Genomic DNA, 53,051 nt, shown 5'->3' with positions numbered 1-53,051 from the left:
ACTATTACTGAAATTCGCAATCCCGCGGATATCGGTGCTACTCATAGGTGATATTCAATGAGCATGACTGATCCCATCGCCGACATGCTGGTCCGCATGAAGAATGCGGCCGCTGTGCGCAAGCAGACGGTGAAAATGCCTTCCTCCAAGGTCAAGGTGGCTATCGCCGCCGTGCTGAAGGAAGAGGGTTACATCCTGGATTCCCGCGTGACCGAAGTCGCTCCGGGCAAGTCCGAACTCGAAATTTCGCTGAAGTACTACGAAGGCAAGCCGGTGATCGAGCGCCTGCAGCGCTACTCCCGCTCGGGCCTGCGTCAGTACCGCGGCAAGGACGCGATCCCGAAGGTCCTCGGTGGCCTGGGCGTCGCGATCATCTCCACCTCGAAAGGCATCATGACCGATGCGCAGGCGCGCCAGCAGGGCGTCGGCGGTGAAGTCCTGTGCTTCGTGGCCTAAGGGAGTAATCAGACATGTCCCGAGTTGCCAAGAAGCCGATCGCCCTGCCGAAGGGCGTTGAAGTCTCCGTCCAAGCCGATGCCGTCGTCGCCAAGGGCCCGAAGGGCTCGCTGTCGATCGCCAAGCCGGCCGCCATCAACCTGAAGGTCGAGAACGGCGAAGCCCTGTTCACGACCGAAGACGCGGCGCTGATCCCGCTGACCGGCACCCTGCGCGCCATCCTCGCCAACATGGTGAAGGGCGTGTCGGAAGGCTTCGAGCGCAAGCTCGAGCTGGTCGGCGTCGGTTACCGCGCCTCGATGCAGGGCAAGGACCTGAATCTGGCGCTGGGTTTCTCCCACCCGGTTCTGTTCAAGGCTCCGGAAGGCATCACCATCGCCACCCCGACCCAGACCGAAATCCTGGTCCAGGGCGCGGACAAGCAGCGCGTCGGTGAAGTCGCCGCCAAGATTCGCGGTTTCCGTCCGCCGGAGCCCTATAAGGGCAAGGGCGTGAAGTACGCCGGCGAAGTCATCATCCGTAAGGAAGCCAAGAAGGCCTAACGGGTAGGGCGCCGATCCCCGGATCGGCCCCAAAACACCAAGCTTTCAGCTTTCGGAGATCAGAAAATGAACAAGAACATCGCTCGCCTGCGTCGCGCCAAGTCGACCCGCTCGCACATCCGCAACCTCGGCGTCGCCCGTCTGACCGTGCTGCGCACCGGTCAGCACCTGTACGCCCAGGTCTTCACCGCCGACGGCTCCAAGGTGCTGGCTACCGCCTCGACCGTGCAGGCCGAAGTGAAGGAAGGCCTGAAGAACGGCAAGAACGCCGATGCCGCCGTCAAGGTCGGCAAGATGATCGCCGAGCGCGCCAAGGCCGCGGGCATCGAGAAGGTCGCCTTCGACCGCTCGGGCTACCGCTACCACGGCCGCATCAAGGCGCTGGCCGATGCCGCGCGTGAAGGCGGTCTGCAGTTCTGATACGCCGCCCGGTATTCCGGGCCGTATTCGGACTTGAAAGCGTGGGGATCCGTCTCCACGCCTTTCGCACGAAACAGCTTCACCCGCCGACGCGGGCTGCGTCGGGCGCCACGGCGGTTTCCTGTTGTGAGCGCTGCACCCGATCCACTTCACAATCATAAGCGGCCACGCCGCAAATCCCTTTAATCAACGAGATATCGAAATGGCAGACGATAGAGCCCCGCGGGGCCGCGACCGCGATCGCAACCGCGAAGAGATCGACGACGGCATGATCGAGAAGCTGATCGCGGTCAACCGCGTCAGCAAGACCGTCAAGGGCGGTCGCCAGTTCACCTTCACCGCGCTGACGGTGGTGGGCGACGGCAACGGCAAGGTCGGCTTCGGCTACGGCAAGGCGCGCGAAGTGCCGGTCGCGATCCAGAAGTCGATGGAATACGCCCGCAAGGCGATGAACAACGTCGATCTGAACAACGGCACCTTGTGGCACGCCGTGAAGTCGGGCCACGGCGCGGCGCATGTGTACATGCAGCCGGCGTCGGAAGGTACCGGCGTGATCGCCGGCGGCGCGATGCGCGCCGTGCTCGAAGCGGTCGGCGTCAAGAACGTGTTGGCCAAGGCCACCGGTTCGCGCAACCCGATCAACCTGGTTCGCGCCACCCTGAAGGGTCTGACCGGCATGCACTCGCCGGCCAAGATCGCTGCCAAGCGAGGCAAGAAGGTGGAGGACCTCAACCATGGCTAAGAAGCAAGCCGTCGAAGGCGGCACCGTCAAGGTGCGCCTGGTCAAGGGTCTGCGTGGCACCCAGTCGATCCACCGCCTGTCGGTGCGTGCGCTGGGCCTGAATAAGCTCAACGATGTGCGTGAACTCAAGGACAGCCCGCAGGTTCGCGGTCTGATCAATAAGGTTCACTACCTCGTCCAGGTCGAGGAGTAATCGACATGCGTCTCAACACTCTCAAGCCGGCTGACGGCGCCCGCGAAGACCGCAAGCGCGTCGGTCGCGGTATCGGTTCGGGCCTGGGCAAGACCGCGGGCCGCGGCCACAAGGGTTCGTTCGCCCGTTCGGGCAAGGGCAAGATCAAGGCCGGCTTCGAAGGCGGTCAGATGCCCATGCAGCGTCGTCTGCCCAAGATCGGCTTCCGCTCCAAGCTGAAGAACGACACGGCCGAAGTCCTGCTGTATCAGCTGGACAAGCTGGAAGCCGGCGAGATCGATTTCGCCGCGCTCAAGGCCGCCAAGCTGGTTCCGAGCAACGCCAAGCAGGCGAAGATCGTGAAGAAGGGCGAGCTGACCAAGAAGTTCGTGCTCAAGGGCGTGCTGGCCACGGCCGGCGCTAAGGCCGCTGTCGAAGCGGCCGGCGGCAAGATCGAGGAGTAAGGGCTCAATGGCGCGCAGCGGCAACGCAATGGCTGGAATCGGCGGCGGACTCGGTAAGTTCACCGAGTTGCGTCAGCGTTTGCTGTTCGTCATCGGCGCGTTGATCGTCTATCGCATCGGCAGCTACATCCCGGTGCCGGGTATCAACCCGGAGGCGATGGTCAAGTTCATGGAGACCAAGCAGGGCACCATCGTGGACATGTTCAACATGTTCTCCGGTGGCGCTCTGCACCGCTTCAGCCTGTTCGCGCTCAATGTCATGCCGTACATCTCGGCATCGATCATCGTGCAGCTGCTGGTGCAGATCGTGCCCAGCCTGAAAGCCATCCAGAAGGAAGGCGAATCGGGCCGGCGCAAGATCAACCAGTGGTCGCGCATGGGCGCGATTCCGCTGGCGGTGTTCCAGGCCTGGGGCATCGCCGCGGGCCTGCAGTCGAGCGTTGCGCCCGACGGTCTGCCGGTGGTGTACGCGCCGGGCATGGGCTTCATCCTGACCGCGGTGATTTCGCTGACCGCAGGCACCATGTTCCTGATGTGGCTGGGCGAGCAGATCACCGAGCGCGGTATCGGCAACGGCGTGTCGCTGATCATCTTCGCGGGTATCGTCGCCGGTCTGCCGGCTGCGGTGCTGCAGATGTTCGAGCAGATCCGCAACGGCGACATGAACGCGATCGCGGCGATCACCGTCATCGCGCTGGTGTTCGGCTTCACCTTCCTGGTGGTCTTCGTCGAGCGCGGCCAGCGTCGGATTACGGTCAACTACGCCCGTCGACAGGGCGGTCGCAACGCCTATATGAACCAGGCGTCGTTCCTGCCCCTGAAGCTCAACATGTCGGGCGTGATCCCGGCGATCTTCGCCTCGAGCATCGTGATGTTCCCCGCCACCGCGGCGACCTGGTTCGCCCAGAGCAACAGCGGCAGCGGCGTGTCCGGCTTCCTCCAGCGCCTGAGCCAGTGGCTCAGCCCGGGTGAACCGGTTCACATGATCCTGTATGCTGGCTTGATCATCGGCTTCGCGTTCTTCTACACGGCGCTGGTGTTCAATTCGCAGGAAACCGCCGACAACCTCAAGAAGTCGGGCGCGCTGATCCCGGGCATCCGTCCCGGCAAGGCCACGGCGGATTATGTGGACGGCGTGTTGACGCGTTTGACCGCGGCCGGTGCGATTTACCTGGTGGTCGTGTGTCTGCTGCCGGAGATCATGCGCACCAAGCTCGGCACCTCGTTCTACTTCGGCGGCACCTCGCTGCTGATCGTGGTGGTCGTGATTATGGATTTCATCGCCCAAATCCAGGCTCATCTGATGTCGCATCAGTACGAGAGCCTGCTGAAGAAGGCGAACTTGAAGGGCGGCTCGCGCGGCGGTCTCGCGCGCGGGTGAGTCGGAGCCGTACGCGCGCCAGAGTAGCGCGCGGGGTTGGCGGGGCAGGTCATCGCCCCGTTCAGCCAGTTCTGATTCGTCGCCGGAGCATGGGCACACTCCCCATGCCGTGGTTCCGTGGCGCCTCTGGTGCCGCGGGGCTTCCTATTAACCCGAGACCTTGATATCATTTCCAGTTCACTCCGCCGGGATTAATCCGTCTCGGCCGCCAAATCAGTTGGAGATCGCCTTATGGCGCGTATTGCGGGCGTTAATTTGCCTGCCCAGAAGCATGTCTGGGTTGGCCTGCAAAGCATTTACGGCATCGGCCGTACCCGTTCGAAGCAGATCTGCGAAACCGCAGGTGTGACTTCGAGCACCAAGATCCGCGACCTGTCCGAGCCGGAAGTCGAGCGCCTGCGCGCCGAAGTCGGCAAGTTCGTGGTCGAAGGCGACCTGCGCCGCGAAATCGGCATCGCCATCAAGCGTCTGATGGACCTGGGCTGCTACCGCGGCCTGCGTCACCGCCGCGGCCTGCCGCTGCGTGGTCAGCGTACCCGGACCAATGCACGTACCCGTAAGGGTCCGCGCAAGGCCATCAAGAAGTAAGGGGACCTAGACCATGGCCAAGCCGGCAGCAGTCAAGACCAAGAAGAAGATCAAGCGCATCGTCACCGACGGTATCGCCCACGTCCACGCTTCTTTCAACAACACCATCATCACGATCACCGACCGCCAGGGCAACGCGCTGTCGTGGGCGACTTCGGGCGGCGCGGGTTTCCGCGGCTCGCGTAAGTCGACCCCGTTCGCCGCCCAGGTGGCAGCCGAAAAGGCTGGCCGTGCTGCGCTCGACTACGGCGTCAAGTCGTTGGAAGTGCGCATCAAGGGCCCGGGTCCGGGTCGTGAGTCCGCCGTTCGTTCGCTGAACAACGTCGGTTACAAGATCATCAACATCATCGACGTGACGCCTATCCCGCACAACGGGTGCCGTCCGCCGAAGAAGCGTCGCGTCTGAGGAGCTGAAGAAAAATGGCTCGTTATATTGGCCCCACCTGTAAGCTCGCTCGTCGCGAAGGCGCCGACCTCGGCCTGAAGTCGTCCGCCCGTGCGCTCGACTCGAAGTGCAAGCTCGAGCAAAAACCCGGCCAGCATGGCCCCACCGCCCGCAAGGGCAAGCTGTCCGACTACGCCACCCAGCTGCGCGAAAAGCAGAAGGTCAAGCGTATCTACGGTCTGCTGGAACGTCAGTTCCGCAACTACTACAAGAAGGCCTCGACCAAGAAGGGCAACACCGGCGAGAACCTGCTGCAGTTGCTGGAAACCCGTCTGGACAACGTCGTCTACCGCATGGGCTTCGCCGTGACCCGTCCGGCCGCCCGCCAGCTGGTCTCGCACCGCGGCGTTACGGTCAACGGCAAGTCGGTCAACCTGCCGTCGTACCAGGTCAAGGCCGGCGACGCGATCGCGTTGTCCGAGCGCGCCCAGAAGCAGCTTCGCGTGCAGGAATCCCTGACCGTGTCGTCGCAGATGGACCTGTCGCCGTCGTGGGTCGAAGTGGACAGCAAGAAGTTCAGCGGCGTGTTCAAGGCGGTTCCGGATCGTGCGGACCTGCCGGCCGACATCAACGAAGCGCTGATCGTCGAGTTGTACAGCAAGTAATAGTGCTGGGCCTCGCCGGATCCCCCGCGGATCCGGCGTTTCCCGCAACCCAGGCCGGTGCGCGACGCGCATCGGCCGCTCCCTCGATAAGAGGGGGCTCCAAGAGCTAAAGCCTTCCGCCGCCCCCCGGCGAAGGTCATTGGAGACACCGAAACATGACGGTTACCGCCAACCAGGTACTGCGCCCGCGTGGTCCGCAGATCGAACGCCTCACCGGCAATCGCGCGAAAGTCGTGATCGAACCGTTGGAGCGCGGTTACGGCCACACGCTGGGCAACGCGCTGCGTCGCGTTCTGCTGTCGTCGATCCCGGGTTTCGCCATCACCGAGGTCGAAATCGATGGCGTGCTGCATGAATACACCACGGTCGAAGGTCTGGAAGAGGACGTGCTGGAAGTCCTGCTGAACCTCAAGGATGTCGCCATCCGCATGCACACCGGCGATTCCTCGACCCTGTCGCTGGCCAAGCAAGGCCCCGGCATCGTCACCGCCGGCGACATCAAGACCGACCACAACGTCGAAATCCTCAACACCGAGCACGTGATCTGCCACCTGACCAAGGACACGGCGATCAACATGCGTCTGAAGATCGAACGCGGTTTCGGCTACCAGCCGGCGGCTTCGCGCCGTCGTCCGGACGAAGAAACCCGCGCGATCGGCCGCCTGATGCTGGACGCCAGCTTCTCGCCGGTCCGCCGCGTCGCTTACGCGGTGGAAGCCGCGCGCGTCGAGCAGCGCACCGACCTGGACAAGCTGGTTCTGGATATCGAAACCAACGGCACGATCGACGCCGAGGAAGCCGTGCGCACCGCCGCCGACATCCTCACCGATCAGCTGTCGGTGTTCGGCGACTTCACCCACCGCGACCGCGGTGCGCAGAAGCCGGCCACCAGCGGTATCGACCCGATCCTGCTGCGTCCGATCGACGATCTGGAACTCACCGTTCGTTCGGCCAACTGCCTCAAGGCCGAGAGCATCTACTACGTCGGCGATCTGATCCAGAAGACCGAAGTCGAGCTGCTCAAGACCCCGAACCTGGGCAAGAAGTCGCTCACCGAGATCAAGGAAGTGCTGGCTCAGCGCGGCCTGTCCCTCGGCATGAAGCTGGAAAACTGGCCGCCGGCCGGGATCGCTTCGCACGGCATGATGGGCTGAGCCTAGCGCTCGGTGCATACGCGACCGCGCCTTCGGGCGCGGTCTGCGTCTAGGAAGTTCGCAAGCGACACCGCTTCAAAGCAACACCGCTGCACGCAACACCTATCCCGACGGACATTCAAGTCCGCGGTACGCCGGTCAAGGAACGATCGGTCCGGACCACCCGCAGTCCAATGCACCAACGCCTGGATGGCGACAGCGAAGTCCAACGGTTTCATCATTCATCAGGAATCACAGTCATGCGCCATCAGAAATCCGGCCGTAAGTTCAGCCGCACCAGTGCTCACCGCGACGCCATGTTCACCAACATGGCCGCTTCGCTGATCAAGCACGGTCTCATCCGCACCACCCTGCCGAAGGCCAAGGAGCTGCGTCGCGTCGCCGAGCCGCTCATCACCCTGGCCAAGAAGGACGGTGTCGCCAACCGTCGTCTGGCTTTCTCGCGCCTGCGCGACAAAGAAGCCGTCGGCACCTTGTTCGTCGAACTCGGCCCGCGTTACGCCTCGCGTCCGGGCGGCTACCTGCGCATCCTCAAGTGCGGTTTCCGCGCTGGCGACAACGCGCCGATGGCCTACGTCGAACTGGTCGACCGTCCGCAGGCCGCTGCCGAGTGATTCTTGGCGCCGGGCGGTCGGCTCGATGCCGTCGCCCGCGCCGGACCCGCTCATGCAAGACATGCCGTGAAGGCCGTTGACGGTCTTGGCGGCAGCCAGCAAAACCCCGGCCTCGGCCGGGGTTTTTGCTTTCCGGCGACGGTTACTTCGGCAACGGTTGCGGCCGAAATCGACGCCAGCTTGTAGTGTCCACACAGGAGGATTCGGGACTAGGTGAACGGGACGGCAACTTTCGTCCCCTGGTGCAGTCGATGTTGCTGCGACGAAATGCCGCGTTGCGCGATTTCATGCCAATCCGACATTGGCACGACCCGACCCAGACCCGTATGGTGTGAACATGAACCCCTTCAAAGCCTCCTTCCGGATTCAGTATCTGCTCGGCTTCCTGGCCTGCGCGGGCCTGCTGGCGTATGCCTTCTACCTGCAGCTGTACCAGCACATGGAGCCGTGCCCGTTGTGCATTTTCCAGCGCGTGGCGTTCGCGGCGCTGGGCGTGGTGTTCCTGATCGGCGCGCTGCACGGCCCCAAGAGCCGCGGCGGCCGGCGCACCTATGGCGTGCTGGCGTTGCTGGCGTCGCTGGGCGGCATCGCCGTCGCCGGCAACCACGTGCGCTTGCAGCACCTGCCGCCGGATCAGGTCCCGGCCTGCGGCCCGGGCCTGAACTACATGCTCGACGCGATGCCGATCGCCGGCGTGATCAAGAAGGTCATGACCGGTTCGGGCGAATGCGCCGCGGTCGACTGGACCTTCCTCGGCCTGGCGATGCCGGCCTGGAGCCTGATCTGCTTCATCGTGTTGGCGCTGTGGGCGGCCTATGCCGCGCTGCGCGCGCGTTGATCTAAATACCGCTTTAGCCAATTCCACCCTCCCATCCACCGCAACCATCCACACACCGCGTCACCAACTGGAATCAAGGAAATGAGCGCTTCCGATCGCAACAGCAACCTCCGTGCCGTCAACCTGCCCGCCGACTGGAGCCCGACCTCCTGGCGCGAGCGCACCGCACTGCAGTTGCCGAGCTATCCGGACGCGGCCGAGTTGGAGTCCGCGTTGCAGGAACTGCGTCAGCTGCCGCCGCTGGTGACCTCGTGGGAGATTCTTTCGCTCAAGCAGCAACTGGCCGAGGCGCAGGAAGGCAAGCGATTTTTGCTGCAAGGCGGCGACTGCGCGGAAAGCTTCGACCAGTGCACCTCGGACGTCATCTCCAACCGCCTGAAGGTGTTGTTGCAGATGAGCCTGGTGCTGGTCCACGGCATGCGCAAGCCGGTGGTGCGGGTCGGCCGGTTCGCCGGCCAGTACGCCAAGCCGCGTTCGGCCGACACCGAGACCATCGACGGGGTGAGCTTGCCGAGCTACCGCGGCGACATGGTCAACGCGCCGGCGTTCAACGAAGCCGCGCGCAAGCCCGATCCGCGCCGCATGATCAAGGGGCACGCGCGTTCGTCGATGACGATGAACTTCGTGCGCGCCCTGATCGACGGCGGTTTCGCCGACCTGCACCATCCCGAGTACTGGAACCTCAGCTGGGTCGGCCACTCGCCGCTGGCCGATGAGTACCGGCGCATGGTCAACGCGATCGGCGACGCGGTGCGCTTCATGGAGACGCTGTCGGGCTCGGAAGTGCACAACCTCAACCGGGTCGATTTCTACACCTCGCACGAAGCGCTGCTGCTGCCGTACGAGGAGTCGCTGACCCGGCAGGTGCCGCGCCATTGGGGCCACTTCAACCTCAGCACCCACTACCCGTGGATCGGCATGCGCACCGCGGCGGTCGACGGCGCCCACGCCGAGTACTTCCGCGGCATCCGCAATCCGATCGCGCTGAAGGTGGGTCCGTCGGTGACGCCGGATCAGCTGCTGCGCACGATCGATCTGCTGAACCCCGAAGACGAACCGGGCCGTCTGACCTTCATCCACCGCATGGGCGCGACCGCGATCGCCGACAAGTTGCCGCCGCTGCTCGACGCGATGCGCCGCGACGGCCGCCGCGTGTTGTGGGTGTGCGATCCGATGCACGGCAACACCGAGAGCACCAGCAACGGCTACAAGACCCGGCGCTTCCGCAACATCCGCGCCGAGATCGAGGCCTCGTTCGAGCTGCACGCGGCCGCGGGCACGCGTTTGGGCGGCGTGCACCTGGAGCTGACCGGCGAGGACGTGACCGAGTGCCTGGGCGGCGCGCGCGAGCTCACCGAGAGCGATCTGGAACGCGCATACCGCTCTACGGTCGATCCGCGCCTGAACTACGAGCAGGCGCTGGAAGTGGCGATGCTGATCGTGCGCAAGCAGGCGCAGATCGCCGCGCCGGCTTGATCGGTCGGTGATCGGCTGAAGCGAAGCCCGCCATTCGGCGGGCTTCGTGTTTGCGGGGTTTGAAAACGCTGGTTCTCGCGATCGCGATCGCGATGTCGGCGAACTCAAGTCGCTCGCGCCCAATCGCGCAACACGCGCGCGCCGGCGTCGGTGACGTCGAGGCTGCGCGAATTGCGCCGCCGCCGCAACAATCCCTGGGCCAGGCAAGCATCGAGCAGATTCGCGCCGAGTTGCCCGCCGATGTGCGGACGGCGCTCGCTCCAATCCAGGCATGCGCGCACGCCGGGGCGGCGTTGGCCGGGATCGGGCAGGGCGATGCCGAGGCGGGCGATGCGTTCGCCGCCGGCGGCGGTCAAGGTCCAGCCATGCGCCTGTGCCGCGATCCAGCCGTTGTGCTGCCAGGCATCGGCCACCGCCACCGCGAGCTCGCCGGCCAGATGGTCGTAGCAACTGCGCGCGTGGCGCAGCGCCGCGTCCTTCGGGCCGAGCGCGACCGCATGCGAATGCCGGGATATCAAGCCGCCGCTCAGCCCGAGCAAGGCTTCGACCGCGTCGGCGACCTCGCTGGACGCCAGTCGGTGATAGCGGTGCCGCCCCTGTTTTTCGGTATCGATCAGCGCCGCCGCGCTGAGCCGGGCGAGGTGGGTGCTGGCGGTCTGCGGCGCCACGCCCGCGGCGGCGGCCAGTTCGCCCGCGCTGCGGCTGCGGCCGTCGAGCAGGGTCAGCAACATCGATGCGCGCGCCGGGTCGCCGATCGCCGCGGCGATCTCGGCCAGGGCGTGCTCGCTGGCGGCGTGCGCTGCGGTGGCGGGGCGTGGCGGCATGATTCGATGTTGGTCGAAGCGTTGTGGTGGCGCAAGTGAGGACAATTCCACCACTTCCCCACACGGCGGCTGCGATGAAACGACGCGATCTGATGAGCTTGCCGATGGTGGCGATGGCGCTGTCGGCGCTGCCGAATGCGGCTGTCGCATCCGCGCCCGCCCGCCACACACGCAGTTCGGTCGATTGGGCGAGCGACGGGCGGACGCTGCGCCTGTCGCTGCTGCGCCAGCCCGGGCCCGGCCCGGTCGCGCTGTATGTGCACGGCGCTACGTTTCCGAGCGAGCTGTCGGTCGGCTGGCGGATGCAGGGGGTGTCGTGGCTGGACCATCTGCAGGCGCAGGGGTTCGACGCCTGGAGTCTGGACTTCGCCGGTTATGGCCAGTCCGAGCGGCCGCCGCTGTTCGACGCCGATCCGCGGTCGGCGCCGCCGTGGGGCGATTACCGCATGGGCGCGTCGCAGCTCGCGGCGGCGATCGCCGCGATCCGGCGACAACGCCCGCGCACGCCGATCCACCTGATCGCCCATTCCTGGGGCACGCTGCCGGCGCGGCAGGCGGCGATCGAGCATCCCGACGCGGTGAGCAAGCTGGTGTTGTTCGGCCCGGTCGCGACCCGCGAAGGCCCGCGCGAGGATGCGCCCGCGCCGGCCTGGGCCTTGATCGGTTCGGCCGAACAAAGGCCGCGCCAGCGCTCGGGGCTGCCTGCGGACGCGCCGACGCCGGTGAGCGCGGAGGAGATCGAACGCTGGTGCGCGGCGTATCTGGCCACCGACCCCGGCTCGGCCACGCGCAGCCCTCCGTCGGTGCGGATTCCGAACGGGCCGATCGCCGACATCGACCGGCTGTGGGCCGGAGAGAACCTGGTCGACAACGCCCGCGTGCGCCAGCCGACTTTGATCGTGCGCGGCGAATGGGACCACGTGACCACCGATGCCGACGCCGCGCGCCTGTACGCCGAGCTCAGCGGCGCGGCCGAACGCCGCGACGCGAAGATTTCCGGCGGCAACCACTGGCTGCATCTGCAGCCGCGGCGGACCGCGCTGTGGTCCACGGTCAGCGCATTCCTGCGCGACTGATCGCCGCGCGGCTCAGGGGCTCAGCGTCAACCGATAACGCGGCGGCGTGCGCGCCTGGGTGGCTTGTTCGAAGGCGTAGCCCAGCGACAGCAGGCGCGCATCGCTCCAGCGCGCGCCCATGAACGCCAGCCCGACCGGCAGCCCCGAGGCTTCGCCCATCGGCACGGTCAGGCTGGGGTAACCGGCGACCGCGGCCGCGCCCCAACTGGCGCCGCCGAAGCCGTCGCCGTTGACCGGATCGACCATGAAGGCGGGGCTGGTGGCCGGCGCGATCAGCGCATCGAGCTTGTGGCGCTTGAGCAGCGCGTCGATGCCCTGCGGCCCGGCCGAGCGGCGCGCCTGCGCGGCGGCCTTGCGATAGGCCGGATCCTTGAGGCTGCCCTTGGCCGCGGCTTCTTCGAAGATTTCCTGGCCGAAGTAGGGCATCTCGCGCGCGGCGTGGGTGCGGTTGAATTCGATCAGCGCGGCGAGCGTCTTGACCGGCGCATCGCTGTTTTGCAGATAGCGCTCCAGGCCGTCCTTGAACTCGTACAGCAGCACCTGGTATTCGGCCGCGCCCCAGCGTTCGCCGCCGGGCATGCGCACTTCGACGATGGTCGCGCCGGCATCGCGCATGGCCTTGAGCGCGCGCCGCAACGCGGCGTCGGCTTCCGGCGGCAGTTTGACCCCGGTGTCGCGCAACAGGCCCAGGCGCGCGCCATGCAGCGCGTCGGCGTCGAGCGCGCCGACGTAATCGGCGACGCGTTTGCCGGCCGCGGCCTGCGCGGCTTCGTCGCCGCCGGCGTCGGCCGCGGCGAGCACGCTGAGCAGTTGCGCCGCATCATTGACGCTGCGCGCCATCGGCCCGGCGGTGTCTTGGCTGCTGGAGATCGGGATGATCCCGGCGCGGCTGACCAGGCCGACGCTGGGCTTGAAGCCGACCAGCCCGTTGAACGCCGACGGGCACAGGATGCTGCCGTCGGTTTCGGTGCCGACGCCGACTGCGGCCAGGCTGGCGGCGATCGCCACGCCGGTGCCGCTGCTGGAGCCGCAGGCGCTGCGGTCGAGCACGTAGGGGTTGCGGGTCAGCCCGCCGCGTGCGCTCCAGCCGGAGATCGAGCGGCTGGAACGGAAGTTGGCCCATTCGCTGAGGTTGGTCTTGCCCAGGATCACCGCGCCGGCAGTGCGCAAGGCCGCGACCAGCGGTGCGTCGTGTTGCGGGCGGTGTTCGGCCAGCACCAGCGAGCCGGCCGAATTGACCATCGGGGTGGCGTCGATGTTGTCCTTCACCAGCACCGGAATGCCGTGCAGTGGACCGCGCAGCTTGCCGGCCTTGCGTTCCTCGTCGAACGCGCGCGCTTCGGCGACGGCGTTGGGGTTGAGTTCGATCACTGCGTTGAGTTGCGGGCCGTTGTCGTCGAGCGCGGCGATGCGGTCCAGGTAGGCCTGGGTCAGCCGCGCGCTGCTCAATTCGCCGCTGGCCATGCGCGCGGCCAGGGTGGCGGTGTCGGCCTCGGCGATCCGCAGCGGATCGCCGGGCAGAAAGCCCTTGGGCGCGGCGTCGGTCGCCGCTGGCGGACGTGCCGGGCGCGGCGCGGGTTGGCCGGCGCAGCCGGCCAGGGCCAAGGCCAACGCCAACAGAGTGAGGCGGGTCGGGAGAGACGTGGCGGGCATGGCCGGATCCTGGGCGGGTGTTGCGAACGAGACGAACGATTATCGGCGCGAGTATGCGCGCAGTTCGATAACACAAAAGCCTCGCGCCGGCGGCAGCGGCGTGGGCGGCGCGTCGTGGCGCATCGGCGGTAGCCGGCGGATGCGGCGGTGGTGGCGATGCGCTCGATAGCGGAACTGGATCGCGTAATGGCTTTGCGATCGGGCGGCTTTGGTTTCGTCGCGCGCGAGCGCAAGCCGTTTCAAGCCGTCAATCTTGCGCGGCTTTGGCCCCGGCCGGCTTGGACTTGCGATACACGAACTCCGGCGCCGGCGCTTGCGATTCGCGTTCGGCCAGCGCGCGCACAGCGAGATGATCGGGCGACTTCTCGCACACCGGATCGAGCGTATCGGCGCGTCCGCTCAGCGCCAGCGCCTGGCAGCGGCAACCGCCCCAGTCGCGTTCGCGATGCTCGCAGCCGCGGCAGGGTTCGGGCATCCAGTCGGTGCCGCGATAACGGCGGAAGGCTTCGGAGTCGCGCCAGATTTCGCCCAGGCCGCGCTCGCGCACCGATTCGAAATGCAGGTCGGCGATGGTTTCGGCGGCGTGGCAGGGCAGCACCTTGCCTTCCGGAGTGATGTTGACGAAACGCTGGGCCCAGCCGCCCATGCAGGCCTTGGGGCGGCGCGCGTAATAGTCGGGGGTGACGTAGTCGATCACCAGGCGGCCGCGCAGACGCTGGCGCGCGTGTTCGACCACTTCGCTGACCGCGTCGAGTTGCGCGCGGGTCGGAATCAGCGCGGCGCGATTGCGCAGGCCCCAGCCGTAGTACTGGGTATGCGCTACTTCCAGGCGCCCGGCGCCCAGCTCGACGGCGAGATCGATCATCTCGCCGACGCGTTCGGCATTGTGCCGATGCACCACCGCGTTGAGCGTCAGCGGCAGTTCCAGTTCGCCGCACCAGCGCGCCAGCGCGAGTTTGCGCTCATGGCTGCCGGCGTAACCGGCGATGCGGTCGGCGCCGTCCACGCGGCTGTCCTGGATGCTCAGTTGCAGATGATCCAGGCCGGCGTGTTGCAGCTCGATCAGACGCTCGCGGGCGACGCCGACGCCGGAGGTGATGAGGTTGCAGTACAGGCCGTGCGCGCGCGCATGCCGCAGCAGCTCTGGCAGATCCTTGCGCAGGGTCGGTTCGCCGCCGGAGAAATGCGCTTGCAGCACGCCGAGTTCGGCGGCTTGTTCGAGCACGCTCAGCCATTGTTCGGTGCTGAGTTCCTCGCGCATGCCGACCAACTGCAACGGGTTGGAGCAATACGGGCACGACAGCGGGCAGCGATGGGTGAGTTCCAGCAGCACCGCCAGCGGCGGCGCGGGCGCTGGTTGCGCGCGCGGCGAAACCGGCGCCAGCGTCATCGCGAGCCCGCTGGCGCTGTCGGCGCTCATGACAATTGCGGGGCGAAGGCCAGCATGCGTTTTTCCAGCAGGCTGGCGAACAGTTCGAGCACGTCGCCGTAGATCTCGCCGGCATCGGCGCCGTACTCGGCGGCCAGCGCGGCGACGATGGCTTCCACATCGGTGCGCCCGTCGATGTGGGTGAGCACGGCGTGGGCGATCTCATCGAGTTCGACCACCCGTTCGGGCGCTTGCAGCACCCATTGCTCGCGGGTGCGGTCGTGCTGCAGGCGCACGCCGACCGGAAAGCGCAGCACGCTGCCGGCGTCGATGACGGCGTTCATGCGCGCGCCTCCGCCGGCCGGAATGCGCCCGGCGGAACCAGTCGCGGTTCGACATAGGCCAGATGCAGCGCGTCGAGCATCGACCACAGCACCTCGCACTTGAAGCGCAGCGCGTCGCAGACCGCGTCCTGCTGCTCGCGGGTGTGGGCGTGGCGCTTGACGTAGTCCAGGGCGAAGTTGGCGTCCTGCGGCGCCTGGTGCAGGCGCGAGTCGAAATACGCTAGCGCCTTGGGCGAGACGAAATCGTAATTGGCCAGCATGCCGGCCACGCGCTGGCCGATGATGGTCGGCGCGAACAACTCGGTCAGCGACGAGGCGATGGCTTCCAGCAGGCTGCGTTCGCGCACGAAATGGATATAGGCCTGGACCGCGAAGCGGGTGGCCGGCAGCAGCGCGCGGCCGGATTCGACCAGTTCGCGATCCAGCCCGAGCGCATCGGTCAGATGCAGCCAGCGGGCGATGCCGCCGTCGCCTTCGCTTTCGCCGTCGTGGTCGACGATGCGCTGGCGCCAGACCCGGCGCAGTTGCGGATCTTCGATCCGGGCCAGCAGCGCGGCGTCCTTGAGCGGAATGCAGCGCTGGTATTCGAACCGGTTGAGCGCCCAGGCCTGGACTTGGCCGAGGTCGAGCCGGCCCCCGTGCAGCAGGCCGTGGAAGGGGTGTTTGTCGTGATAGCGCTCGGCGCCGATCGCGCGCAGGCGCGCTTCCAGCTCATCGGGCGAGAGCAGTTCGCGCGTTTGCGGCGCGGCGCGCGGCAGTTCGGCGGCGCTGGCGTTCATAGCTGCACTTCCATGCCGTCTTCGGCCACTTCCCAGCCGTGCGCGCGGGCATGCGCGCGCTCGGGCGAGGATTCGTCGAGAACCGGGTTGGTGGTGTTGAGGTGGATGAAGAATTTGCGCTGCACCTGCAGATCGGCGAACGCGCCCAGGGTGCCGGCGTCGTCTTCGCCGGCGCCTCCGGCGATGCTCATGTGGCCCATGCGCGCGCCGGTCTTGCTGCCCACGCCGGCGCGCTGCATTTCATCGTCGCGCCACAAGGTGCCGTCGAAGAACAGCAACGACGCGCCGTGCAGGCGCTGACGCAAGGCCGGCGGCAAGGCCGCGCAGCCGGGGATGTAGTAGAAGCGTTCGCGGCCGTCGGAAATTTCCAGGCCGACGGTTTCTTCCTCGCCGCCGCGCAGATCGCCGGAGGCGCGTGATTCCATGAACAACGGCACTTTGCCGGGCACGCTGAAGGCGGTCACGCGCAAGCCGAGCGGTGCGTTATGGCCGGCGATGTCCAGCGGCGTGTCCAGCGGCAAGGCCTTGCGGCTTACGTAATCGGGATGCAGGCAGTCGAAGATCGGGTTCTGGCCGAGCACGTCGAGCACCCGCGCGCTGGCCCACAGATCGAAGCGCTGGCGTTCGCGCATCGACAGCAGGCCGGCGATGTGGTCGATCTCGCCGCTGGTCAGCAGCACCGCTTCGATCGGCGAGTGGCGCAGCTCGCGCTGCGGCCACAGCGGCGGCAGGGCGAGAATCTGTTGGCGGAAGTCGGGCGAGGCGTTGATCAGCAACCAGCGCTCGCCGTCGGCGCTGACCGCGATGCTGGCCTGGCTGCGCCGCTTGTGTCCGGATTCCTGACGCCAGGCGCGCTGGCTGCCGGGGGTGTTGCAGTTCCACTGCGGATAGCCGCCCCCGGCCGCCGCACCGAGCACGAGGATGCGCATCATCGAGGACTCATCGATGGCGGGCGCGCCCGCGCGAGCGTTGCGACGGCGGAAGCGGACATGCTCAGAACAGATCGCCGGAGGAGTACGAGTTGATTTCGCAGCCGACCGAGATCTCGCGGATCTGAGGCTTGGACCAAGTCTTCATATGCGTTCCTCATGTTGGGGAGTGAGCGTGCGACGGTGACCGCGCGCGTGGGTTGCGCGCGTCCGCATCCGGCTGCTGCCGCGGAGCCCGCGATGCGGCGCGGCGGTCCGGTTCGCGACGGGCGCCGCGACGTCGAAACCATACACCGGAGCGCGGGACGATGCCTGTGATTCCGGCACGAACGGTTTGGTATGCAGGTACGGTGCGGGTTAATCAGGCGCTAACAAATCGCGCGTGGGGATTCGTCGGAGCGGGGCGATCAGCGCCGACGCTTGACGATGTCGCGGGCGAGAACCCAAACCACGATCACGTTGATTATGAGAACCGCCGTGGCGAGCCAGCCGGGGTGGCGGATCAGCGCGTAGATGTCGAACGGCAAGTACAAGGCCGCGCCCAGGCAGCCCAGCCACGAGGCCCAGGCCTTGGCCTTCCACAGGCCCCAGGCTTCCAGCAGGTGCAGCAGGCCGTAGCCGAGCACGATGGCCGCGGCCAGATGCAGCGAATGCGGGCTGATGCTGTGCGCGAGCCAGGCCAGCGAGCCGTGCTCGGGGTCCAGGTGGAAGCGCTTGATCAGTTCTTCGATCCAGCGTTGCAGCGGCGCCGGGCCGAGCAACTCCAGGCCGCTGGCGGCCGACAGCGCCAACGCGCCCTTGACCGCCTCGACCGCGGCGATCGCGTGCAGGCCGGGATGGGCCTTGGGATTGGTGTCGTAGTGAGCGTCCGGCGCGGTCATCGCGCGTTCGCACCGATAGCGCCGACACGGCGACGCGCGCGGCGGCGGCCGGCGAGGGGAGCGGGGAGGTCGATCAGATCGCGCACGAGCATGCAGCTTCGATCCTAAGGTCGCGCCAAGGTGGCCGTCGCGATGCGCGCGGACCCGGGCGGAGCGGCAGGCGCGTATGCGCGCTGCCGCCATGCCCCGAGTCCGGCACGGCGCGCGACGGCGCCGAAGCGTAGTGACTTGGGGCGAGGGCGCCGCGGTTCAAGCCGGCGCCCCTGTCGCTGAACGGCGTGGGGCCGATCAGGCCGCGCGCGAGGCGCGCTTGCGGTCGCTCTCGGTGAGGAACTTCTTGCGCAGACGGATTTCCTTGGGCGTGACTTCGACCAGCTCGTCGTCTTCGATGAAGTCCAGCGCCTGCTCCAGGGTGTACTTGATCGCCGGGCTCAGCTGGATCGCATCGTCCTTGCCCGAAGCGCGCATGTTGGTCAGCGGCTTGGTCTTGATCGCGTTGACGGTGAGGTCGTTGTCCTTGGAGTGGATGCCGACCAGCTGGCCCTCATACACGTTGTCGCCTTCGGCGGCGAACAGCCTGCCGCGGTCCTGCAGCGGCCCAAGCGAATAGGCCGGCGTGGTGCCCGGCGCATTGGCGATCATCACGCCGTTGATGCGCTTGGCGATCGCGCCCTGTTCCTTCGGACCGTAGTGGTCGAACACGTGGAACAGCAGGCCCGAACCCTGGGTGAGGGTGCGGAACTCGTTCTGGAAGCCGATCAGGCCGCGCGCCGGGATCATGTAGTCCAGGCGCACGCGACCCTTGCCGTCGGGCTCCATGTTCTTCAGCTGGCCCTTGCGGATGCCCAGCTTCTCCATCACGCCGCCCTGGTGCTGCTCTTCGATGTCGACCACCAACTGCTCGACCGGCTCCATCTGCTGGCCGTCGATTTCCTTGATGATGACTTCCGGACGCGACACGGCCAGTTCGAAACCTTCGCGGCGCATGTTCTCGATCAGCACCGACAGGTGCAGCTCGCCGCGGCCGGAGACCAGGAACTTGTCCGGGTCGGAACCTTCCTCGACCTTCAGCGCCACGTTGTGCAGGGTTTCGCGTTCCAGGCGCTCGCGTAGCTGGCGGCTGGTGAGGAACTTGCCGCCGCTGAGCTCCTTGTGGCCGGCGAACGGCGAGTTGTTCACCTGGAAGGTCATGCTGATGGTCGGCTCGTCGACGGTCAGCGCCGGCAGCGCTTCGGGCGCGTCGAGCGCGCAGACGGTGTCGGAGATCGACAGTTCGGCGACGCCGGAGATGGCGACGATGTCGCCGGCTTCGGCTTCCTCGGTCTCGATGCGCTCAAGGCCCATGAAGCCGAGCACCTGCAGCACCTTGCCCTGACGCTTCTTGCCGTGACGGTCGATCACGCTGACCGGCATGTTGCGGCGGACCTTGCCGCGCTGAATGCGGCCGATGCCGATCAGGCCGACGAAGTTGCTGTAGTCCAGCTGGCTGATGCGCATCTGGAACGGGCCGTCGAGATCGACTTCCGGCGGCGGCACGTGCTTCATGATCGCTTCGTACAGCGGGGTCATGTCGCCCGAGCGCGCGGCGTCGTCGAGACTGGCGTAGCCGTGCAGGGCCGAGGCGTAGACGATCGGGAAGTCGAGCTGCTCGTTGGTGGCGCCGAGCTTGTCGAACAGGTCGAACACCTGGTCGATGACCCAGTCCGGACGCGCGCCCGGGCGGTCGATCTTGTTGACCACCACGATCGGCTTGAAGCCCATCGCGAAGGCCTTCTGGGTGACGAAGCGGGTCTGCGGCATCGGGCCGTCCATCGCGTCGACCAGGATCAGCACCGAGTCGACCATCGACAGCACGCGCTCGACCTCGCCGCCGAAGTCGGCGTGGCCCGGGGTGTCGACGATGTTGATGCGGTTGCCCTGCCAGGTGATGGCGGTGTTCTTGGCCAGGATGGTGATGCCGCGTTCTTTTTCCTGGTCGTTGCTGTCCATCGCGCGTTCGGCCAGCACCGTGCGTTCGGACAGGGTGCCCGACTGCTTCAACAGGCAGTCGACGAGGGTGGTCTTGCCATGGTCGACGTGGGCGACGATGGCGATATTGCGCAGGCGTTCGATGGACATGCGATTGGACGCCGGAAGGCGCTATAGCTGAGGAAGTAAGCCGGCCATTGTACCTTGCAAATGCGGCAAACGCTTGTCGGGCGGGGATTTGCGTTCACGGGGGCGGGAGGCTGAACGGGGAAGGGGGCGGTTTTGGGTTCGCGCTGTGGGGTTAGGGCGGGCCGCTGCCGCGCCAGACCGGGGAAATCGCGGTGTTTGCGCGGTTTCGGGGGTGTGGGCGGTGGTTGCGGAGTCTCGCCGAATGATGCGAATGAGGTAGGGCCGGATAGAGGCCGGGGCCTCGGTGGGGCCGGGCGGTTGATTTGGCCGGGCTCCGGTACCCTTGTGGATTGCCCCGGCCGCCGCCATCTCGGCCGGCGAAGATTCACCCCATCCCCATCGCACCACCTGGAGCACGTTGCATGAGCCTGATCGCCACCTTCGACACCTCGCGCGGCCCGATTCGCGTCGAACTCAACGCCGAGAAGGCGCCGCTGACCGTCGCCAACTTCGTCAACCTGGCCACCCGCGGCTTCTACGACGGCCTCAATTTCCACCGCGTGATCCCCAACTTCATGGTCCAGGGCGGCTGCCCGCAGGGCACCGGCACCGGCGGCCCGGGCTACCGGTTCGAGGACGAGACCCGCAACGGTCTGGGCCACCAGCGCGGCGTGCTGTCGATGGCCAACGCCGGCCCGGGCACCAACGGCAGCCAGTTCTTCATCACCCACGTGGTCTGCGACTGGCTCGACGGCAAGCACACCGTGTTCGGCAAAGTGCTCGAAGGCCAGGAGATCGTCGATACGATCAAGCAGGGCGACGCGATCAATTCGATCAAGATCGAAGGCGACGTCGCCGGCGTGCTGGCCGCCAAGGCCGAGCGCGTGGCCGACTGGAACAAGGTGCTGGACGAAAACAAGCGTCCGTAAGCGCGCCGAGCCGCGCCGGCTCGCCGGCGCGGGGAACCGAAAAGACGGCCTGACGGCCGTCTTTTTCGTTTCCGCGATCGCAAAGCCGCCGGCCGCCCGCGCGGCGGCGGATTCCCGCTCCGCCGGCCCCGATCCCGGCCGCCAACCGCCAGACTCGAAACCGAGCCGCCGTCGGCGCTGTGCTACCATTTTGCGGCTAGAACCAGCGGTTCCGGCGCCTTAACCGAACGCGCCGCCTGGCGCGCCGCGGCGGCGCCATCGCCATTCAGCGCACCCCACTCCAGCACGCTCCGTCGTACACCACCCACGAGGTTTACACGATGCCCCAGCTCGCACGGCGCATCGGTCGCGCCAAGCCCAGCGCGATCATGCAGGTTGCCGAAAAGGCCAAGCGGCTCAAAGCCGAAGGCCGCGACATCATCAGCTTCTCGATCGGCGTTCCCAACTTCCTGCCCGGCGATCACGTCTACGCCGCCGTGCGCGAAGCGCTGTCCAAAGACAGCGGCCAATACGGCAGCAACCGCGGCGCCGACGCGCTGCTGGACGCCTTCATCGAGCACATGGGCAAGGTCGGCCTGAACGGCTACGGCCGGGTCAACTGCGCCACCGGCATCGGCGCCAAACACGTCATTTACAACATCGCCGAGGCGCTGTTGGACGAAGGCGACACCATCGTCTTCCCGACCCCGTACTGGACCAGCTATCTCGACATCGCCGAGATCGTCAACGCCAAGATCGACCTGCTGCCGTGCCCGGCTTCGCAGGATTACAAGCTCACTCCGGAACAGCTCGACGCCGCGCTGGCTTCGAGGCCGAAGGTGTTCTTGTTCAACAACCCGTCCAACCCGACCGGCATGGTCTACGGCAAGGACGAGATCGACGCGCTGGCCGCGGTGATCGCCAAGTATCCCGACACCTGGGTCATCACCGACGACATCTACAACCGGATGGTGTTCGACGGCCTGGGCTATCACAACTTCGTGCACTCGCGTCCCGAGCTGCGCGACCGGGTGATCTTCATCGACTCGCTGTCCAAGACCTACGGCATGCCGGGTTGGCGGGTGGGCTTCATGGCCGGGCCGGAAGCCATCGCCCAGGCGGTGACCACGATGAACTCCAACCACATCACCAACGTGCCGGAGATCGTCACCGCCGCCGCGGTGGCCGCGCTGTCCGGCCCGCAGGACGTGCCGACCGCCAAATGCGCCGAGTTCCAGGCCAAGCGCGATCAGGTCATGGCGGTGATGGAGGCGATCCCGGGCGTGATCTGCCCGCGTCCGCAGGGCGCGTTCTACGTGTTCCCCGACGTCAGCGTCGCCTTCGGCAAGACCCATGCGCCGAGCGGGCTGAAGATCGGCAACGACATGGACCTGTGCAACGTGCTGCTGGAAACCAAGGGCGTGGCCTGCGTGCCGGGCTCGGCGTTCGGCGCTCCGACCGCGCTGCGCATCAGCTACACCTGTCCGACGCCGCAGCTGGCGCCGGGTTTGCAGCGGTTCCAGGAGTTCTTCGCCGAGCTCGTCTGAGCGCGGCGATAGAACCGGCCCACGCAGAGGAACGCCGCAATGCGCATGAGCACCGTGCTGTGCGTAGGGGCCGCGCTCTTCGTGGGCGTGGCCACCTACAAGTTCGCCCAGTCCGGCGGCTGGTCGCAGTGGCAGCAGGCCGATCGTCCCGCGCAGCTCGCGCCGGACGATCCGCGCCTGAGCACCGGCGACAAACGCATCGTCATGCTCGCCGCGGAGTGGTGCGGCTACTGCGAACGGCTGCGCAAGGATTTCGAACTGGCCGAGGTGCGCTACACCCTGATCGATGTCGACACCGAACAGGGCCAGCGCGCGATGGACGCGGTCGGCGCGCGCGGCGTGCCGGTCACCATCGTCGGTCAGGACATCGTCTATGGCTACCAACCCGATCAGATCAAGGACAAGCTCGCGCCGCTGGGCTACCGGCTCTAGCGTCGCGCGCGCGTCGTATCGCCAATTTCGCGGGCGCTGCCCGCATCAACGTTCACTAGCGAAGGAAACACCCAGATGAAGACTCCCGTCCGCGTTGCCGTCACCGGCGCAGCCGGCCAGATCGGCTACTCGCTGCTGTTCCGCATCGCTTCCGGCGAAATGCTCGGCAAGGATCAGCCCGTCGTCCTGCAGTTGCTGGAGCTGCCGCTGGAGAAGGCCCAGGCCGCGCTCAAGGGCGTGATCATGGAGCTGGAAGACTGCGCGTTCCCGCTGCTGGCCGGCATCGTCGGCACCGACGACGCCGAAGTCGCGTTCAAGGACGCCGACATCGCCCTGCTGGTCGGCGCGCGTCCGCGCGGCCCGGGCATGGAGCGCAAGGACCTGTTGCTGGAAAACGCCAAGATCTTCACCGCCCAGGGCGCGGCGCTGAACAAGGTCGCTTCGCGCAACGTCAAGGTGCTGGTGGTCGGCAATCCGGCCAACACCAACGCCTACATCGCGATGAAGTCGGCGCCGGACCTGCCGGCGAAGAACTTCACCGCGATGCTGCGCCTGGACCACAACCGCGCGCTGAGCCAGCTCGCCGCCAAGGCCGGCGTGGCCGTGGGCGAGATCGAAAACCTGATCGTGTGGGGCAACCACAGCCCGACCATGTACCCGGACTACCGCTTCGCCAAGGCCGGCGGCGCCTCGTTGAAGGACAAGATCAACGACGCCGACTGGAACGCCAACACCTTCATCCCGCAGGTCGGCAAGCGCGGCGCGGCGATCATCGAAGCGCGCGGCCTGTCCTCGGCCGCTTCGGCCGCCAACGCCGCCATCGACCACATCCGCGACTGGGTGCTGGGCAGCAACGGCAAGTGGGTGACCATGGGCGTGCCGTCGGACGGCAGCTACGGCATTCCGGAAGGCGTGATGTACGGCGTGCCGGTGATCACCGCCAATGGCGAGTACACCCGCGTGGAAGGCTTGGAAGTGGATGAGTTCAGCCGCAAGGCGATGGACAAGACTCTGGCCGAACTGGAAGAAGAGCGCGCTGGCGTGGCTCATTTGCTGGGTTGATCCGGCGCCGGGCCGTTCGCTCGGGTTGGGTATGAATGGGGCGGCTTTGGCCGCCCTGTTTTTTTGGGGGAAGAGCAAAAGCAAATCCCCCCTGGCCCCCCTTTTTCAAAGGGGGGAACAGCAAGGGCGGTGGCGCTGGGGGCGCTGGCGCACGAATCGTCGCCCCCTTTGCAAGTCGCCCCCTTTGCAAAAGGGGGCTGGCGCCTGCGCGAATCGTTTCAAGCGAATCCAACTGCGCCGGGGGATTTGCCCCAAGTCCCGACGTCCCCCCAGCCTCACTTAAAATCCCCATCCGCCCGCGACCGTGTAGGATCGGACCCGCTCTTAACCCCGAGGGGACCACCGCACGATGAGCGCCGCCCTGCGCATCCTGATCGCCGACGACCACCCGATGTTCCGGGCGGCGCTGCATTACGCGCTCAGCGAGATCGCGCCGGGCGCGGCGATCGTCGAAGTCGCCAGCCAGAGCGCGCTGGAGGCGGCCATCGCCAGCGGCGACGAATTCGATCTGGCCATGCTCGATCTGATGATGCCCGGCGCGATGGGTTTCTCCTCGCTGGTGTACGCGCGCGGCGAGCGGCCGGAGTTGCCGGTGGTGGTGATCTCCTCCAACGAGCACCCGCGCACGATCCGCCGCGCGCAGCAGTTCGGCGCTTCGGGCTTCGTGCCCAAGTCGGCGCCGTCGTCGGTGCTGGGCGAGGCGGTGAACGCGGTGCTGGCCGGCGAGGTCTGGTTTCCGGCGCAGAAGGCCGACCGCGACGAAGGCGATGCGCAGCTCGCCGATCGCCTGTCGCAGCTGACGCCGCAGCAGATGCGGGTGTTGCTGCGTCTGGCCGACGGCTTGCTCAACAAGCAGATCGCTTACGAGCTTTCGCTGGCCGAGAACACGGTGAAGATCCACGTCACCGCGATCCTGCGCAAGCTTGGGTGCCATTCGCGCACGCAGGCGGCGGTGTTGGTCAAGGGCCTGGCGCTGGAAGAGGATGGCGGCGATCCGCTCGGCGGATTGGAGTAACGGCGTTGCGGCTTGCGTCGTAGACGAGGTGTCGCGGTCGCGGCTCGCGCCGCTCCTACAGGGGCTTCGGCGATCCAACGCAGCGACTGTAGGAGCGGCGTCCCACGGGATTTCTTTCGGTCACAAGCCGCGACCGCGGAGTTTCAGCTCGCGCCGCAACCCCGCTTCACTCGCCGTGCGCCAACAACCGCGACACCAGCGCCCGCAGTGCCGCGGGCTTGAGCGGCTTGGGCAGGAAATGCCAGTCGCGTTCGCCCGCGCGCGGACGCAGGCTGGGATCGGCGTCGGCCGACATCAACACCACCGCCGGCAGCCGCTGCCATTTGGCCTCCAACTGCGTGCCCAGTTCGAAGCCGGTGCTTTCGCCCAGGCGGTAGTCGAGCAACAGCAATTCCGGCATCGGCGCCGAGGACGCCTTGGTCAAGGCTTCGGCCGCACTGCCGGCGCTGTCGACCGCGCAGCCCCAATCGCTGAGCAGGCGTTGCGCGGCCTGGCGCGAATGCGGGTCGTCGTCGACCACCCAGACCCTGCGTCCGCGCAGCGGCGAATCCAAGTCCTGAAGCGGCGCGCCGGTGCCTGCGGCGGGCGCGGGCGTGAGGATGTCGGCGGTCGCGGCGCTGGCATACGGCACCTGCACCGAGAACACGCTGCCGTGGCCGGGCCAGGAGCGCACTTCGACCCGATGGCCGAGCAGGTTCGCCACCCGCCGCACGATCGCCAGACCCAGGCCGGCGCCGCGTTGCGGCGCTTCGATGCCGACGTCCAGGCGCTGGAATTCCTCGAAGATCAGCTCGCGCTTGTTCGCCGCGATGCCCGGACCGGTGTCCCAGACTTCGATCCGCACGCCGTCGGCCAGACGCCGCGCGCCGAGCACGATCCGACCGGCGCGCGGGGTGAATTGCATCGCGTTGGAGACGAAGTTCTGCAGGATCCGCCGCAGCAGGATTTCGTCGCTGTCGACGATCGCGCTGGACGGCAGGCAATGCAGGCGCAGGCCACGCGATTCGGCCAGGATCCGGAACTGGCTGTCGATCGCGCCCAGCACCCGCGACAGCGGCAACGCCGCGCGCCGCACTTCCAGCGCGCCCGATTCCAGGCGCGAGATATCGAGCAGGCTCGACAGGATGTCGTCCTGCGCGGCCAGCGCGGCTTCGATGTGGTCGCTGAGCTCGCGTCCTTCCGGATCGTCCACGCGCCGGCGCAGCGACGACAAATACATGCGCGCGGCGTTGAGCGGTTGCAGCAGATCGTGCACGGCCGCGGCGACGAAGCGGGTCTTGGAGCGGTTGGCGCGTTCGGCCTCGCCCTTGGCGGCCTGCAGGTCGCTGGTGCGTTGTTCGATGCCGCGTTCCAGGCTGTCGGCCAAGGTGCGCAGATCGCGCGCGGCCTGCTTGTAAGCGGTGATGTCGGCGTAGCTGGTGACGAAGCCGCCGTCGGGCATCGGGTTGCCGCGGATCTCGATCACCGTGCCATCGGGGCGCTCGCGCTCGTGCAAGTACGGTTGCGCGCGTTGCAGGTGATCGAGCCGGCGCCGGATCGCTTCTTCGGGATCGTTGCCGAGCAGGCCGCGGCGGGCGTTGTAGCGGATCAAGTCCTCGATCGGCCGGCCCACTTGCAGCAGCTCGGGCGGATAGCGGAACAGTTCGGCGTAGCGCTGGTTCCAGGCGACCAACCGCAGTTGCGCATCGACCACGCTCACGCCCTGCGGCAAATGCTCCAGGCTCTGGCCTTCGCCCATGCTGGCCTGGCTGGCCGCGTGGACCAAGCCGTCCTGCGCGTTGCGCAAGGCCTCGGCGTGGTGCTCGACCATCTTCTCCAGTTCTTGCCGGCTGCGCAGGCGCAGCGCGGCGATGCGGTTGCGTTGCATCAGCAGCAGCGCGACCGAGATCACCAGCAGCCACGCGCCGGCGGCGACCGCGCGGGCGATCCAGGCGGTGCGGATGCTCGGGGTGGTGTCGCGCAGCAGGTGCAAGGTCCAATCCTCGCGCTGCAGATGCAAGGACTGCCACAGCATCGGCTCGCGCAGCGCCGGCTCGCGCAGGCGCACCACGCGCGCGCCGTCGCCGACTTCGCGCTCGACCCGGAACGAGGCCAGTTGCAGCTTCTGGCCCTGGTATTGGCGAGTGCGCTGCAATTCGCGGGTCTGCGCCGGCGTCGGCGCTTGCAGCATGCGGTAACGCCATTGCGGTTGCGCGCTGAGGAACACCACGCCGTTGGCGTCGCTGAGCAGGACCAGGTCGCCGCGTTCGCTCCAATCCGAGCGGATGTCCTCCAACTCCACCTTGACCGCGACCGCGCCGACCGCGCCGCCGCGTTCGTCGTGGACGGCGCGGGCGATGAAATGGCCGGGCACGTGGGTGGTCACGCCGATGGCGTAGAACTCGCCGGCGCCGTCGGACATCGCTTTCTGGAAATACGGCCGGAACGCATAGGAATGGCCGACGTTGCTGTTGGGCAGATCCCAGTTGCTCGCCGCCAGGCCGATGCCGTTGCCGTCGATCAGGGTCAGGGTGCTGGTGCGGTTGGCGAAATTGAGCTGGACCAGACGCTCGTTGGCGCGTTGGCGCTGAACGCGGTCGCTGGGATTGGCCAGGGTCGCGCGCAGTTGCGGGTCCAGCGACAGCACCGCCGGCATGATCCGGTAGCGGTCGATGTGTTGCTCGATCACCTGCGCGCGCTGGGCGAGCAGGGCGCTGGCTTCGCCGGCCTGACGTTGCAGCGCCTGCGAGTAGGCGATGCGGCCGGCGATCAGCATCGACGCCAGCGCGCCGAGCGCGGTCAGCGCGATCCACGCGGCGGTCTGGAGCTGGCGGCGGCGGGTGTGGAGCACGGGATCGGGGGTTCGGAATCCGGAAGGGGTAGGGCGGTTGCGCGACCCGGCTAAGCCTAACCGGGACAGGACGAAACGGCGATCAACCCTGGGTCGGGTCGGTGCGGCCGACACGACGACAGTCGCGCCAGCGCTTCACCGTTCCCTGTTCCCAACCCCCAATCCCGCTGTTTCAGAACTGCACTTGCGCGCGAACCTGCATCACGTCCGGATCGGCCGAGAGCACGCCCTTGTCGGCCTTCACCCGCACGTAGTTGGCCTGCAGCTTGAAGTGGCTGGTCAAGTACCAGTTCACGCCCAGGGTCCAGTCGCGCTGCTTGCCGCCGGCGATGCCGCCGTCGTCCAGGTCCAGCTCGCCCACGCGCGCCAGCAGTTCCACCGCGCCGTAGCCGTGCGCGGGTTTGACGTTGCCGACGTTGTTGCCGCTGTACGGGCGGGTTTCGCCGGTGAGCACCCAACTGCCGGTGACGTAGTAACCGTTGGCGGTGAAGTCGCGCGCGCCGTTGTCGCGTTCGGCGGTGGCGCGCAGGTATTCGGCCTGGACCGACCACGGCCCGTCGATCCACAGCGCTTCCACGCCGTTGCGCACGATCTTGTCGACGTTGCGCAGGCTGCCGGAATCGACCAGACGCACCGGGGTGAGGCCGTTCATCGGCCGTGCGCGGAAACGCGCGCCGGGGCCGGTGTAAACGCCGCGGCCGTCGGTGACGCCGTGCGGGTTTTCGACCGAACCGGTCAGGCCCAGGTGCACGACATGGTCCTTGTCCTTGATCGGCGTCCACACCGCGCGGCCGGCGGCGGTGGTGCCGGGGTTGTCGCCCTGCAGATCGTGGCCGAAGAAATACGCCGCGCTGACCGCATAACGCGGACGCTCCAGCGACCATTCCACGCCGGTGCGGCGGCCTTGATAGATCGCCTGCGAGGCGGCGGATTGTTCGAGCATGCTGACCGCGCGCGAGGCGGCGACGCTTTCCATGCTGACCGGGGTCTTGAAGTAACCCACCCGCAGCTTGCCGTAGTCGGCGCCGAACCAGGCCTTGGTGTCCAGGCGCAGGGCGACGTCGAGCCACAGCTTGGATTCGAAATCGAACACCGCGGTGAAGTCGTAGACGTCTTTCTTCTTCAGGTTCATGCCGAATTCGCGACGACGGAAATGGCCGTCGTCGGACAGATCGGTCGCGGCGGTGCCGTAACCGTCGCCGGAGAAATCCACCACGTCGTAGGCGATGTTGCCGGTGGCGGAAATCTCGGTGCCGTCGCCGAAGGTGTACTTGGTCGGCCAATCGTCGAAACCGGCCGCCTGCGCGGCGCAGGGCAGCGCGGCCAGGGACAGGGCGAAGGCGAGGCGATCGATGCGCATGGTCGGTCTTGCTCCAAGTCGTTACCGCCGTCCTGGCAGCAGAACACCGTGCCGGCGCGTCACGCGTCCGGCGTTGGGATGAGGGGAGGGCCGGCGCATGCGCCGGCCGTTGCGGCCGATATCAGGCGGCCTTTTCTGCCAGCGGACCGTGGTGGTCGGACGGCAGATCGGCGTCGAGATCGATGGCGCTGGGCGGATTGAGCAACTCGCGATTGAGTGTGTCGCGGTCGAGCTCGTTCTCCCAGCGCGCGACGACGATTGTAGCGACACCGTTGCCGATGAAATTTGTCAGCGCTCGCGCTTCGCTCATAAAGCGGTCGATACCGAGGATCAAGGCAAGACCCGCGACCGGCACCGACGGCACCACGGTCAAGGTCGCGGCCAAGGTGATGAAGCCCGCGCCGGTGACGCCCGAAGCGCCTTTGGAGGTGAGCATCGCCACCGCCAGCAAGGTCAGTTCCTGGGTCAGGGTCAGATCCACGCCCAAGGCCTGGGCGACGAAGATGGTCGCCATGGTCAGATAGATGTTGGTGCCGTCCAGATTGAACGAGTAACCGCTGGGCACCACCAGGCCCACCACCGGCTTGGAGCAGCCCAGGCGTTCGAGCTTGCGCATCAGCGGCACCAGCGCCGACTCCGACGAAGACGTGCCCAGCACCAGCAGCAGCTCGTCGCGGATGTAGCGGATGAAGCGCAGGATGCTGAAGCCGGTGAAGCGGGCGATGCCGCCGAGCACGATCAGCACGAACAAGGCGCAGGTCAGATAGAAGCTGCCCATCAGTTTGGCCAGCGGGCCCAGCGAATCCACGCCGTACTTGCCGATGGTGAAGGCCATCGCCGCGCCGGCGCCGATGGGGGCGAGCTTCATGATCATGCTCATCATGCCGAAGAACACCTTCGACACGGTTTCCAGCAGATCCATCACCTTCTCGCCGCTCTTGCCCATGTGCAGCAGAGCGAAGCCGAACAGCACCGCCATCAGCAGCACCTGCAGCAAGTCGCCGTTGCCGGTGAAGGCGTCGGTGAAGGTCTTGGGAATGATGTGCAGCAGGAAGTCGACCGTGCTCTGGCTCTTGGCCGCACTGGCGTATTTCTCCACCGCGCTGGCGTCGAGCGTGGCCGGATCGACGTTGAAGCCGGCGCCGGGCTTGAGCGTGTTGACCACCACCAGGCCGATCACCAGGGCGATGGTGGATACCACCTCGAAGTACACGATCGCCTTGACCCCGACCCGGCCGACCTTCTTGACGTCGGACACGCCGGCGATGCCGAGCACCACGGTCAGGAAAATGATCGGCGCGATCAGCATCTTGATCAGCGAGATGAAACCGTCGCCCAGCGGTTTGAGCTTGACCGCGAAATCCGGAAAGAAATGCCCGACCACGCCGCCCAGCACGATCGCGCCGAGAACCCAGAGATAGAAACGCGAGCCAGACTTTTTCATGGAATTGACCGGGTAGAAAGGGAAGGGCGCGTCAGTCGCGGTCGATGTGCGAATGCTTGCGGGTGTCGGGCATCAGCGCGTAGACCAGCAGCGAACAGGCGATGCAGGCGCTGACGTACCAGAAGAAGCCGGTTTCCATGCCGATCTTCTTGAACCACAGCGCGATCGGTTCGGCGGTGCCGCCGAACAGCGCGACGGTGAGCGCGTACGGCAGGCCGACGCCGAGCGCGCGGATCTCCACCGGGAACAGTTCGGCCTTGACCACCGCGTTGATGGCGGTGTAGCCGCTGACCGCGCTGAGCAGAATCATGATCAGCCAGAACGCTTCCATCGGCGTTTGCGCGCCGCGGATCCAGTGCATCACCGGCACCGTCAGCACCGTGCCGAGCACGCCGAACGCGATCAGGATCGGGCGCCGGCCGATGCGGTCGGACAGCGCGCCGACCAGCGGCTGCATCAGCATGTACACGAACAAGCTGCCGGCGTTGATGAGCGAGGCGGTTTCCTTGTCGAACCCGGTGCTGATGGTCAGGAACTTCAGCATGTAGTTGGTGTAGGTGTAGAACGCCAGCGTGCCGCCCATGGTCAGGCCGACCACGGTCAACACCGCGCGCGGATGCTGGGCCAGGGTGCGCAGCGAGCCTTCCTTGCGCACTGGGGTGTCGCTGGCCTTGAGCTTGGTGAAGGACTCGGTTTCCTGCATGTTGCGGCGCAGGTAGAGCGCGATGATCGCGGCCATCGCGCCGATCGCGAACGGGATGCGCCAGCCCCAGGACTTGAGCTGTTCTTCGTTGAGCACGAACTGCTGCAGCACGATCAGCACCAGCAGCGCGAGCAGTTGGCCCATGATCAAGGTGACGTAGAGAAAGCTCGACCAGAAGCCGCGGTTCTCGCGCGAGGACATCTCGCTGAGGTAGGTGGCCGAGCTGCCGTATTCGCCGCCCACGCTCAGGCCCTGCATCAAACGCGCGCCGACCAACAGGATCGGCGCGAGCACGCCGATGGTCTCGTAGCCCGGAGTGAAAGTGATGATGAGCGAGCCGGCGCACATCATCAGCACCGACAGCATCAGCGCGGCCTTGCGGCCGTGGCGGTCGGCGTAGCGGCCGAACACCCAGCCGCCGAGCGGGCGCATCAAAAAGCCGACGGCGAAGATCGCCGCGGCGTTGAGCGTCTGCGAGATGGTGTCGCCCTTGGGGAAGAACACGTGGGCGAAGTACAGCGAGAACGCGCTGTAGACGTACCAGTCGTAGTACTCCACCAGATTGCCGATCGAACCGGAGAAGATCGATTTGAGCCGTTGGGTCGGGCTCATCGCCGCTGCGGCGGTCGGGACATCGGTGGTGCTGATCGCGCTCACGGCGGCTCCTGTTGCGAAAACCAATCGGGTGATCCGGCCGCGCGTGGCGGACAGGGGCGTCCCCAGCACCCGGCGCCGATGGTGGGCGGCGGTGCGGGGAGGGCCAATAACACCTTAGGGTTAGGGGCGCGCAGCGATGCGGCGGCGGGTTTGTGTATGGGCGTTTTGTGCGGGAAATGGGCGGTTTGGGGTGGGTAGTTAATTGGTCGTAGTGGGGTGGTTTGGGGGCGAGGGCTAAAAGCAAATCCCCCCTGGCCCCCCTTTTTCAAAGGGGGGGATCCGGTAGGAGGGATGCGTGGTGGTTGTAGCGGCGCGGCTTGGCCATCGCCCCCTTTAGAAAAGGGGGCAGCGTCCGCGAAGCAGACGCGGGGGATTTGAGCTTTTGCTTTCGCGCTCAACCATCCAGCAAATCCGTGACCGCCATCAGCCCGTCATCTGCGCTGCGCATGCTTGCACGGATTTTTTGCCTTCCCCCGGAGAACCCCATGAAGCACGCCCCCGCCACCGCCGCGCTCGCGCTGGCGATCTGGACCGCGCTGGCCGCCGCGCCGGTCTTCGCCGCCGACGCCGACAGCGCGCCCGCCGACGCCAACGGTGACTCGGCCCGCGACGCCACCACCCTGGACGCGGTGTCGGTGATCGGCATGGGCGAGACCCGTCAGGTGCAGCGGATCAAGCGCGCCGACATCGAAAAAACCATTGCCGGCACCAGCGCGCAGAAGATCCTCAACAAACTGCCCGGCATCTCGGTCCAGTCCAACGACGCCTACGGCGCCAACGAAGAGTCGCAGACCATCAGCCTGCGCGGCTTCAACCAGCGCTTGCTCGGCTACACCCTCGACGGCATTCCGCTCGGCGACAACAGCTACGGCAACTACAACGGCCTGGGGATCAGCCGCGCGCTGATCGGCGAAAACCTCGCCGGCGCGGAGCTGGCCGCCGGCATCGGTTCGCTCGGCACCGCCTCCACCAGCAACCTCGGCGGCACCTTGCAGTACTACTCGGCCGATCCGGACAGCGAATTCGGCCTGCGCGTGGCCCAGACCTTCGGCAGCGACAACACCCGCCGCACCTTCGCCCGCCTGGACACCGGCGAGCACGGCGGCTTCTCGATGTATCTGTCCGGTTCGCTGCTCAGCGCCGACATGTGGTCGCGCCCGGGCGACAACCAGGACCAGAACCAGTTCAACCTCAAGGCCGTGTACAACTTCGGCGACGGCAACCGGATCAGCGCGTTCGCCTCCGGCGCCGAAACCAGCCAGGCCAACTACGCGTATTTGTCCAAGGCGCTGCTGGGGCGCGGCGCGGATTGGGACTGGAATCTGTACAAGCCCGACTGGCAGCGCGCGCTGGCGGCGGCGTACTGCGCGCCCAAGCCGTGGCCGGCCAACCAGCACCGCGCCGGCGATCCGCGCTGTTCCTTCACCGCGCCGGCGGCGACCATCGACGATGCCTACTACGCCAGCCGCGCGCTGCGCACCGACCATCTGGCCGCGCTGGCCGGCGAGTTCAATCTCGGCGAAGGCCTGCAGCTGAAAGCGCAGGCGTATTACCACGACGACCGCGGCCAGGGCCATTGGTGGTCGCCGGGCAATTACTCGTATCCGAACACGCCCAAGGAAATTCCGATCTCGATCCGCAGCACCAACTACGGCATCAACCGCTACGGCGCGATGAGCTCGTTGACCTGGGAAATCGGCAACCACCGCATCGAAGGCGGGTTCTGGTACGAGAGCAACCACCACGACGTGCAGCGCAATTTCTACTTCATCGAAGGCCCGGTCAACGACGACCGCTTCCTGCAGAATCCCGACCGCCGGCTGTTCTTCCAGAAGTACCGCATCAACACCCGCCAGGCCTATCTGCAGGACACCATCAGCCTGCTCGACGGCCGCATGACCGTGGACATCGGCGCCAAGAGCACCCAGGTCGACATGCGCGCGCGCCAAGTCGAGCCGCGGGCGATGGAAGTGCCCAACGCCACCGGCCGCCTGGAAACCAAGGACAGCTTCCTGCCGCAGTTGGGCCTCGGCTACAAGCTCGGCGAAGGCCAGGAATTGTTCGCCGCGTACACCGAGAACGTCGCCGCGTTCGTCGGCGGCGGCGCGGGCGGGCCGCTGGCGATCGGTCAGGCCGCGTTCGATGCGCAGAAGGCCGATCTGAAGCCGGAAGAATCCAAGACCCTGGAAGCCGGTTACCGCCGCGTCGGCGAGACCTATCAGGCCTCGTTTAGCGTCTACAAGGTCAAGTTCGACAACCGCCTGTTGTCGCTGAACCCGTGTTCGAGCATCGAAGCCGGCACCCGTCCGGAGTGCATCACCAAGTTCTTCAACGTCGGTTCGGTCGACAGCTACGGCAGCGAGTTGGTGTTCATCTGGAAGCCGATCGAGCAGTTCCAGTGGTACAACGCGCTGTCGTGGAACAAGTCGACCTACCAGGACAATTACCTCGACAGCGGCAAGGTGGTGCCGACCCGCGACAAGCGCGTGGTCGATGTGCCCGACAAGATGTTCTCCAGCGAGATCAGCTACCGCAGCGGCCCGTGGCTGGCCAGCGTGAGCGGTAAGTACACCGGCAAGCGCTATTACACCTACACCAACGACAACGGCTTCGGCGGTTCGACCACCTTCGATGCGACCGTGCGCTACAGCTTCGGCGCGATGGGGCCGTTGCGGCAGTGGTCGATCGCGCTCAACGGCAGCAACCTCACCGACAAGCGCACCGCCAGCAATCTGACCGCGTTCAGCGCGTCCGATCCGCAGGGCAAGACCTATGCCTTCCATGCGAATGCGCCGCGGCAGGTGTTTTTGACGATCGACGCGCAGTTCTGATCGTTCCGGCCCGGCGCAGCGTCGTCGACGTTGCGCCGGGATCCTGTTCGGCCAGCCAGTGTGGGCTGCATCGCGGTCAGGTACCCGACTGTAGGAGCTGCGCGAGCTGCGACCGCGACACTACGGTTGCGCCGCAACCTTCGCCGCAAGCGCGGTGTCGCGGTCGCAGCTCGCGCAGCTCCTACAGGGGGATACGAGGCTTACGCGGGGGGCAACCCCGCCAACTTCGCCACCATCCGCTCCAGCGCCGCCGCATCGCGCAGCACCACATGCCGATAGCGCAGCGCGATCCAGCCCTGTTGCTCCCAGGACTTAAGTTCCTTGCTCACGCTCTGCCGGGTCGCGCCGAGCATGCTGGCCAGATCGTCCTGCGGCAGCGGCAGATCGATCAGCCGCCCCTGCGCATCGTCCACGCCGTACACCCGCGCCAGTTCCAGCACCCGTTTGCCCAGCCGCGCGGCCAACGGCAGGCTCAACGCGTCTTCGACGAATTCCAGCGCGGTGCGCAGCTTGCGGCACAGCAGGCGGGTGAAGCCGCGGTAAAGCTCGGGATGCTCATCCAGCAGCGCCAGAAAACGCACCCGCGGCAGCAACAGAATCTCGCTCTCGCCGACCGCGCGCGCGTCCTGCGGGCGCGGTTCGCCGTCGAACATCGACACCTCGCCGAACCAACTGCCGGGCTCGAACAGCACGAACAGCATCTCGCGCCCGTTCGCGGTCGGCACGCTCAGGCGGATGCGCCCGCGCACCACCCCGTACAGGCCGTCGGCTGCGTCGCCGCGCGCGTACAGCAACTCGCCGTCGCGCAGGCGCCGGCGCACCGACATCGCCGCCAGTTGCGCGACCACTTCGGTCGACAGATCGCGCAGCCAGGGATCGGCGCTGAGCGCCGCGCTGTCCAGAACATCGCGGTCCGGGGAGCTGCGTTCGGGCATGGCGGTCCTGCGAGGGTGCGACTGTCGGGAAGCCGACGGTCGGCGCCGGGGCGCGTGGGTATTGTGCCCGTTGGACCGGATCGGGGAAGGGCGATGCTTACGACGATTCCTGAATACGATTTGCGCGGCCGCACCGACCCGGCCGAGTGGGCCTTGCGGGTGGATCTGGCGGCGGCGTACCGCTTGGTCGCGCTGTTCGGCTGGGACGATCTGATCTTCACCCATCTGACCGCGCGCGTGCCCGGCGCCGAGCACCATTTCCTGATCAACCCGTACGGGATGGGCTTCGACGAAATCACCGCCTCCAGCCTGGTCAAGATCGGCCTGGACGGCCAACCGATCGGCGATTCGCCGTATCCGGTGAATCCGGCCGGCTTCGTGATCCACAGCGCCGTGCACGCCGCGCGCGAGGACGCGTTGTGCGTGATGCACACCCATTCGCTCAACGGCATCGCGGTGTCGGCGCAGCGCGAGGGCGTGTTGCCGATTTCGCAGCAGTCGCTGTTCGTGCTGGCGGCGTTGGGCTATCACGATTACGAAGGCGTCGCGCTCAACGACGATGAAAAGCCGCGGCTGGTCCGCGATCTAGGCCGCAACACCTTTCTGATGCTGCGCAATCACGGCTTGCTGACCGTCGGCGCCAGCATCGCCGACGCGTTCCTGGCGATGTACGTGTTCGAGGCGGCGTGCGCGGTGCAGGTGCGCGCCCTGGCCGGCGCGCGCGAGTTGCTGCCGATTCCCGCGCCGATCCTGGCCGGCATCCAGGCCCAGGCCGCGCAGGTCACCCGCGGGCTCGGCGGCGCCTTGGCCTGGCCGGCGTTGTTGCGGCGGTTGCAGCGGCGCAATCCGGGCTATGAGGTCTGAAGCCGCGGGCGCAAACGTTTCGATCTTGCGTTTCGCGATGAGCTCGACTTGACTGGGCAGCGTCGGCGCTGCGCATCATCGGTCCGCCGAAGCATCGATCCGGATCCGCACCTCAAGGAGAAGCGCCGTGCAGGACAGCCTGTTGCTCAAGATCGGTCTGCCGATCGCCATCGCCATCATCATGTGCGGTATCGGCCTGACCTTGAGCGGCGAGGACTTCCGCCGCATCGGCCGGCGTCCCAAGCCGGTCGCGATCGGTTTGCTCGGCCACTATCTGCTGCTGCCGGCGCTGGGTTTCGCGGTGGCCTGGCTGTTTCCCGATTCGCTGGAGTTCGCGGTCGGTTTCGTATTGGTTGCCGCTTGCCCCAGCGGCAGCAGCTCCAATGCGCTGACCTATCTGGCCCGCGGCAACGTCGCCCTGGCGGTGACGCTGACGGTGATCAGCGCGCTGGTGACGTTCGTGAGCGTGCCGTTGCTGGTCAATCTGGCTTTGCAGTGGTTCGGCGGCGAGTCGCGGCAGATCCGTCTGCCGGTGGGGCAGACGGTGATGCATCTGGCCGCGCTGGTGTTGGTGCCGGTACTGCTGGGCATGGGCGTGCGGCGGATCTCGCCGAACTTCGCCTTGCGGGTGGAGCCGTGGGTGAGCCGGTTCGCGCTGCTGTTGTTGCTGTTGTTGATCGTGGCGATCGCGGTGACCCAGTTCGATGTGTTGCGGCGCCATTTCGGCGAGCTCGGGCCGGCGGCGCTGGCGATGGGCGCGGCGGCGATCGGCGGCGGGTTCGCGCTGGCGCGGATCAGCGGGCTGGATTTGCGCGACGCGATCACCGTCGGCATGGAGGTCGGGGTGCAGAACAGCACCTTGGCGATCGTGATCGCGTTGACCTTGTTGAATTCGCCGCAGATCGCGGTGCCGGCGGCGACTTATGGGTTGTTGATGTATTTGCCGGCGTTCGTGGTGGTGGTGCTGGGGCGGCGGGCGGTGGCGCGGCAAGAAGCTCGCACCGGGGCCTGATGAACCCCTCTCCCGCCGCTTGAGCCCCTCTCCCGCTTGCGGGAGAGGGGTTGGGGTGAGGGCGCGCGGGGTAGCTATTTGCGCCGCAAGCCAGTTTCGCGCGCCCTCATCCGGCCCTTCGGGCCACCTTCTCCCGCAAGCGGGAGAAGGGAGCAAATGGGAGAAGGGCAGCGGTCAACGCCAATCAATCGTCCCACGCACCACATTACTAACCCGCCCCCCCGACCAAACCTCACCATCGGCATCCACTCGCAACTGCAAGCGCGCATCGAACCCAACCTCGCGCCCCTGGCTGACCGTATAACGCCCCTCACGCCCAGGCAGCGCCCCGTTGTGATTGAGCCAGGCCGCCAACGTGGCATTGGCCGCGCCCGAGGCCGCGTCCTCGAACTGCGCCGGCGCACCGACGAAGGCCCGCACCACCAAGTCGTAATCGCGGCCGGCGTCGGCACGGGCGAACGCGCACAAGCCCATGCTCTCGGTGCTTTCGGCCAAACGCCCGATCGCCGCCCAGTCCGGCGTCGCCGCGCGCAGCGCGGCTTCGTCGCGCAGCTCGGCCAGCCACCAGCGGCGGCCGCCGTCCATCAACGCCGGCGGCAGCGCGCCCAGCGGCAGATCGCGCAAAGTGTCGGCCAAGCGCGGGTCGCCGGCGCTGGCGGTCTCGACCACCCGCGCCCGCGGCGTGCGCACCGCGATCGTGCGGGTCTCGCCGTCGCCGTCCACCGCCAGCGGCAGCAGCCCGGCCACGCCCTGCTGGACCAGCAGGCCGTCCACCGGCGCGGCCAGACCGGCTTCCAGCACCACGCAGGCGGTGCCGACGCTGGGGTGGCCGGCGAACGGCACCTCGCGGCGCGGGCTGAACATGCGGATGCGGTAGCTGGCGCCGGCCTGGGTCGGCGCGAACACGAACGTGGTCTCGGGCAGGCGGGTCCAGCGCGCGATGGCCTGCATCGACGCGTCGTCCAGGCCCTCCGCGTCGAGCACCACGGCCAGGGGATTGCCGGCGCCGGGGCGGTCGGCGAACACGTCCAATTGCAGATAGCGGCGTTGCGTCATTTCGGGAAAGGTTCCGGAGGGCCCGAGCGGTGGCGGTACAAGGGCGGGGCCAGGGAAAGGCGATAGGAAAACGACAGGATTCCAGGCGGTGCGGGAGTACGTTCGGGAGCCGTCCAGTTCGACTAGAATCGTCGTTTCGTGCCGCTGGCTCCCGGATGAGCGCGCGACCGACTGAAGGACGCGATTCTAAGGGACGCATCCTGAGCGCGCACGACCCGCAAGTGTGGAATCCCGCCACGGCCGCATCCGCGCCGTCGCGGGCGGATCGTCTGCCCCGGCGCACGCCGGGCCCCCATCAGAAGCGCAACGACAACAAGAGGAAATCGTGGAGACGCAACAGACAGGCTGGGTGGTGCTCAAGTTCGGCGGTACTTCGGTATCTCGCCGCAATCGTTGGGACACGATCGGACGTCTGGCTGGAAAACGCCTGAAACAAGACGGCCGACGGGTGTTGGTCGTGGTCTCGGCGTTGTCGGGCGTCACCAACGAGCTGCAGGCGATCGCCTACGCGGCGCCGGGCCAGGATGAGGGCATCGCCGCCCGCTTCGCCGGTCTGGTCGAACGCCATCGTTCCTTCTGCGCCGAGCTCGGCTTGGATCCGGACACAGTGCTGGGCGAGCGCCTGGCGAAACTGGTTGCGCTGGAAACCGATCCGCGCGCGGCCGGCCGTGCGCTGGACTGGCAGGCCGAAGTGCTGGGGCAGGGCGAGTTGCTGTCTTCGACCTTGGGCGCGGCGTACCTGCGATCGCAGGGCCACGACTTCGGTTGGTGCGATGCGCGCGACTGGCTCGACGCGGTCTCGCTGCCCAACGCCAGCGATTGGGCGCAGCGCTTGTCGGTCAACTGCCGCCATCAGGCCGCGCCGGATTTCCGCGAGCGCTTCGACGCGCAGCCGACCGCGATGTTGATCACCCAGGGCTTCATCGCCCGCCACGGCGACGGCGGCACCGCGATCCTGGGGCGCGGCGGTTCCGACACCTCGGCCGCGTACTTCGGCGCGTTGCTCAAAGCGCAGCGGGTGGAAATCTGGACCGACGTGCCGGGCATGTTCAGCGCCAACCCGCGCGAAGTGCCCGATGCGCGTTTGCTGGCGCGCCTGGATTACGCCGAAGCGCAGGAAATCGCCACCACCGGCGCCAAGGTGCTGCACCCGCGCTCGATCGCGCCGTGCCGCGACGCCGGCGTGCCGATGGCGATCCTCGACACCGAGCGTTTCGATCTGCCCGGCACCCGCATCGACGCCAGCGCGGTCACCGTGCCCGGGGTCAAGGCGATCAGCCGCCGCAACGGCATCGTGCTGGTGTCGATGGAAAGCATCGGCATGTGGCAGCAGGTCGGCTTCCTGGCCGACGTGTTCGAGCGCTTCAAGCGCCACGGCCTGTCGATCGACTTGATCGGTTCGTCGGAAACCAACGTCACCGTGTCGCTGGACCCGAGCGAGAACCTGGTCAACAGCAACGTGCTCGAAGCGCTGTCGGCCGATCTGGCCGAAGTGTGCCGGGTCAAGGTGATCGCGCCGTGCGCGGCGATCACCCTGGTCGGCCGCGGCATGCGTTCGCTGCTTCACCGTCTGTCCGACGTCTGGGCCGCGTTCGGCCGCGAGCGCGTGCATCTGATCTCGCAGTCGTCGAACGATCTCAATCTGACCTTCGTCATCGACGAAGCCGACGCCGACGGCTTGCTGCCGCATCTGCACCATGAGTTGATCCGCGGCGGCGCCATGCCGGTGCGCGACGACAGCGTGTTCGGCCCGAGCTGGCGCGAGATCGCCCACGGCAAGCCGCAACGCGCCGCGCCGTGGTGGCGCGGCAAGCGCGCGCGCTTGCTGGAGCTGGCCACCGCGGGTACGCCGCGCTACGTCTACGATCTGGCCACCGTGCGCGAACGCGCGCGCTCGCTGATCGGCACCGAAGCGGTCGACCGCTGCTTCTACGCGATGAAGGCCAACTCGCATCCGGCCGTGCTCAAGGCCATCGTCGGCGAAGGCTTCGGCCTGGAGTGCGTGTCGCTGGCCGAGATCGAGCGGGTGTTCGCGGCGATCCCGCACATGGCGCCGGAGCGGGTGTTGTTCACGCCCAGCTTCGCCCCGCGCCACGAGTACGAAAGCGCGCTCAAGCGTGGCGTCATCGTCACCCTGGACAACGTCGAAGCGCTCAAGCGCTGGCCGGAAACGTTCCGCGGCCGCACCTTGTGGCTGCGCCTGGATCTGGGCCACGGCGAAGGCCATCACGAGAAAGTCCGCACCGGCGGCGTCGCGGCCAAGTTCGGTCTGCCGCTGGCGCGGTTCGACGCGTTCATCGAAGAGGCGCGCAAGCTCGACATCCGCATCAGCGGTTTGCACGCGCACCTGGGCAGCGGCATCGACGATCCGCAGCACTGGCGCGGCGTCTACGCCAGCCTGGCCGGCCTGGCCGACAGCGTCGGCACCATCGAGACCATCGACATCGGCGGCGGTTTGCCGGTGGCGTACACGCCGGAGGCGCCGAGCTTCGATCTGCCGCAATGGCGCGCGGGCCTGGACGAAATCAAGGCCGCGTATCCGCGTTACGGGCTCATCATCGAACCCGGCCGTTACCTGGTCGCCGAAAGCGGCGTGCTGCTGCTGGGCGTGACCCAGGTGGTCGAGAAGGACGGCGTGCGCCGGATCGGCTGCGACGCCGGCATGAACGCGTTGATGCGTCCGGCCATGTACGAGGCCTACCACGGCATCCACAACCTCAGCCGCCTGGACGATACCGAACTGGCCGCGTTCGACGTGGTCGGCCCGGTGTGCGAGAGCAGCGACGTGCTCGGGCGCGGCCGGCCGATGCCGGTCGCCACCGAGGAAGGCGACACGATCCTGGTCGCCGACGCCGGCGCTTACGGCATGGCGATGGCCAACACTTACAACCTGCGCGCGCTGCCGGTGGAAGAGGTGATCGAATGAAACCGATCCTGACCGCCGCCTTCGCGCGCATCGCTACGATTTCGGGAAAACGCTTGTGAGCGCTCAATTCCAACGCGACGCCGTTCGCGCCTTCCGTTTCGTCCGCTGCGGCCTGGATGCGGCCACCGGTGTGGCCGAGTTGGTCTATGCCTTCGACGACGGCCCGGAACTGGTGGAAACCATCACCGTGCCGGGCGCGCCGTTCGCGCTCGACGGCGCGCGCGCGCAGGCGGTGGAGCAGGCGCTGCGCTTGCTGCATTTGATCGCCGGCGTCAGTTACTACAAGGCGGCGGTGCCGGAAGAGATTCGGATCGATGCGTATGCGATCGATGCCGATACGGCGGCGTTGTTGGAGTTGATTTACGTCAACGGGCTGGGCGAATTCGCTTACCGCAACGGGCTGAATCTGCACGGAAAGATTCGGTTCCCGGTGGGGACTTCGACCCAGGGCAGCCAAGCCCCCGCGCTCGGCCTGCGCGAACACGCGCTGGTCGCCATCGGCGGCGGCAAGGACTCGCTGGTCAGCATCGAAGCCCTGCGCGCCCACGACATCGCCCAGACCGTCACCTGGATCGGCGGCTCGCAACTGATCGCCGCCTGCGCCCAGCGCACCGACCTGCCCACGCTCAACCTGGGCCGCGCGCTGGCGCCGCAGTTGTTCGAACTCAACCGCCAGGGCGCTTACAACGGCCACATCCCGGTGACCGTGGTCAACTCGGCGATCATGGTGTTGGCGGCGCTGCTGCACGGCGTGGACCAGGTGGTGTTTTCCAACGAGCGCTCGGCCAGTTACGGCAGCCTGATCGAAGGCACCGGCGAGGTGAATCACCAGTGGTCCAAGGGCTGGGCCTGCGAACAAGCCTTCGGCGATTACGTCCAGCGCCATGTCGCCGCGGATCTGCATTACTACTCGCTGCTGCGCCCGCTCAGCGAGTTGGCGGTGGCGCGCCAGTTCGCCCGCAGCGATCGCTACGACGCGCATTTCAGCAGCTGCAACCGCAATTTCCATATTCTCGGCGAGCGGCCCGCGAGTCGTTGGTGCGGGGTGTGCCCTAAGTGCCACTTCGTGTTCCTGGCGCTGGCGCCGTTCATGACCAAGCCGCGCTTGGTCGGCATCTTCGGCCGCAACCTGCTCGACGATCCGGCCCAGACCGACGGCTTCGACGCGTTACTGGAATACCGCAATCACAAGCCGTTCGAATGCGTCGGCGAAGGCCGCGAATCGCGCGCGGCGATGGCGGCGTTGGCCGAGCGGCCGGAATGGCGCGAGGACGCCTTGGTCGAACGCTTCGCCCGCGAGATCCGGCCGCAGTTGGCCAGCGAGGATCTGCGCATCGAGCCGTTGCTGGCGCTGGACGATGAGCAGCGCCTGCCGCCGCGGTTGTGGGAGCGGTTGCGTGCGTATTTCGCAGCTTGACCGCAGCCGCGTCGCGCTGTGGGGCTGGGGCCGGGAAGGGCGCGCGGCCTATCGCGCGATCCGCTCGCGCCTGCCCGAACTGGCGCTGACGCTGTTCTGTTCGCCTGAAGAAGCCGCCGACGCGCGCGGCGCCAACGATCCGCGCTTGTCGATCGAGCACAACGCCAGCGCCGAGCGCCTGAGCGCGTTCGATTGGGTGATCAAGTCGCCCGGAATCAGCCCGTATCGCGCTGAGGCGTTGACCGCCGCGGCGCAGGGCACGCGCTTCATCGGCGGCACCGCGTTGTGGTTCGGCGAACACGCCGACGACCGCACCGTCTGCGTCACCGGCACCAAGGGCAAGAGCACCACCACCTCGCTGTTGGCGCATCTGCTGCGCGCCGGCGGCCATCGCACCGCGTTGGTCGGCAATATCGGCGTGCCGTTGCTGGAAGTGCTGGATCCGACGCCGCCGCCGGAGCTGTGGGCGATCGAACTGTCGAGCTACCAGACCGGCGACGTCGCCGCCGGCGGCGCGCGGCCGCAGATCGCGGTGGTGTTGAACCTCTATCCCGAACATCTGGACTGGCACGGTTCGCAAGCGCGCTATGTCGAAGACAAACTGAAGCTGCTGACCGAGGCCAAGCCGCGGATCGCGGTCTTGAACGCCAACGATGCGACCTTGTCGGCGCTGCGCTTGCCCGACAGCGAGATCCGCTGGTTCGGCGATGCCGCCGGTTGGCATCTGCGCGGCGACGTGTTGTGGCGCGGCGATCGCGAGGTCATGGACACCTCGGCGCTGCCGCTGCCGGGACGGCATAACCGCGGCAATCTGTGCGCGGTGCTGACCGCGATCGAAGCGCTGGGTTTCGACGCGGTGCCGCTGGCGCCGCACGCGGCCAGCTTCCGTCCGCTGCCCAATCGCCTGCAGCCCATCGGCGAACGCGACGGCATCGCCTACATCAACGATTCGATCAGCACCACGCCGCACGCGACCCTGGCGGCGTTGGAGTGTTACGCCGGCCGGCGCATCGCGCTGCTGGTCGGCGGCCACGACCGCGGCGTGGAATGGCAGGGGTTCGCCGAGGCGATGCGCACGCGCGCGCCGCTGGCGATCGTCACCATGGGCGAGAACGGGCCGCGCATCCATCAATTGTTGGCCGCGGTGGCGGGCGAGGGCGGCTTCGCCCTGAGCGCGGCGGGCGATCTCGCCGAGGCGATGGCCCAGGCCCGCGCCGCGCTCGGCGCCGAGGGCGGGGTGGTGCTGTTGTCGCCCGGCGCGCCGAGTTTCGGCCCGTACCGCGATTACGTCGCGCGCGGCCGCCATTTCGCCGAACTGGCCGGGTTCGATCCCGAGGCGATCAGCGCCATCGCCGGCTTGGGCATGGGGTGAAGGCAGGAGTGAGCGTAGAGGAGTGAGGAGTGAGCAAGAGCGGCGCCGCCTTCATCGCTCACTCCTCACTCCTCTACGCTCACTCCTGCCTTCATCACGCACACGCCACCGCAACACGCTAGTCTCCCGTCACCGCCCATCGGAGCCTCGCCATGCGCCGTCCCGTCGCCGTCCTGCTGCTCGCCGTTTGCGCCACGCCCGCTTTCGCCGCGGTCAAGACCCGCGCCCTGGAATGGAAGGTCGGCGAGGAGGTCTTCAGCGGCGTGCTGGTGTACGACGACGTCAACGCGATCAAACGCCCCGGCCTGGTGATGGTGCCCAACTGGATGGGCGTGACCGACAACGCCATCGGCATGGCCAAGGACATCGCCGGCGACGACTACGTGGTGCTGGTCGCCGACGTTTACGGCAAGGACGTGCGGCCCAAGGACAAGACCGAAGCCAAGGCCGCGGTCGGCAAGGCCTATGCCGACGGCGGCGCCACTTTGCGCAAGCGCGTCGACGCGGCGGTGGAAGCGTTGAAGGCGGACAAGAGCGCGCCGGTGGCGACGGCGAAGATCGGCGCGCTGGGCTTTTGCTTCGGCGGATCGGCGGCGCTGGAACTGGCGCGTACCGGCGCCAACCTGGCCGGTGTGGTGAGTTTCCATGGTGGGCTGAAGTCGCATTTGCCCAGCAACGGCGTCAAGGTCAACACGCCGGTGCTGGTGCTCAACGGCGCCGCCGACAAGTCGGTGCCGCAGGAAGACATCGTCGCGTTCGAAAAGGAAATGAACGAAGCCGGCGCCGACTGGCAATTCGTCAACTACAGCGGCGCGGTGCACTGCTTCTCGCAGATCGAAGACGCCGATGCGCCGGTCGGCGACAACTGCCGTTACGACGCGCGCGCGGCCAAGCGTTCGTTCGCGGCGATGCGCGCGTTCTTCGTCGAGCGGTTCGGCAGGCAGGACTAAGCCCGCGAACGCTTCGCGTCGCGCGACAAATCGCCGGAGTTGATGGATAGCCCCCTGTAGGAGCGGCGTCCCACGGGGATTTCCTTCGGTCACGAGCCGCGACCGCGACAAAACAACTTCCGTGAAAGCTTCGGCGTAGTTGTTTTGTCGCGGTCGCGGCTCGCGCCGCTCCTACAAGGCAAATCCGCGATCGCGCTTAGTGATCGCGGCTCACCGCATACCGCGCCAAGCCGCGCAGCGCCGCGGTGTAGTCGTTGTCGTCCAGACCTTCCAGCGCCGCTTCGGCGGCGTCGGCGTAGTCCTGCGCGCGCTTGCGGCTGTAGTCCAGGCCGCCGCTGGCGTGGATCGCCGCGAGCACCTCGGGCATGGCGTCGGTGTCGCCGTGTTCCACCGCCGCGCGCAGGCGCGCGCGCACCGCGTCGTCGCTGTGGGCGATGGCGTGGATCAGCGGCAGCGTCGCCTTGCCTTCGGCCAAGTCGTCGCCGAGGTTCTTGCCCAGGGTCTGCGCGTCGGACGCGTAGTCGAGCACGTCGTCGGCGATCTGGAAGGCGTAGCCCAGCGCCATGCCGTAGTCGTGCAGACGTTGTTGAGTCGCGGCGTCGCTTCCGGCCAGCACCGCGCCCAGGCGGGTCGCGGCGGCGAACAGCACCGCGGTCTTGCGTTCGATCACGCGCAGGTACGCCGGCTCATCGGTATCCGGGTTGCGTACGTGCAGCAACTGCAGCACTTCGCCCTCGGCGATCTGGTTGGTGGTGTCGGCGAGGATCTTCATGACCTCCAGCCGATCCAGTTCGACCATCAACTGGAAGCTGCGCGAATACAGGAAGTCGCCGACCAGCACGCTGGCGGCGTTGCCCCAGACCGCGTTGGCGGTGCGGCGGCCGCGGCGCAGATCGGACTCATCGACCACGTCGTCGTGCAGCAGGGTCGCGGTGTGGATGAACTCGATCACCGCGGCCAGTTGGTGCGCTTGCGGGCCGCGGTGGTTGAGCGCCCCGGCCGCCAGCAGCAACAGCATCGGCCGCAGGCGCTTGCCGCCGGCGCCGACGATGTACTCGGCGACCTGGTTGATCAGCACCACGTCCGAGGCCAGCCGCCGCCGGATCAGCGCGTCCACGGCGCCCATGTCGTCGCGGGCCAGGGACTGGATGCTTGCCAGATCGAGGACAGACAGGGTCGTTGCGCTGGAGGACATGGGGCGGCCGGATCGTTGGGACGTGAATTATAGGGCCTGCGTCGCCCTCGATCTCAGCTTGCCGCGAGCGGGCGCAAACGTGACTGAGTCGGTCCTTCCAGCTGAAAACGCTGAACTCGCAAGTATCCGATTTTGCGGAGAATTTGCGTTCTTTTTGAGCTTCTTTGCGATCAAATTCCTTTCGTTATTTCACGCTGCTTCTGCATAGATAACGTTAATTTCCACCTAGGTAAGCACATTCAGCTTGCCGCGAAAGTGATCAGGGACGATGCGCGCGGTGCCGGTCGAAGGCTTTTCGGCGACGACCAAAGCTGCCCAGGCGGGTCACTTTTTTGACCCGCAAGGTCACTTTTATGTGGCCGATTTCTTGTTTTGATTGTGACTTGTGTTGAAATAAGAATGTGATGGGTGGCACACTATTTGCCTGTTGTCCTGTGCAGCAGTGCGAAACGCGTATTGGCGTTAGGGGTTGCAAAGCAGTTCCGTGCATCTATCGGCAGGTTCGTCCGTACGAGGACGTGCCGGTTACGTGGAAAAAAGGGGGGCACGTCGTGACGTGTCAGGGGCTGAAGATCGGTATCCACGGGGATGTCGTTGGTCCGGCCGCCATCCGGCGGTTTCCTGCTGTTGGTCGATCGGCTGCGTTGCGGCCGGCGTCTGACGGCTCCCGTCCCATGCGATTCGAACAGCCAGGTTTTGCCGGTCGGATAAGCGCGGCGAAGTCAGCCGAGCCGATTCCAAGCGGTAGTCCCAGTGGTGGTTCCACCGCGAACGCGCCTGAACATCGGCACGTGCTTCAAGTGGATGTAGAGCCGTTCCGGGCTTGAGCGCTCAGCGTTCGCCCATGCATTAGGCACTCGCCGTACCCGCACGACCCGCAATACGAAAAACCCGCAGCAACACGTCGACCCACCGTCCGGTGGCGTCGCGACATCGCCTTCGAGCGATGGGCGCGATGTCGTCCGGCGCTTACCGAACTCCTGTTTGGGCCAACGCATGAACAACGTCATTACTCGTACTCCGGCCAGTCAGTCGTCCGCTCGCGGCGACGCCTCCACTGGATCGCGCATCGCTCGTACCGGAGTGCGTGTATTGCTCTCGACCGTGTTGGCCCTGGCCGCTTTGCCGGCGATGGCGCAATTCGCCAATCCGCTGCGGAACACCGCGACGATCCGGCCGCCGACCGATGTGACCAACGTCGACACGGCGTGCAGCGCCAACGGCGGTACCTTCAACAACGCCAACGGCGAGTGCTCGGCGACCGATTCGAACACCTTGGCCGCGGTCGCGAATTTGACCCTCACCAAGACCGACGGCGTGACCAGCGTGGACGCGTTGGGCTCCACGATCTACACCATCGTGCTGACCAACAACGGTCCGAGCGCGGCCAACGGCACTGTGGTGACCGACCCGGCGGCGACCGGTTTGACCAAGACCAGCGTGTCCTGCTCGGTGACCGGCGGCAGCGCGGTGTGCCCGGCGGTGACCGTGGCCAACTTCGAAAGCGGCGTGACCGTGGCGACCTTGCCCTCGGGCGGCCAGTTGACCTTCACCGTCAACGCCAACGTCACCGCGACCAGCGGCAGCGTCACCAACGCGGTGACCGCGACCCTGCCGCCCAACACCACCGATCCTTCGCCGACCGGTACGGTCGTCGACACCAATACCGTCAACCCGCGCGCCGATCTGGTGCTGACCAAGACCAACGGCACCAACAACGTGACCGCTGGCGGCACCACCGCTTACACCATCGTGTTGCGCAACAACGGCCCGAGCGTGGCCAACGGCACCGTCGTCGCCGATCCGGCGGCGACCGGTTTGACCAAGACCAGCGTGTCCTGCACGGTGACCGCGGGTACTGCCGCGTGCCCGGCCGTGACCGTGGCCAACTTCGAAAGCGGCGTGACCGTGGCCAACCTGCCTTCGGGCGGCGAATTGACCTTTACTGTCAACGCCAACGTGACCGCGACCAGCGGCAGCGTCACCAACACCGTGACCGCGACCCTGCCGGCGGGCACCACCGATCCGACTCCGACCGGCCCGGTCAGCGATACCGACACGGTCGATCCGCGCGCCGATCTGGTGCTGACCAAGACCAACGGCACCAACAACGTGACCGCGGGCGGCACCACTGCTTACACCATCGTGCTGCGCAACAACGGCCCGAGCGTGGCCAACGGCACCGTCGTCGCCGATCCGGCCGCGACCGGTCTGACCAAGACCAGCGTGTCCTGCACGGTGACCGCGGGTACCGCGGCGTGCCCGGCCGTCACCGTGGCCAACTTCGAAAGCGGCGTGACCGTGGCCAACCTGCCTTCGGGCGGCGAATTGACCTTTACTGTCAACGCCAACGTGACCGCGACCAGCGGCAGCGTCACCAATACGGTGACTGCGACCCTGCCGCCGGGCACCACCGATCCGACCCCGACCGGTCCGATCACCGACACCGACACCGTCGATCCGCGCGCCGATCTGGTGCTGACCAAGACCAACGGCACCAACAACGTGACCGCGGGCGGCACCACCGCCTACACCATCGTGTTGCGCAACAACGGCCCGAGCGTGGCCAACGGCACCGTGGTGACCGATCCGGCGGCGACCGGCCTGGCCAAGACCAGCGTGTCCTGCACGGTCAGTGCCGGCAGCGCGGTGTGCCCGGCCGTGACCGTGGCCAACTTCGAAAGCGGCGTGACCGTGGCGACCTTGCCTTCGGGCGGCGAACTGACCTTCACCGTCAACGCCAACGTGACCGCGACCAGCGGCAGCGTCACCAACACCGTGACCGCGACTCTGCCGCCGGGCACCACCGATCCGACCCCGACCGGCCCGATCACCGACACCGACACGGTCGATCCGCGCGCGGATCTGACCCTGACCAAGACCAACGGCACCAACAACGTGACCGCGGGCGGCGCCACCGCTTACACCATCGTGTTGACCAACAACGGCCCGAGCGCGGCCGATGGCACCGTGGTGACCGATCCGGCCGCGACCGGTCTGACCAAGACCAGCGTGTCCTGCACGGTGACCGGCGGTAGTGCGGTTTGCCCGGCGGTGACCGTGGCCAACTTCGAAAGCGGCGTGACCGTGGCGAGCCTGCCTTCGGGCGGCCAGTTGACCTTCACCGTCAACGCCAACGTCACCGCGACCAGCGGCAGCGTCACCAACACGGTGACCGCGACTCTGCCCCCGGGCACCACCGATCCGACCCCGGTCGGCCCGATCACCGACACCGACACCGTCGATCCGCGCGCCGATCTGGTGCTGACCAAGACCAACGGCACCAACAACGTGACCGCGGGCGGCACCACCGCCTACACCATCGTGTTGCGCAACAACGGCCCGAGCGTGGCCGATGGCACGGTGGTGACCGATCCGGCCGCGACCGGTCTGACCAAGACCAGCGTGTCGTGTTCGGTGACTGCCGGCAGCGCGGTGTGCCCGGCCGTGACCGTGGCCAACTTCGAAAGCGGTGTGACCGTGGCGAACCTGCCCTCGGGTGGCGAGCTGACTTTCACCGTCAATGCCAACGTGACCGCGACCAGCGGCAGCGTCACCAACACGGTGACCGCGACCCTGCCGCCGGGCACCACCGATCCGACCCCGACCGGTCCGATCACCGACACCGACACTGTCGATCCGCGCGCCGATCTGGTGCTGACCAAGACCAACGGCACCAACAACGTGACCGCGGGCGGCACCACTGCTTACACCATCGTGTTGCGCAACAACGGCCCGAGCGTGGCCGATGGCACCGTGGTGACCGATCCGGCGGCGACCGGTCTGACCAAGACCAGCGTGTCCTGCACGGTGACTGCCGGCAGCGCAGTGTGCCCGGCCGTGACCGTGGCCAACTTCGAAAGCGGCGTGACCGTGGCCAACCTGCCTTCGGGCGGCGAATTGACCTTTACTGTTAACGCCAACGTGACCGCGACCAGCGGCAGCGTCGCCAATACCGTGACCGCGACCCTGCCGCCGGGCACCACCGATCCGACCCCGACCGGTCCGATCACCGACACCGACACGGTCGATCCGCGTGCGGATCTGACCCTGACCAAGACCAACGGCACCGCTGCCGTGGATGCGGGCGGCACCACCACTTACACGATCGTGCTGACCAACAACGGCCCGAGCGCGGCCGATGGCACCGTGGTGACCGACCCGGCGGCGACCGGCCTGGCCAAGACCAGCGTGTCTTGCTCGGTGACCGGCGGCAGCGCGGTCTGCCCGGCCGTGACCGTGGCCAACTTCGAAAGCGGCGTGACCGTGGCGAGCCTGCCTTCGGGCGGCCAGTTGACCTTCACCGTGATCGCCAACGTGACCGCGACCAGCGGCAGCGTCGCCAACACCGTGACCGCGACTCTGCCCCCGGGCACCACCGATCCGACCCCGGTCGGCCCGATCACCGATACCGACACGGTCACCGAACGCGCCGATCTGTCGGTTACCAAGACGGTCAATCCGACCAATCCGCTGATCGGCTCGGTGGTGACCTTCACCATCACCGTCAGCAACGCCACCGGTCCGTCCGCGGCGGCCGATGTGGTCGTCAACGACCCCTTGCCCAACGGCTATACCTTCGTCTCGGCCAGCTCCGGCAACTACAACAGCGGCAGCGGCGCGTGGACCGTGGGCACGCTCGCGGTCGGCGCCAGCCAGACCCTGACCATCGATGCGCGCGTTCTGGAAACCGGTACTTACGTCAACACCGCGACGGTCACCGCGAGCACGCTCGATCCGACCCCGGGCAACAACAGCTCGACCGCGACGCCGACCCCGGTCGCCGCCCCGAAGCTGGGTCTGCGCAAGGATCCGCCGATCAATGCCGACAACGACGGCAGCGGCACGGTGACGCTGGGCGACGTGTTGACCTATACCGTCACCGCGACCAACACCGGCAACGTGACCCTCAACAATGTGGTGATCAGCGATCCTCAGCTCACCCCGAACAGCCAGACCTGCGCGACGCTGGCGGTCGGCGCGGAATGTGAGTTGACCGGTACCCATCAGGTCACCCTGACCGACGTCAACAACAATGAGATCGTCAACACCGCGCAAGTGACTTCCACCGAAGTCACCACGCCGGTCACCGCGAGCGTTACCACGCCGGTGCTGAGCCGTCCGATCAACGCCCAGGGCGACAGCGGCGGCGTGACCAGCGGCGCCGCGGGCGGCACCGCCGTTCCGAATGTGTTGGTCAACGACACTCTCAATGGCCAGCCGGCCACCGTCGGCACGGTGACGATCAGCTCGGTCAGCAGTACCCATCCGAATGTGACCATCGATCCGGCCACCGGCGCGGTGAATGTCGCGCCGGGCACGCCGGAGGGCAATTACACCCTGCGTTACCGCATCTGCGAAATTGCCGATCCGACCAACTGTTCGGAGGCCGATGTCGCGGTGCAGGTGGGCAAGGCCGCGATCAATGCGGTCCCCGATCCGGGCGCGGACATCGTCGGCGCGACCGGCGGGGTGACCGTGCCGAACGTGCTGGCCAACGATCTGTTGGACGGCGCGCCGGTGAATGCGGCCGACGTCAACCTGACCACCGTGTCCTCGACCCATCCGGGCGTGACCCTGGATACGGCGACCGGTGCGGTGAGCGTGGCGCCGGGCACTCCGGCGGGCGATTACGTCCTGACCTACCGGATCTGCGAAAAGATCAATCCGACCAGCAACTGCTCGGAAACGACGGTGACGGTGAAGGTGACCGCCGCGCTGATCGTCGCTAACACCGACCCGGGTGCCGACATCGTCGGCGCGACCGGCGGCGTGACCGTGCCGAACGTGCTGGCCAACGACACGCTCAACGGTTCGCCGGTCAACGCGGCCGACATCAACCTGAGCTTCGTCTCGGCGACCCATCCGGGTGTGACCCTGGATACGGCGACGGGTGCGGTGAGCGTGGCGCCGGGTACCCCAGCGGGCGATTACGTCCTGACCTACCGGATCTGCGAGAAGCTCAATCCGACCAGCAACTGCTCGGAGACGACGGTGACGGTGAAGGTGACCGCCGCGCTGATCGTCGCTAACACCGATCCGGGCGCGGACATCGTCGGCGCAAGCGGCGGCGTGACGGTGCCGAACGTGCTGGCCAACGACACGCTCAACGGCTTGCCGGTGAATGCGGCCGACGTCAACCTGACCACCGTTTCCTCGACCCATCCGGGCGTGACGCTGGATGCGGCGACCGGCGCGGTCAGCGTGGCGCCGGGTACTCCGGCGGGCGACTACGTCCTGACCTATCAGATCTGCGAGAAGCTCAACCCGACCAGCAACTGCTCGAGCACCACGGTGACGGTCAAGGTGACCGCTGCGTTGATCGTGGCGAACACCGATCCGGGCGCGGACATCGTCGGTGCAAGCGGCGGCGTGACGGTGCCGAACGTGTTGGCCAACGACACGCTCAACGGTCAGCCGGTGAATGCGGCCGACGTCAACCTGACCACCGTTTCCTCGACCCATCCGGGCGTGACGCTGGATGCGGCGACGGGCGCGGTGAGCGTGGCGCCGGGTACTCCGGCGGGCGACTACGTGCTGACCTATCAGATCTGCGAGAAGCTCAACCCGACCAGCAACTGCTCGAGCACCACGGTGACGGTCAAGGTGACTGCTGCGTTGATCGTGGCGAACACCGATCCGGGTGCCGACATCGTCGGTGCAAGCGGCGGTGTGACCGTGCCGAA

The 53,051-nt window shown here is 67.0% G+C and carries 45 protein-coding genes; 28 read left to right on the top strand and 17 right to left on the bottom strand.

Translation table 11 applies throughout. The features are described from left to right. Positions 1-57: 57 nt before the first annotated feature. From rpsH to V7787_RS34450, 14 genes are all read left to right on the top strand, one after another. Positions 58-456 (top strand): 30S ribosomal protein S8, encoded by a 399-nt coding sequence (rpsH, locus tag V7787_RS34515; RefSeq protein ID WP_336091866.1) that lies wholly within the window; start codon positions 58-60, stop codon positions 454-456. Between the two features lie 14 nt (positions 457-470). Then, complete coding sequence (gene rplF, locus V7787_RS34510; RefSeq protein ID WP_336091863.1) at positions 471-998, top strand: 50S ribosomal protein L6; 528 nt, start codon at positions 471-473, stop codon at positions 996-998. 66 nt (positions 999-1,064) lie between these two features. After that, positions 1,065-1,418: a 50S ribosomal protein L18 gene (gene rplR, locus V7787_RS34505; protein WP_336091862.1), complete on the top strand. Its 354-nt coding sequence runs from the start codon at positions 1,065-1,067 to the stop codon at positions 1,416-1,418. Between the two features lie 202 nt (positions 1,419-1,620). Continuing rightward, positions 1,621-2,160 (top strand): 30S ribosomal protein S5, encoded by a 540-nt coding sequence (rpsE, locus tag V7787_RS34500; protein WP_336091861.1) that lies wholly within the window; start codon positions 1,621-1,623, stop codon positions 2,158-2,160. Next, positions 2,153-2,353 (top strand): 50S ribosomal protein L30, encoded by a 201-nt coding sequence (gene rpmD, locus V7787_RS34495; protein ID WP_336091860.1) that lies wholly within the window; start codon positions 2,153-2,155, stop codon positions 2,351-2,353. Before rpsE ends, rpmD begins: the two co-directional genes overlap by 8 nt. Positions 2,354-2,358: 5 nt before the next feature. Beyond that, positions 2,359-2,796, top strand: coding sequence for a 50S ribosomal protein L15 (rplO, locus tag V7787_RS34490; RefSeq protein WP_336091858.1), 438 nt, complete (start codon positions 2,359-2,361; stop codon positions 2,794-2,796). Positions 2,797-2,803: 7 nt separating this feature from the next. Next, positions 2,804-4,177: a preprotein translocase subunit SecY gene (secY, locus tag V7787_RS34485; protein WP_336091856.1), complete on the top strand. Its 1,374-nt coding sequence runs from the start codon at positions 2,804-2,806 to the stop codon at positions 4,175-4,177. Between the two features lie 231 nt (positions 4,178-4,408). Continuing rightward, positions 4,409-4,765, top strand: coding sequence for a 30S ribosomal protein S13 (gene rpsM / locus V7787_RS34480; RefSeq protein WP_057948536.1), 357 nt, complete (start codon positions 4,409-4,411; stop codon positions 4,763-4,765). A 13-nt stretch (positions 4,766-4,778) separates the two neighbouring features. Further along, on the top strand, positions 4,779-5,171 hold the full coding sequence (rpsK, locus tag V7787_RS34475) for a 30S ribosomal protein S11 (RefSeq protein WP_036111750.1): 393 nt from the start codon (positions 4,779-4,781) through the stop codon (positions 5,169-5,171). 14 nt (positions 5,172-5,185) lie between these two features. Next, positions 5,186-5,815 (top strand): 30S ribosomal protein S4, encoded by a 630-nt coding sequence (gene rpsD / locus V7787_RS34470; protein ID WP_036111747.1) that lies wholly within the window; start codon positions 5,186-5,188, stop codon positions 5,813-5,815. Between the two features lie 155 nt (positions 5,816-5,970). Then, positions 5,971-6,969 carry a DNA-directed RNA polymerase subunit alpha gene (locus V7787_RS34465; protein ID WP_336091851.1) on the top strand — a complete coding sequence of 333 codons (999 nt, stop codon included), beginning with the start codon at positions 5,971-5,973 and terminating at the stop codon, positions 6,967-6,969. Positions 6,970-7,208: 239 nt separating this feature from the next. Beyond that, complete coding sequence (gene rplQ, locus V7787_RS34460) at positions 7,209-7,583, top strand: 50S ribosomal protein L17 (protein ID WP_031373811.1); 375 nt, start codon at positions 7,209-7,211, stop codon at positions 7,581-7,583. A 337-nt stretch (positions 7,584-7,920) separates the two neighbouring features. Next, positions 7,921-8,421, top strand: coding sequence for a disulfide bond formation protein B (locus tag V7787_RS34455; protein WP_336091848.1), 501 nt, complete (start codon positions 7,921-7,923; stop codon positions 8,419-8,421). Between the two features lie 81 nt (positions 8,422-8,502). Continuing rightward, positions 8,503-9,897 (top strand): class II 3-deoxy-7-phosphoheptulonate synthase, encoded by a 1,395-nt coding sequence (locus tag V7787_RS34450; protein ID WP_336091846.1) that lies wholly within the window; start codon positions 8,503-8,505, stop codon positions 9,895-9,897. Positions 9,898-10,001: 104 nt separating this feature from the next. On the opposite strand, the gene V7787_RS34445 is transcribed toward V7787_RS34450, so the two are convergent. Then, on the bottom strand, positions 10,002-10,721 hold the full coding sequence (locus V7787_RS34445) for an ArsR/SmtB family transcription factor (RefSeq protein WP_336091844.1): 720 nt from the start codon (positions 10,719-10,721) through the stop codon (positions 10,002-10,004). 74 nt (positions 10,722-10,795) lie between these two features. Between V7787_RS34445 and V7787_RS34440 the strand changes: the two genes are divergently transcribed. Continuing rightward, complete coding sequence (locus V7787_RS34440; RefSeq protein WP_336091842.1) at positions 10,796-11,797, top strand: alpha/beta hydrolase; 1,002 nt, start codon at positions 10,796-10,798, stop codon at positions 11,795-11,797. 12 nt (positions 11,798-11,809) lie between these two features. Here V7787_RS34440 and V7787_RS34435 read toward each other — a convergent pair whose 3' ends face one another. The 9 genes from V7787_RS34435 to typA form a co-directional block, all read right to left on the bottom strand. After that, entirely contained in the window at positions 11,810-13,450 is a 1,641-nt protein-coding gene (locus V7787_RS34435; protein ID WP_336091841.1) for an amidase, read from the bottom strand. Positions 13,451-13,489: 39 nt separating this feature from the next. Further along, complete coding sequence (locus tag V7787_RS34430; RefSeq protein WP_336091838.1) at positions 13,490-13,693, bottom strand: hypothetical protein; 204 nt, start codon at positions 13,691-13,693, stop codon at positions 13,490-13,492. A gap of 4 nt (positions 13,694-13,697) precedes the next feature. After that, positions 13,698-14,870 carry a pyrroloquinoline quinone biosynthesis protein PqqE gene (pqqE, locus tag V7787_RS34425; RefSeq protein ID WP_336091836.1) on the bottom strand — a complete coding sequence of 391 codons (1,173 nt, stop codon included), beginning with the start codon at positions 14,868-14,870 and terminating at the stop codon, positions 13,698-13,700. Beyond that, entirely contained in the window at positions 14,867-15,163 is a 297-nt protein-coding gene (pqqD, locus tag V7787_RS34420; RefSeq protein WP_336091835.1) for a pyrroloquinoline quinone biosynthesis peptide chaperone PqqD, read from the bottom strand. The genes pqqE and pqqD overlap by 4 nt, the downstream gene beginning before the upstream one ends. After that, the gene (pqqC, locus tag V7787_RS34415) at positions 15,160-15,942 is read right to left on the bottom strand and encodes a pyrroloquinoline-quinone synthase PqqC (protein WP_336091834.1); all 783 of its coding nucleotides are present in this window, start codon (positions 15,940-15,942) and stop codon (positions 15,160-15,162) included. Before pqqC ends, pqqD begins: the two co-directional genes overlap by 4 nt. Then, positions 15,939-16,874 carry a pyrroloquinoline quinone biosynthesis protein PqqB gene (gene pqqB / locus V7787_RS34410; protein WP_336091832.1) on the bottom strand — a complete coding sequence of 312 codons (936 nt, stop codon included), beginning with the start codon at positions 16,872-16,874 and terminating at the stop codon, positions 15,939-15,941. Before pqqB ends, pqqC begins: the two co-directional genes overlap by 4 nt. A 61-nt stretch (positions 16,875-16,935) precedes the next feature. After that, on the bottom strand, positions 16,936-17,019 hold the full coding sequence (gene pqqA, locus V7787_RS53195) for a pyrroloquinoline quinone precursor peptide PqqA (protein WP_036111709.1): 84 nt from the start codon (positions 17,017-17,019) through the stop codon (positions 16,936-16,938). A gap of 259 nt (positions 17,020-17,278) precedes the next feature. After that, positions 17,279-17,752, bottom strand: coding sequence for a DUF2127 domain-containing protein (locus V7787_RS34405; RefSeq protein WP_336091831.1), 474 nt, complete (start codon positions 17,750-17,752; stop codon positions 17,279-17,281). 288 nt (positions 17,753-18,040) lie between these two features. Next, complete coding sequence (gene typA / locus V7787_RS34400; RefSeq protein ID WP_336091829.1) at positions 18,041-19,870, bottom strand: translational GTPase TypA; 1,830 nt, start codon at positions 19,868-19,870, stop codon at positions 18,041-18,043. A gap of 401 nt (positions 19,871-20,271) precedes the next feature. Between typA and V7787_RS34395 the strand changes: the two genes are divergently transcribed. The 5 genes from V7787_RS34395 to V7787_RS34375 all read left to right on the top strand — a co-directional run bounded on the left by V7787_RS34395 (position 20,272) and on the right by V7787_RS34375 (position 24,813). Beyond that, the gene (locus V7787_RS34395; RefSeq protein WP_336091827.1) at positions 20,272-20,778 is read left to right on the top strand and encodes a peptidylprolyl isomerase; all 507 of its coding nucleotides are present in this window, start codon (positions 20,272-20,274) and stop codon (positions 20,776-20,778) included. A gap of 320 nt (positions 20,779-21,098) precedes the next feature. Continuing rightward, on the top strand, positions 21,099-22,304 hold the full coding sequence (locus V7787_RS34390; protein WP_336091825.1) for a pyridoxal phosphate-dependent aminotransferase: 1,206 nt from the start codon (positions 21,099-21,101) through the stop codon (positions 22,302-22,304). Between the two features lie 39 nt (positions 22,305-22,343). Beyond that, the gene (locus V7787_RS34385) at positions 22,344-22,736 is read left to right on the top strand and encodes a glutaredoxin family protein (protein ID WP_336091824.1); all 393 of its coding nucleotides are present in this window, start codon (positions 22,344-22,346) and stop codon (positions 22,734-22,736) included. A gap of 75 nt (positions 22,737-22,811) precedes the next feature. Continuing rightward, positions 22,812-23,798, top strand: a complete 987-nt coding sequence (locus V7787_RS34380; RefSeq protein ID WP_336091822.1) for a malate dehydrogenase — start codon at positions 22,812-22,814, stop codon at positions 23,796-23,798. Positions 23,799-24,147: 349 nt separating this feature from the next. Beyond that, positions 24,148-24,813: a response regulator transcription factor gene (locus tag V7787_RS34375; protein ID WP_336091821.1), complete on the top strand. Its 666-nt coding sequence runs from the start codon at positions 24,148-24,150 to the stop codon at positions 24,811-24,813. A 166-nt stretch (positions 24,814-24,979) separates the two neighbouring features. On the opposite strand, the gene V7787_RS34370 is transcribed toward V7787_RS34375, so the two are convergent. From V7787_RS34370 to V7787_RS34355, 4 genes are all read right to left on the bottom strand, one after another. Then, positions 24,980-27,643 carry a hybrid sensor histidine kinase/response regulator gene (locus tag V7787_RS34370; RefSeq protein ID WP_336091820.1) on the bottom strand — a complete coding sequence of 888 codons (2,664 nt, stop codon included), beginning with the start codon at positions 27,641-27,643 and terminating at the stop codon, positions 24,980-24,982. 172 nt (positions 27,644-27,815) lie between these two features. Next, on the bottom strand, positions 27,816-29,003 hold the full coding sequence (locus V7787_RS34365; protein ID WP_336091819.1) for an OprO/OprP family phosphate-selective porin: 1,188 nt from the start codon (positions 29,001-29,003) through the stop codon (positions 27,816-27,818). A 121-nt stretch (positions 29,004-29,124) separates the two neighbouring features. Further along, a complete protein-coding gene (locus V7787_RS34360) occupies positions 29,125-30,447 on the bottom strand; it encodes a dicarboxylate/amino acid:cation symporter (protein WP_336091818.1) in 1,323 nt (440 codons plus the stop codon). Positions 30,448-30,478: 31 nt separating this feature from the next. Then, complete coding sequence (locus tag V7787_RS34355) at positions 30,479-31,762, bottom strand: MFS transporter (RefSeq protein WP_336091870.1); 1,284 nt, start codon at positions 31,760-31,762, stop codon at positions 30,479-30,481. Positions 31,763-32,292: 530 nt separating this feature from the next. Between V7787_RS34355 and V7787_RS34350 the strand changes: the two genes are divergently transcribed. Continuing rightward, positions 32,293-34,638, top strand: coding sequence for a TonB-dependent receptor domain-containing protein (locus V7787_RS34350; protein WP_336091815.1), 2,346 nt, complete (start codon positions 32,293-32,295; stop codon positions 34,636-34,638). Positions 34,639-34,838: 200 nt separating this feature from the next. Here V7787_RS34350 and V7787_RS34345 read toward each other — a convergent pair whose 3' ends face one another. Further along, on the bottom strand, positions 34,839-35,573 hold the full coding sequence (locus tag V7787_RS34345) for a Crp/Fnr family transcriptional regulator (protein WP_336091813.1): 735 nt from the start codon (positions 35,571-35,573) through the stop codon (positions 34,839-34,841). Between the two features lie 93 nt (positions 35,574-35,666). On the opposite strand from V7787_RS34345, the gene V7787_RS34340 reads away from it, so the two are divergent. After that, complete coding sequence (locus V7787_RS34340) at positions 35,667-36,437, top strand: class II aldolase/adducin family protein (protein WP_336091811.1); 771 nt, start codon at positions 35,667-35,669, stop codon at positions 36,435-36,437. A gap of 127 nt (positions 36,438-36,564) precedes the next feature. Next, positions 36,565-37,449 carry a bile acid:sodium symporter family protein gene (locus V7787_RS34335; RefSeq protein WP_336091809.1) on the top strand — a complete coding sequence of 295 codons (885 nt, stop codon included), beginning with the start codon at positions 36,565-36,567 and terminating at the stop codon, positions 37,447-37,449. A gap of 174 nt (positions 37,450-37,623) precedes the next feature. Here V7787_RS34335 and V7787_RS34330 read toward each other — a convergent pair whose 3' ends face one another. Beyond that, positions 37,624-38,505, bottom strand: coding sequence for a PhzF family phenazine biosynthesis protein (locus V7787_RS34330; RefSeq protein WP_336091808.1), 882 nt, complete (start codon positions 38,503-38,505; stop codon positions 37,624-37,626). 325 nt (positions 38,506-38,830) lie between these two features. On the opposite strand from V7787_RS34330, the gene V7787_RS34325 reads away from it, so the two are divergent. The 4 genes from V7787_RS34325 (at position 38,831) to V7787_RS34310 (ending at position 45,170) form a co-directional block, all read left to right on the top strand. Continuing rightward, positions 38,831-41,431 (top strand): bifunctional aspartate kinase/diaminopimelate decarboxylase, encoded by a 2,601-nt coding sequence (locus V7787_RS34325; protein ID WP_336091807.1) that lies wholly within the window; start codon positions 38,831-38,833, stop codon positions 41,429-41,431. A 55-nt stretch (positions 41,432-41,486) separates the two neighbouring features. Further along, the gene (gene murL / locus V7787_RS34320; protein ID WP_336091805.1) at positions 41,487-42,848 is read left to right on the top strand and encodes a UDP-N-acetyl-alpha-D-muramoyl-L-alanyl-L-glutamate epimerase; all 1,362 of its coding nucleotides are present in this window, start codon (positions 41,487-41,489) and stop codon (positions 42,846-42,848) included. Next, complete coding sequence (murD, locus tag V7787_RS34315) at positions 42,829-44,220, top strand: UDP-N-acetylmuramoyl-L-alanine--D-glutamate ligase (protein WP_336091803.1); 1,392 nt, start codon at positions 42,829-42,831, stop codon at positions 44,218-44,220. The genes murL and murD overlap by 20 nt, the downstream gene beginning before the upstream one ends. 152 nt (positions 44,221-44,372) lie before the next feature. Next, positions 44,373-45,170 carry a dienelactone hydrolase family protein gene (locus V7787_RS34310; protein WP_336091800.1) on the top strand — a complete coding sequence of 266 codons (798 nt, stop codon included), beginning with the start codon at positions 44,373-44,375 and terminating at the stop codon, positions 45,168-45,170. A 196-nt stretch (positions 45,171-45,366) separates the two neighbouring features. On the opposite strand, the gene V7787_RS34305 is transcribed toward V7787_RS34310, so the two are convergent. Continuing rightward, on the bottom strand, positions 45,367-46,296 hold the full coding sequence (locus V7787_RS34305) for a polyprenyl synthetase family protein (RefSeq protein WP_336091868.1): 930 nt from the start codon (positions 46,294-46,296) through the stop codon (positions 45,367-45,369). A 1,065-nt stretch (positions 46,297-47,361) separates the two neighbouring features. On the opposite strand from V7787_RS34305, the gene V7787_RS34300 reads away from it, so the two are divergent. Continuing rightward, positions 47,362-53,051 (top strand): beta strand repeat-containing protein (locus V7787_RS34300; protein ID WP_336091798.1); only part of this gene is annotated, 5,690 nt, incomplete at its 3' end.

Source organism: Pseudomonas sp. CGJS7 (assembly GCF_036961695.1).
Note: the sequence above shows the minus strand (reverse complement) of the source record. Positions and strands in the feature narration are given on the sequence as shown.

What these genes read in the sequence shown, in the direction of transcription:
- rpsH (WP_336091866.1), top strand. Translation starts at nt 58, where the DNA reads ATGAGCATGACTGATCCCATCGCCGACATGCTGGTCCGCATGAAGAAT.
- rplF (WP_336091863.1), top strand. Translation starts at nt 471, where the DNA reads ATGTCCCGAGTTGCCAAGAAGCCGATCGCCCTGCCGAAGGGCGTTGAA.
- rplR (WP_336091862.1), top strand. Translation starts at nt 1,065, where the DNA reads ATGAACAAGAACATCGCTCGCCTGCGTCGCGCCAAGTCGACCCGCTCG.
- rpsE (WP_336091861.1), top strand. Translation starts at nt 1,621, where the DNA reads ATGGCAGACGATAGAGCCCCGCGGGGCCGCGACCGCGATCGCAACCGC.
- rpmD (WP_336091860.1), top strand. Translation starts at nt 2,153, where the DNA reads ATGGCTAAGAAGCAAGCCGTCGAAGGCGGCACCGTCAAGGTGCGCCTG.
- rplO (WP_336091858.1), top strand. Translation starts at nt 2,359, where the DNA reads ATGCGTCTCAACACTCTCAAGCCGGCTGACGGCGCCCGCGAAGACCGC.
- secY (WP_336091856.1), top strand. Translation starts at nt 2,804, where the DNA reads ATGGCGCGCAGCGGCAACGCAATGGCTGGAATCGGCGGCGGACTCGGT.
- rpsM (WP_057948536.1), top strand. Translation starts at nt 4,409, where the DNA reads ATGGCGCGTATTGCGGGCGTTAATTTGCCTGCCCAGAAGCATGTCTGG.
- rpsK (WP_036111750.1), top strand. Translation starts at nt 4,779, where the DNA reads ATGGCCAAGCCGGCAGCAGTCAAGACCAAGAAGAAGATCAAGCGCATC.
- rpsD (WP_036111747.1), top strand. Translation starts at nt 5,186, where the DNA reads ATGGCTCGTTATATTGGCCCCACCTGTAAGCTCGCTCGTCGCGAAGGC.
- V7787_RS34465 (WP_336091851.1), top strand. Translation starts at nt 5,971, where the DNA reads ATGACGGTTACCGCCAACCAGGTACTGCGCCCGCGTGGTCCGCAGATC.
- rplQ (WP_031373811.1), top strand. Translation starts at nt 7,209, where the DNA reads ATGCGCCATCAGAAATCCGGCCGTAAGTTCAGCCGCACCAGTGCTCAC.
- V7787_RS34455 (WP_336091848.1), top strand. Translation starts at nt 7,921, where the DNA reads ATGAACCCCTTCAAAGCCTCCTTCCGGATTCAGTATCTGCTCGGCTTC.
- V7787_RS34450 (WP_336091846.1), top strand. Translation starts at nt 8,503, where the DNA reads ATGAGCGCTTCCGATCGCAACAGCAACCTCCGTGCCGTCAACCTGCCC.
- V7787_RS34445 (WP_336091844.1), bottom strand. Translation starts at nt 10,721, where the DNA reads ATGCCGCCACGCCCCGCCACCGCAGCGCACGCCGCCAGCGAGCACGCC.
- V7787_RS34440 (WP_336091842.1), top strand. Translation starts at nt 10,796, where the DNA reads ATGAAACGACGCGATCTGATGAGCTTGCCGATGGTGGCGATGGCGCTG.
- V7787_RS34435 (WP_336091841.1), bottom strand. Translation starts at nt 13,450, where the DNA reads ATGCCCGCCACGTCTCTCCCGACCCGCCTCACTCTGTTGGCGTTGGCC.
- pqqE (WP_336091836.1), bottom strand. Translation starts at nt 14,870, where the DNA reads ATGAGCGCCGACAGCGCCAGCGGGCTCGCGATGACGCTGGCGCCGGTT.
- pqqD (WP_336091835.1), bottom strand. Translation starts at nt 15,163, where the DNA reads ATGAACGCCGTCATCGACGCCGGCAGCGTGCTGCGCTTTCCGGTCGGC.
- pqqC (WP_336091834.1), bottom strand. Translation starts at nt 15,942, where the DNA reads ATGAACGCCAGCGCCGCCGAACTGCCGCGCGCCGCGCCGCAAACGCGC.
- pqqB (WP_336091832.1), bottom strand. Translation starts at nt 16,874, where the DNA reads ATGATGCGCATCCTCGTGCTCGGTGCGGCGGCCGGGGGCGGCTATCCG.
- pqqA (WP_036111709.1), bottom strand. Translation starts at nt 17,019, where the DNA reads ATGAAGACTTGGTCCAAGCCTCAGATCCGCGAGATCTCGGTCGGCTGC.
- V7787_RS34405 (WP_336091831.1), bottom strand. Translation starts at nt 17,752, where the DNA reads ATGACCGCGCCGGACGCTCACTACGACACCAATCCCAAGGCCCATCCC.
- typA (WP_336091829.1), bottom strand. Translation starts at nt 19,870, where the DNA reads ATGTCCATCGAACGCCTGCGCAATATCGCCATCGTCGCCCACGTCGAC.
- V7787_RS34395 (WP_336091827.1), top strand. Translation starts at nt 20,272, where the DNA reads ATGAGCCTGATCGCCACCTTCGACACCTCGCGCGGCCCGATTCGCGTC.
- V7787_RS34390 (WP_336091825.1), top strand. Translation starts at nt 21,099, where the DNA reads ATGCCCCAGCTCGCACGGCGCATCGGTCGCGCCAAGCCCAGCGCGATC.
- V7787_RS34385 (WP_336091824.1), top strand. Translation starts at nt 22,344, where the DNA reads ATGCGCATGAGCACCGTGCTGTGCGTAGGGGCCGCGCTCTTCGTGGGC.
- V7787_RS34380 (WP_336091822.1), top strand. Translation starts at nt 22,812, where the DNA reads ATGAAGACTCCCGTCCGCGTTGCCGTCACCGGCGCAGCCGGCCAGATC.
- V7787_RS34375 (WP_336091821.1), top strand. Translation starts at nt 24,148, where the DNA reads ATGAGCGCCGCCCTGCGCATCCTGATCGCCGACGACCACCCGATGTTC.
- V7787_RS34365 (WP_336091819.1), bottom strand. Translation starts at nt 29,003, where the DNA reads ATGCGCATCGATCGCCTCGCCTTCGCCCTGTCCCTGGCCGCGCTGCCC.
- V7787_RS34360 (WP_336091818.1), bottom strand. Translation starts at nt 30,447, where the DNA reads ATGAAAAAGTCTGGCTCGCGTTTCTATCTCTGGGTTCTCGGCGCGATC.
- V7787_RS34355 (WP_336091870.1), bottom strand. Translation starts at nt 31,762, where the DNA reads ATGAGCCCGACCCAACGGCTCAAATCGATCTTCTCCGGTTCGATCGGC.
- V7787_RS34350 (WP_336091815.1), top strand. Translation starts at nt 32,293, where the DNA reads ATGAAGCACGCCCCCGCCACCGCCGCGCTCGCGCTGGCGATCTGGACC.
- V7787_RS34345 (WP_336091813.1), bottom strand. Translation starts at nt 35,573, where the DNA reads ATGCCCGAACGCAGCTCCCCGGACCGCGATGTTCTGGACAGCGCGGCG.
- V7787_RS34340 (WP_336091811.1), top strand. Translation starts at nt 35,667, where the DNA reads ATGCTTACGACGATTCCTGAATACGATTTGCGCGGCCGCACCGACCCG.
- V7787_RS34330 (WP_336091808.1), bottom strand. Translation starts at nt 38,505, where the DNA reads ATGACGCAACGCCGCTATCTGCAATTGGACGTGTTCGCCGACCGCCCC.
- V7787_RS34310 (WP_336091800.1), top strand. Translation starts at nt 44,373, where the DNA reads ATGCGCCGTCCCGTCGCCGTCCTGCTGCTCGCCGTTTGCGCCACGCCC.
- V7787_RS34305 (WP_336091868.1), bottom strand. Translation starts at nt 46,296, where the DNA reads ATGGGCGCCGTGGACGCGCTGATCCGGCGGCGGCTGGCCTCGGACGTG.